This is a genomic window from Rhodoligotrophos defluvii, assembly GCF_005281615.1.
GTDB classification, from domain to species: Bacteria; Pseudomonadota; Alphaproteobacteria; order Rhizobiales; family Im1; genus Rhodoligotrophos; species Rhodoligotrophos defluvii.
In genome coordinates, this window is the sequence record NZ_SZZM01000004.1 from 1 (window position 1) to 53,387 (window position 53,387).

Genomic DNA, 53,387 nt, shown 5'->3' on the forward strand with positions numbered 1-53,387 from the left:
CGACCGCCTGCGCCGCCGCCATTCGCGCCGCCGGCCCCGCCAAGGCCGCCGCCGCTGCCTGCGCCGCCGGCGCCGCCGGTCAACAAATTGGTCCCAGTCGCGTCGCTGCCATTCGCGAATGTCCCGGCACCGCCCGTACCGCGGGTCGAGCCCGGGCTTTCACCCCCAACGCCGCCTTCAGCAATGCCGCTACTGGCCCCAGTTCCGCCATTGCCCGGACCAGAGCTCGCCGCGTGCCCACCGGTGCCGCCAGCGCTCTGGGACGTGCCCGTGCTGGCTCCGCCGCCCCCGCCGCCGGCGCCAGCGATCGCCAAAGCGGTCGATCCGCGGAAAACGGCCGAATACCCGCCCCCGCCCCCGCCACCTCCGTTCGCCGCGCCAGCTCCGCCGCCGCCACCGACGAGCACCGCAAGGTCTTCCCCGGCCGTCACCGCGATGTCGCACACCAGGAACGCCCCGTTGCCACCCCGACCGCTGTCGGCCGACCCGGAAGTGGTCCCCCCGGAGCCGCCACCGGCCCCTTGCACCTTGACCCGGATCGATGTCACCCCGGCCGGCACCGTGAACGTGCCGCTTGATGTGAACGGCACGAGCACATCCTCGACAACGATTGCTTCGGCGTTCCCGGTGCCCACGAATTCGACCGCCCCAGCCCCTTCGCCCACCGCAATCAGCTTCCCGGCCGCCTGGGACTGGAACTCGACCGCCCCGGCGCCGCTCGCCCCGGCGATTTTGAGCGCATTGGCGACCGCGCTGAACTCGACCACACCGTGGCCGTCGCCGTATTCGATCCCTGCCGGCGAAATCTTGTCCGCAACGCCAACTCCGACGAATTCGACCGCCCCGGAAGCGCTCGCGGGGAACAGACAATTCGAATTCGCTGCCGCGGAGAACTCCACTGCCGCCGCGGAAGACCCAAACCGGATCAAACGGCCGATGCTCTGGCTGTCGAACTCGATAAACGCCTGGGCAGACGCGGTTTTGACCTGCGGGGGCCCGGCCGTGTCGAGATAGAGCTCGATTCCGCTCGCGAGGCCCGACCTCATATCGCCCCCTTGAGGTTGACCCAGCTCGAGCCGTTGTAGCCTTCGAACTCATTGCTCGACGTGTTGAAGCGGATCATGCCCCGCTGAGCAGGGCTCGGCCGCTGGCCGGTCGTCCCGACGGGGATTTTCCATGCACTTGTGGCCGCGGCGGTTAGCGCCGGCAGCGAGCTAGCATTCTGCTGAGCCATGTCGCCCAGGCCGATCACATCGCCAGGCACGTGGGTGTGGCCGATAGGCGATTTTCCGATCTCGAGCGCCGTGATGTCGCCCTCCGCGGTGGTGACCCGGGTGCTCAGAGCGTTGATCTGCTCCTGAAGCGGGTTTTCCTCGTCCCCCTGGAGCACCTGATATATCTCGTCGATCGCCGCTTGGACGGTGGTCGAGGACAATCCGCTGACGGAATTGCTGTAGGAGACCAGATTGGCGCTCGTGGCGTTCAGCTCCGACACCAAAGCGATCGTCCGCACCTCGACATTGTCGGTCCCGGCGCTCGGAGCGACGTCGAAAATGATCTGGGTGCCGTTTATCGAGTAAGCACCGACCGGCTGGATTTGCCCGTTGACGATCGCGATCACGTTTTCGGCCGCCGCGGGCGCGAAAGTCAGGTCGAAAGTGGTTTGGACGCCATCGCCGTCGAAGGTCAGCGAGGTGAGGGTGGCGGGAACATCGTTTAGCACGAACTGCGAGAAGTTCGCGATGAGCTCCCATCTGCCGTCGGTCAGATCGGCAACGAAATCGGCGCCGGAGACGTGCGCGACGATGCACCGGTAGAAGCTGCCGGCGTAATAGACCGTGCTCGAGGTGGTGTAAGATACCCCGGTGGCCCAGGCGGTGGGCGCATCGAACCCGATCGAGATGTCCGCCTTGAGCTGGTCGCGGCCGACGCTGGCGTTCACGAGCGCCCCATCGTCCCGCTGAATGAGCTTCAGGTTGGCCAGCGTCTCGTCGATCGTGCGCTTGACCGCGTTGAACTCGCCGTCGACTTTGTCGGCCGGCAGCGGAGTGTTCGGGTTTAGCCGCTGGAAGCTCTGGAATTGGTATTGGCGGTTGTAGGGTGTGGGTTGCGCCACGGTTCGAGGCCCATTCGTGAGCAGCTCAATACCGCTGGCGAGGCGGCCCTACGTCCGGCGTCGAAAATAGCGTGTTTTGTCTAGATGCTCAAGCGACAAAACGAAAAGGCCCGGCAGCGGGGGTTCTGCCGGGCCCTACACGTCAAGGGGAGGGAACAATGTCAAACGACACTGTCGAATTTGTCAAAATTGTCGGGCGATGTCAAGCGAGAAAAAGCCCCGCGGTCGGATGGGGGCTGTGGCCGCGGGGCCAGTGTGAACGCAGGTCTGCCCGATCTGTACCGTTATGCCCACGAGACGCAGGGAATGCAGATCGTGGGTCGGTTCGGCACCTCCCCAATTCGGACATTAAGGCGACAATAGGGCAATCGGGGAGGGTGTCAACATCACACGGACATTTTGATTTCACCAAAAATTTCTCGGACCGGCACCCGGGCCTTGCGCGCCGCGCCCCCACCCCCCGGGCGGGGGGGGTGGGGGACCGACCCTCCCTCATGCTCGAGCGCGGCAAGCCGCACCAATCGGCGCCAAGCGTCTTGCATAGACAGTTAAGTGTCAAGCAAATCAATGACTTTGGTATCATCGCCTGGCGTGTTTGGCGCGAGGGTGATGGTTTTGGCCCTGTTGCCGAGCTCTTGCTCGAGCCGTCCGATCGCCTCTCGCAACTCGTCACTACTCAGTTCATCCAGCCGCTTTTCGCCGAGCGGCTGGCCGCTCTCACGGCCGCGCGGCGCTATGAACCCGGCTCGATCGGCGAGCGCCTTAGCGGCTTCCAAGCGCAACCTCGACCCAGCACCTTTGAACGGTCCTTTCGGGTCGGCTCGCGCCAAGTCGTACATAAGCTGAATCGAGTAAGGCCCGATCTCGGCCGCGAGGCGAGCGCGGACGGCCTCATAGATGGCGCTTTGCACGGCCGGATGGCGCGTCAAAATCCATGCCGAACGAGCTGGATCTGCATAACCCGCCTTGGCTGCAGCAGCTGCCGGCGGAACGCCATGCGCGACTTCACGCGCGTAGGTCAGTTGCTTTTCCGTGAGACCGTCTACAGACGGCAAAGTCATTGATTTTCCTCAACTTCTGCACGCCAGTCTTGGCCGAAACTGTCATTATCTGTCCAAAATGTCCAATTGTGATGTTGACAAACGTCAAAAGTGTCGTACAGTGTCAACATCACAACTCGACAAAGAACCTCAGCGATCCGGGGTTCCCTGCAGAAGGAGATGGGGATGAGCACAGCGCAGATCATAGAAGACCGTTTGCCGCTAGTCCGGCACCTGAAGGCCGGCGCCCACAGTCCGAACGACGAAGGTTCGTGGTGCGCCATGGAAGCGGTCGCTTACGTTGCCGGCGAGCCATGGTCTGACAGCCCGCAGTGTGCCTGCCCTGTCATATCGGCCTTCATGCGTTCATGGAACGACAGTCTTCCTGATGATGAGCGCGATATGCTCCTGCTTCCGCTCATTCCAAAGCTCGTTGGCACGCGGAAAGACAAAGCTACCGAAGAACGTCGGGCGCTTATGGCTGCGGACTGGCTCGTCCGTGTTCATACACCGGAATGGTTGCGCCTCGCTGGTCTCACTGCACAAGCCGAGACATTGGAGTCGTTGCCTGAAATCACTTCGATGGCGCAGGTTCCGAGTATCCGAGGGCCGATCGAAGCGGTTCGAAAAGATGCGGCCGTCGCTAGGGCCGCCGCTATGGCCGCCGCTTGGGCCGTCGCTGGGGCCGCCGCTGAGGACGCCGCTAGGGCCGCCGCTATGGCCGCCGCTAGGGCCGCCGCTATGGCCGCCGCTTGGGCCGCCGCTTGGGCCGCCGCTTGGGCCGTCGCTATGGCCGTCGCTGGGGCCGCCGCTAGGGCCGCCGCTATGGCCGCCGCTTGGGCCGTCGCTGGGGCCGCCGCTGAGGACGCCTCTAGGGCCGCCGCTATGGCCGCCGCTAGGGACAAGCTCGAACCTACGAAGAAGAAGCTGCAAGCGTCAGCGGTTCTGCTGATCGAACGCATGATCGCAGCCTGATAGGAGCATGGGGGATGAGCGGACATACGCTGGATAGCGGTTGCTAGGTATTGTGTAAACCCAACCCGCAGACAAGCCCCAGCGATCCGGGGTCCTGCAGAAGGAGATGGGGATGAGCAAGGTAGCAACGATCGTCGGCACGGCCGGCATGTGCAGCGATGACGGTCGGTTCGCGGACTATTCCGAGGTGATGCAAGAGACGGCATAGCCACGCCCACAGTGTCCAATATGTCATGATCGAGGGAACACCAATGGACAAGCGAACGCCCGGTCAGGTCGCGTATGAGGCCGATCTAGCAGCGGAACCGCTCTACAACGACAGAACGCGCCGTAAGACCTGGAATGAGCTCGGCGAACTTGAGCGCTGGTCATGGGAGCGGAACCCCACAGCTCGCGCCCAAACTGCCCGAAATGACCTAAGGGGGGAACGACAAATGCAAGTGATCAAACAATTCGCTGACTGCGCCGTGCTCCAGTTGGAGCCAGGAAACTACATGGTGCTATCGAGCAACAATATCGTGCTGAAGCACACAACCTCGATAGCGCGCGCCTATAGATACGCGGAATGGTTCCAAGGTGTTCGGCGCGCCCGCAGTGTCCAAAGTGACGCAAAGGAAGCTCGACAATGCCGACAATCCGTACACGAAATACAACCAAAGCCTGGAGGCCGGCACCATGACTAAAATTGTACGATCGATAAGGTTCCGGACAGCTGAGGAGCTCTGTGAGGCTCTAGGTGAACTAATCAACTCAGTGCCAGCTGTCCGATACATCTACGGCCATGGCTTTCGCTACCACGGCTTAGTCCAACTAGCTCAGCGACGCCCGTACGACGGCCAGTTGATCTACGACATACACATCCTTGAGGACCCGGACGACAAGGAAGACTGTGTCCCGGAGCCCAAACCCAAGTCGAAGCGTCCGAGGCGAGATCGGCGCAGATAGGCGCCGCTAAGCACGCCTGGAGTGTCCAAAATGTCACAACATGTCAGAGAGCACCATCATGCCGCGTTTCATCTCCCTGTGGCTCGGCCTCGCGTTCATCGCCGCCGGCACCGCGCTAATCGCCGCCCTGTTCCTTCTGTAAAGGCGGCAATCATTCAGCAACTCATCGTGGCAAGCGGCCTCATCGCAGCAACGCTGCTCGTGCTGCTCGCCACTTTCATCGGGGGAATGTGATGAACCGGTACCTCAACGCGTGGGTATGGCGCACGGACAAGGGCTTCTTTTGGATGGATGACGAGCCCTATTCGATACCAAACGGCCCGTTTGCAACCGAGATGGAAGCCATCGACGATTGCCGCATGTGGTGCAACCCTGGCAGCTGGGTTTTCATGCCGCCGCCATCTGTGGTTTACCCGGCAATGAAAGACCAGCCGGAGAACTGGGGAAACTCAAATGCTAAACATTGACCAGGATCGCTTCGAGCTAGGCGCGCGGAAAACAGCAAAAGGCGAGTATTTCCCTCTTTGCTTCGATCGGAAAACAAGGACTAATGTGCCTTGGAACCTCCCCCAACGCACCAAACGTGGTGCACTAGAACTAGCCGCCGCTCTCGCCTCTCAGGTTCTCCGCAATGAGGCGCGCCAATGATCACGCTGATTGTGATCGCCTTTCGATCGGCCTGCGCTGTGCTTGTGCTCGGGCTGATCGTTCGGGCTGTGGTGGGCTAGTCGCAGGGCCAGCTCAAAGCAAACGCAGCAATTACTATCCCTGTAAAGTCTTCGTTGAGGATTGAAGGCTCGGAATCCATGAAACGAACAACCACTTTCGCTAGTTGCCCTGCTGTCACCGAGGACGGTATGCATGAGCGGACTCGCCCAGACAATCTACGACCTTCTCTGGCCCATGTCATCAAAACGCCATAGCACTCACCTGCGCGAAATGAATTCGCAGCCTGCGGCCAAAACGCTGTGACAGCCAATAATCGACAGCCCTCTAGCACCTCGTTACCGGTCGATGCCTTTGCAGAGGTAAACGCAAGCCCCATAACAATAAGCGCGAAGATTAAACGCCGCATCGTCAACACCCCCTATGTGTGATGTTGACAGGCTCCTATATCTGTGTAAAGTGGCTTTCAAGGTCTCGAAAACCTTCAAAGCCGATGGCGGTCAGCAGCAACCCGAAGATCTGCTATCCAGCCAAAACAGTTAGTCCAGGGTCCGCATGTGCATGTCCAGGGCGCAAGCCTAAAGACATGTGGGACACGACCATCGGCGTGTTTTCGAGCCCTGGGCGCCTGTTGCTCGAAACAGCATGCGCTCCCTCTCAAACCGATGGAGCCATTTCCCATGTCCAAAACCATCTACAAGACCGTCCGCACGACCACGACGACCGCCCGCAAGATCGCGCCAAAGAAACCAGCTCCCAAACCCGCAAACGACAACCCGCCAGTAACGCCGACGCCTCAGCCCCTCGTTCGAATCACCGGACCGCTCTACGAGATCACGGTATTCGAAAACTGCTCGATCATCGCCGGCACATTCCCACCGGAGATCGGCAAGACCTTCATCTCGGCGTGGCTCGCGTATCAAACCGATGTAGTTTCGCAGAGTGAAACGGCCTAAAAACGGCCTCAGAGGGGCCGTAGAGCGCAATCATGCGTTCTCCGGCCCATCACACATGCCCAACGCACGAAGCCACTCCTGGCGCTCCGCAAGTGCCCTGGCGGCGATCCTATAGACATACCTCGGCTCGTATTGCTGATTGGAGTGCCTACGGGGGTCGAAGTCCGCATTGAACGCCCGTTCCAGGTAACCGCGATCGAAAAGCTTCTGCTTGACCCAGATGCGCACCGACTTCTTCGCGTAGCCTTGCATCATGGGGTAGAGATCGGTCACGCCATACCACTGGCCCGGCTCCATCCGCGTGACCAACAGCTGCCAGCCCGGCAAAGGTCCCGCCGGCTCGGTGATCGTTCGCCCACGTTCGAGGTAGCGCAGCGCCGATCGCCTTCGACGCGCTTCCGCCTGCCGCTGACGCCGCCGCTGCTCGATGGGGTCGTCTGGCCCACGACGCTTGCGCGGCTTCTGTCGCCGCGGCTGCATCTTGATCAGCCGTTCGAGGATGGAAGACCCAGCGCACCCTGTCACTGCAGCGCTCCGTCGATATCAAACGAGATGCGCTTGCGGTATTCCTCGATGTTCAAGAACGCTCGATGCGCGTCTTGCGGGTCTATTCCGTCCCGTACAACACAAGTGTGGAACGCGATGAACATGAGCGCGATCTGCATCTCCTTCGAGTGCCCGTGGAACTCTCGGTAGCAGCACCCACCCGTCATCAAAAACTTCTCGGACCATCCATTTTCATCAGGCCAAGGCCCGACCTCGATAGAACCCGCCGGCGCTTCTCCATCCTCTGGATCACTCTCGGCCCAGCGAGGCTGCCAGGCGACCAACCATCCCGTAAGCGGCAACTTCAACATCGCGGTTCACTCCTTCCTCATCGCGGCCCGGCCGCGGCTACAACCTTTTGTCAACATCACAAGCGAGACCCGGGGTTGGCGCCGTAAGGGGGAGCTTGCGCGCTTTGCGACAAGCGCAAGCGCACCCCTTATAGGGTGGTCTCATAGTCTCAAAAGCAAACCCTTGATAAGCCAACGTTTTCTCCGTTCGAGACAACAGCCCTAGAAAACACCCATGGTCTCAAATGGCGCGTTCCGGGTAAAGCGCTGAAATTACATGTCAACTTTCGTTCGAGACCGCGGTCTCATTCCTCGTTGTCTCATTGTTTTCCAACTTTACGAGACACACGTGACGCCCTCTTTTGCCTTGTACGAATTGATCGTCAGTCAGCTTGTAAACATCACAAATCTCTTTCGCACCGGGGTGTGTGAACGCCCGTACGATCTGCCTCCGGAGGTTCACGGGCTTCCTGTCGGCATACATCGGATCGATCTCAATCATCTCTTTCGCGAGGTCCGCGACGGTGATCAGGTCCCTTCCATCGGCGATATCGACAGCGTCTTTTATGACGCGCGCCACAGCTTGCTCCGCCTTATCCGGGCCTCTAGCCATCTCGACCGGGACAACCATGCCGATTTCCTCCTGGCTGGAGGCCAGCATCACGCCCGTACGCTTGTAGAAGAGCGTGCCTTTGCCTGGGACCGTCAGGTTGTTCTTGCCGCCGTCGAAGCGGAGGTACCGCCAACGCTCGTCCTCCGGCACCCCGTAGTCCTGGGCCATCTTCTCGCTCATGGAAACGAGGGTCGCGTGCATGCGCACGAAGCCCGTCACGGCGCTCGCTCCACGGCCGGAATCGATATTGCCGGCGTGGCCGTCAGACTCGCCTGCAGGCGGCTTTCGGGTGTGGTGTGCGAAGCAGATCGCGCATCTCTCCTGGGCCGCGATCGATGTGAGAATATCCCCGACCTGGTCCATTTGGTTGTTGTCGTTCTCGTTGCACTGATGCGTCTTGATCAGCGGGTCGATGAACACGACGCCGATCTTATGCTTGTGAATGTATGCTTGCAGCGCCGCTGCATGCTCGGTGGGCCTTACGGTGCGCCCGTCCGGGCCAAGTTTGGCCAGCACCATTCGGTTGCCGACGCCGGAACGCAGCCTGAGCCCGGGCCTCCCGTCTATCCGCAGATCATCCCACGTGAGTTCGTAATACTGCATGATGGCGGCGAACCGCCGGCGCAGTTCCTTCAGGTCGTCCTCTTGGTTCCAGAACAGCACTGGGGTTCGCTCGACAACCTTCATGCCGGCGATGTCGGATCGGCCGGCTGCCAGGCCAACGGCCATGGCCATCTCGAGCGTGGTCTTGCCCACCCCGGGCGCGGCAACGATCTCGGCGACGAATTCCTTGGCCAGGAAGCCATCGAGTATCCATTCACGCCGCGGGATCTCGGCGGGGTCGAACTCTTCGTTCTCATCCTGGATCTCCAGCCCAAGCCGGCGCATTGTGTCTTCGATCGATTCGGGGGTGGGCTCGGTTAAATCGATGGCATCGGTATTACCGACATCCAACTCGACCGGGCCGAATTCCTCGCTGGCCGGGACCGTATCAACCCGCACCCACGCCCGACGCAGTTGACGCTCCGCGTCGTGCTCGGCGCGCTCCTGCAGGTCGATATGCTCCCAGGTCCAAGCCAGCTGGGCGTATTCGAGCACATCGAACCCCGCCTTGCGCATGAGCATGGCGAATTGCCAGAGGTAGCCGCTGTTCGATTGGTCGTGGCCGAGTGGCTCGCCGCCCCATAAGCGGCGCAGTGGGTCGTTGCGCTTCAGTTCGCGTTCGAACTTGTTGCGGAGCACGTCCGGCAGCTCGTCATATTCCAGCTGCGCCACGACCTGGGCCATGTCGATATCCGGCAAGCCCGCTTCGGCCTTGTGCTCGGGTCGCACCGGCGGCAGCCAGATCGAAAGCGTCTGGTCGTCATAGACATCGTCGCTGCTGGCCAGAACCGATGCGACCGTCGTGGTTCTGCCGCGGGCGATCTTTTTGGCCGTCGGGAGGTTGATCGTGAACGGCAGCCGGAGCACCCGGTTGATGTCCCAGGCTGGGTCACCAGTGAGCTTGAGCCGGATGGCGTTGCCCTGGGCCTCCGCCCATTGGGCCCAGTCCTTGGCTGGCAGCTTGGTTGCTAGCCGCCAGATCGGCTGATAGCCGGCGCCGCTATCGACAATGATCGATGGCGGGGCGATCAGGTCATTCTGCAGCTCTCTCATGAGATCGAGCAGCCGTTGTCGCTCTTGCTCGAGCTGGGCTGCGTCGCCACTCGGGTCCACGTCAGCGTATAAACAGCGGATGTTCGCTATCTCGGATTTCAGCAGCTTGGTGTGGCGGGCGTGTGGTTTGGGCTCGTTGGCGCTGTAATAGATGTTGCGCTTGCCGAGCCATTTCTTGATCCATGCCGCGATTTGATCCCACGAGTTCGGCGGGAAGGTGCGGCCGATCACGCGGTCGATTCGGTTGCCCTCGTCCGGGTCGATCGCAACGAGGTTGTGCCACCCGGTCGGGTCGAGCAGCTTGAGGTGGGCGACCGCTTTGGTGACGCTGGGCGGCTCCTCGAACGGCGGGAGGTCTGTCATTTGATGTGTCCGTTTGGCATTGACGCCACTGAGCGGGGCGCTGTTCCGTGCGCCGCCGGGCCTTTGGGATATGCAGCCATACCGGCCCTCGTTTGTCGAGAAGATCTTGCGACGTATATAGACAAATTGGACACGGTAGGCGTGCGTGAACGCCTCCCGGGTTGGGCCCGCTATTGACACGTTGCTCTTAGTGTTCTCATTCTGTTCCCATGAAGAAGATCAAGGGACAGATCCGCTTTTCCGACATGCGCCGGGGGGAAGTCCTCGGCAAGTGCCTGCTGTGTGGGCACGTCGCGGAGATCGACATCAGCCAGTTCCCGCCTGGCGATAGATTGGTCCGTCACGAGTATCTGGCGTGCTCTGCCTGCGGGGTGAAGGACGCGGTCTATTTTCAGGTCACCCGGCTGCCGGATCTGGGGGAGTAGCGCAAACCTCATCCCTTCGGGCCTCTATGAGGCGGGCGATGCCTTCGGCATTCAGCTCTCCATGTCCATTGCGGGCGATCCTGGCGCACTCGCTGTAGATCGCCCTGCGTATTCCCTTCATGACCTCTAGAATGTCACTGCGATCCTGCCGCAGCTCCCCCACCGTCTTATCCCTCTCCACCAGCACGGCCTCTCGTATGGTGCGCTCTGCCTCAAGCTCGGCAATGCGCTTGCGCAGGCTGGCGAGGGCCTCGGCTGCGTCATAGCAATGATTGGCGCCGTAGGTGCGATGCTTTGCTAACTCACGCAACCGCTGCTCCAGCCGTTCGATCTCTGCTAGGTCAGTCATGGACGGGCTCGATCTCGATATTGATGCGCTGGGTTTTGTTCTTGGGATCCAGGCTCGGGGCAGCGAACACTACCCGCTTCACCACATACGGCTCGGGTGGCTCCCTGAGCATCACCTCATCACCGACGCGCGGGATTATAAGCCAGAAACGGACGGCGATTTCCTGGCCGTCTAAGAAAAAATAGACGCGCACTCTGTCTGCCATCACCCCTCCTCCTTACCGGCGAGGGCGGCGCGGCCGGCGTCGATCTCGGCGCAGCGCCCGGCAAACACCCCGTCGTTGTAGGCATGCCACATGTCGTTGGCCGCGCGCAGGGCGGATATTCTGCGCCAGAACCGTTGCCTAGCTGCCTGCCATGCCGTGGCGCCGTTGGCTGGATCGGCCCGGCCGTCCTGATAGGACCACCAAATTTCGACGCGCCATCCGGCCCGTTTGACATAATAAATCCGGCCGGTCATGGCTTGCCTCCATTGGCGAGGGTGCGGATAGCGCGGGAGATCCCGTTCGCCACGGCCACAGCTGTCCTGAGTTCTTGCGCTGTCATTTCCCCGCAGCGCAGTAGCAGTTCCTGATGCCTGCCCCACTGGTCTGCTGCCTCCGCCGCCTCCTCCAGCGCCTCGCGCCGGATCTGCTCCCGCGCCCGGTCATCGGCTGGGGCGGGGTGGGCGTAGAGCTGCCACCCGCTCGGCACAGCCTGGTCCGGCTTGGATGCCGTGAGGGCTTCGATTGCGTCGGCCGCGCGGTCCATGAGCTCATCGGCAAATTCATAGAGTCCGAATGACGGTATCGCCGCCAAGCCTTCACGCAACTCCCGAATAAGCTCTTTATAGGCGCCTTCTGCTACCGGCCCGCTCGGCTGCGGGGCCGGGTGAAGGTATAGCTTGGTCCCCACGGGCACCTTCGCTGCTTCAAAACAGGCCATAGTGAAGCCTGAAGTGCCAGCCATCCCTCCGACTACGCCGACCGGCTCCTGCGCCGCTGGTGGTTGTGGGGCGGCGGCGAGGGCAGCAGTTAAAATCTCGTGCATCGCCCCATTGCTTGGGCTCACCTCCGGCCGCCCTTCAATGAATTTCTCGCGGGCAGCTTTGATCATCTCCTGCGTGGGAGAGACCGGCACAAGACGCCACTCCGTCATGGCTTCACCTCGATTGCTGAGAGGATGCGCTGGGCATAGTCGGCCTGGGCTGCTGCTTTGGCCTCGTCGTCACTTTCGCATAAGTGAGAACCGGTCCCTCGATTAACACCGTCGCCTTCCAGCCACCATTGCCGTTCGATCACAACGTACTCGCCTGCTACAGACTTCGCAGTCCAGCAATCCTTACTAGCTCTGATACCGTCCCCGCGATGCCACTCCAGCGGCTTGACCTTCACCGCCCCGCCGCCCCGGTGAGCCTCATAGGTAGAGATGGCGGCACGAACGGCTGTGATAGGGTCTATGCCGTCAGCATCAAAGTATGCATCCAACGCCGCCTCAATCACCGCCTCCCGTCCCGCGTCGGGCCAAGGTGACGGCTCACTCATCAGCCGCCTTAGCGCCTCATTCGGAGGAGGCGGATTGTCCAAGATCTCCACGAGATCGTCGTAAGCGGCGTCATCCTTCCGGCGCTCTGCGGCCTCGCACTTCGAGCAGTAGTAAGGCGAAGGCGGTAACCCACGATCGAAACCGTTATCAGCTTCACCACCGCAATTTGGGCACTTGGTAAGATCAGGCTCTCGACGGGATCGGCGGCGCTCTGCGGCCTCGCGGAGGGCGGTGGCAGCATCGTAAGCCGCATTCTGGATCCAATCGACCGGGCACGCCCCTCGAAAGAATGGCTCATATGGTGCGGTCTCGTCGGTCCAGTCTCCAGTGTGGTGGTACGCTTTCCCGGCGCAGGCGACCGCCGATAAGATGCGATCAATTGCTTGAACGCCGGTCGAGGTGAAGCCGTAGTAGTAGGCGTCCATCCTCATCGGCCGCTCGAACTCCTCAGCGCTCGGCCCATTGGCGTTGCCGTCGGTCTGCTCGTCTACCATCCCGCCCTCCGTCAAAAATGTCGTATATTGTGTCGTGTGAATTTGACAAATAAGACTTGCATCATCGTTAGCGATCTGTCAACTTGTCGTTAATCGGCGGGTCGAGGAAGGTTGATCTGTCGAACGCAACGGGACAGATTCGACGACGATGGCAACGGAGATCAATCATGGATCGCACGGAAACGCTGGAGCGGGCCAAAGCGGCTGTCTGCGACCGGCCAGGGGTTTATGGGGCACCAGAGAATAATTTCAACCGCATTGCACGGCTTTGGACCGCTCACCTTCTGAACGCATACGCGCCGGACAGCAGCTCCCAGCTGCTGATCCCACACCTTAGGGCGGCCGACGTTGCCGTCATGATGGGCCTGGTCAAGGTGGCCCGGCTCGAGGATAAGCCCGACCACGCCGACAGCTGGGTCGACCTTGCTGGATACGCCGCTTGCGGCGCAGAGGTGACATACGCGACAGGTGCGCCCGACGTGTCCGAAATGTCGCAAACGTCGGGTGAAACGTCGCAACGGCGCGGGTTGAAGGTGGGCGATGTGGTCCGCCTCCATTCCGCGCCGCGGCATTTCTGGAAGCTCCAGGACCGGCTCGACGAGCTGGCGAAGATCGTCGCTGTCGACGAGCGTGGCAGCACCGTGCGCCTATCGTTCGAGGGCGACATAGACGACAGGGAGAATGATCTCTGGGCGCCGATGCATTGCGTGGATCTGGTGACCCGTGACCAGGCCGAGGACTGTTTCAATACAGAGATCGATCTGCAGGCGTTCTTGCGCAGTGTTAAGGATTTTGGGCCCCTCTGCAGGGCCGTCGAAGCTCTAAATCGCGGCGCATCCTACCTCAAATGACCGTCGTCCTCGCGCTCGACCTCGGCACGCTTTGCGGCTGGGCGTTGGGGGTCGTTGAAGGTGGCGATCGCGCCTTGTCATACGGCCAATGGAACTTGAAGGATGACCGGTTCAGCGGCGGCGGCATGCGCTTCGTGCGCTTCCGGGCCTATCTCGACAAGATGCTCGAGGGCTGCCCGATCGACCGGGTCTATTTCGAGGAGGTGCGGCGGCACCGGGGCGTCGATGCCGCCCACGCATACGGTGGTTACTTGGCAGTCCTCACCGAGTGGTGCGAATCAAACGCCGTTCCCTACGACAGCGTTCCCGTCGGGACCTGGAAAAGGTGGCTGACCGGCAAAGGCAACGCCAGCAAGCAGGACGTCATCGACATTCTCAAGATCATGGGCCACGACCCGAAGACCGAGGACGAGGCCGACGCGCTTGGGGTGTTGCTGTTCAAGATCAGCGGGAGGGCGTGATGTGCGTGTGGCTGCCCCAGACCGAAACTGAAGTGCAGCACGCTCGGGCCGTGGAGGAAGCTGCGCGGGAGAAGATCCGCGCGATGCAGTCCAAGGAGAGCCTGCACTCCCCGACTCACCTGACCGCCGCGGCCACTCGGGAGCAGTTGTTCGATGAGATTGAGCGGCTGCGGCAGAGAGATCACGCTCGGGACTACATCGTCGCTGCCGAGACCCTCGATAGGTTCGTAAAAGATATCGACGTTTGGTTTCGGGAACGCTTCCGGGCCATGGGTTTCTGGGGCCGGCTGCTTTTCATTCTTGGACTTAGGTGAACAACCCCAGCCTGGGGCCTCCACCCGCGGCCCAGAGAGGACAGGGCGGGCACAAACAAGGGCACGGAACGGTAGCCCAGGCCGGGGTCCACCGACAGGTGGATATGCATTGAGAGCCGCATTCCGTGCAAGTCCTCACTTAATTCGGGAGGTGTCTCATGAAACGCTCCATCTCCATACCCGACACCAAGGTCGTCTGCATCCTACGGGACGCCGATCGGTGGAAGATCTATGACGGCGTGCTCGTGATCATCAACCCGGACCATCCCCCGCGGGTGGTCGACCTGAACACGGGCGAAGAGCGGGAGTTGCGGGTATGACCAGCCTGTTCCCATACCAGATCGATGGCGCCAACTGGCTCGCCGGCAAGCGCGCCGCGCTGCTGGCGGACGACATGGGGCTTGGCAAGAGCGCCCAGGCGATCGCGGCGTGTGATGCGGTTGGCGATGACGGGCGGGTCATGGTCGTCTGCCCGGCTTCCTTGGTCGAGAACTGGAAGCGCGAGTTCGACAAGTTCGGGACCGGGCGCCCGATGCTGACGGTCATGTCTTACGACAGGGCCGCGCGCGGCGAGGCTCTGGCGCTTGCTGAGATGGCAGGCAAAATCGACGTCCTCATTATCGATGAAGCGCATTATGCCAAAAACCGCTCAGCCAAGCGCACCAAAGCGATCTACGGTCCCAAATGCGACGGCGTGGGCGGCCTCGTGGAGCGGGCGCGCCACGTCTTCCTGCTCACCGGCACGCCGGCGCCGAACAATGCGAGCGAGCTGTGGACGCACCTCCGAGCGCTGGCGCCGGAGCTGATCGAGAACCCGAAGCGACCCGGCAAACCCATGGCGTACTGGGACTTCGTGCAGCGCTACTGCAAGACCCGGGACAATGGCTTCGGGGTGCAGATCATCGGGTCGAAGAACCTCGCCGACCTGGGCGAGCGCATGAAACCGTTCTACCTGCGCCGGCGCAAGGACGAGGTTCTGAAAGATCTGCCGCCGATCCGGTTCGACCAGATCTATCTGGAGGGCAAGGCGCCAGCCGAAGGCAGTGAAGCCAAGCGGATCGCCGAGGTGCTCGATAAGGAAGGCATCGAAGGGCTGCAGAAGATCGCACCCCATGTCGCGTCTCTGCGGCGGGTGACGGGGCTCGCCAAGATCGAGCCGGTGGTCGCCTGGGTGAAGGAATGGTTCGAGGGCGGCGGTTCGAAATTGGTGCTGTTTGCTCACCATAGGGAAGTCATTGAGCGGCTGCATGACGGGCTCGTGCAATTCCTCGACCCCGGGCCGGTGTTCGTGACCGGGAGCCAGGAGCAGGGGCTCCGGCAGTATGCGGTGGACGAGTTCCAGAACGACCCGAAGGTGAAGGTCTTCATCGGCCAGATTCAGGCGGCCGGCACCGGGTTGACGCTTACCGCGTCCAGCGATGTGCTGTTCGTCGAGAGCTCATGGGTTCCTTCGGACAATCAACAAGCGGCCATGCGCGTGCACCGCATCGGCCAGCGCAACGCCTGCACCGTGCGGTTCGCCACGCTGGCCGGGTCTATCGACGAGCAGATTCAAGCCGCGGTGGCACGCAAGACGGCCGACATCGCTCAACTTTTTGGCTAGAGTGTCCAAAATGTCCAAAATGACGCGCGAGAAAATAGACAAAGGGCTGGCGCTGTACGCCATGGGCGTGCCGGTGCGCCAGATCGCGAAGGAGCTCGACGTGAGCCACACCCTCGTGTGGCGCTACATCACCCCGGCCGGGCAGCGCTACATCCACCGGTACCGGAACGAGGACGAGAAGGCGAAGCACCGGATTGTCATGCGCACCCGGCGCGCGGTTCAGAAGCTGATGGAGGGTTGAGATGAAGAAGGTCGTAGTCGAGGAGTTGGAAGGCGGCTGGGTGCTGGATTGGCACGATCCGCGCAAGATCGAAGATTACTCGCGATGGCTCTACCTGGATAATCGGCCATCGACCAGCGGTCGCGAGATCTACACCGACAAGAAGAAGCTGTTGAAGCGCCTGACAGATTTTCTCTGAGGTAAACGCTTGCCTATGTTGTCAAAAATGTCATGAAGTGTCGAAAGGAAATCAGGACATGATCAGATTGGAAATCACCGGCGATTCGGTCGAGGAGTTCGGCAAGAAGGCGGCCGGCATGATCAGCATGCTGCAGGCCGGCCTCAATGCCCCGCTGCCGAAGGGCCGGGCTAAGAAGGCAGAGCCCCGACCCGAGGTGATTGATGCCGAGCCGATGGACCAGCCGAGGCTGCCGTTGAACGAACCGAAGCCCGAGCCCGAGGTCATCGAGGCCAAGGTCGAACCGGAGCCCGAGCCGACGCCGGAGCCGAAGGTCACGCAGATGGAGATCGCCCAGGCGGTCAAGGATGCGGTCGAGGCGGCCGGCGGCGGCAATGTCGGCGCGCAGAAGGTCAAGGCGGAAGTGTTCGAGCCCCTCGGGATCGTCGGCGTGAAGAGCTGCCCGCCTGAGCGCTACCCCGTGTTCCACCAGCGGCTTCTGGAGTTCATCGCCGCTCACAAGAAGGGGTGAGCTATGGCCAAGGGCACGGACGTCTACATCGCCGTCGGGTCCTACAACGAGGGCGGGCGCTACTTCGTGACGATTTCTCACTCGTCCGGGGATCCCCTCATCATGTCGCCTGAAGGAGCGCGATTGGTCGCAAAATCACTCCTTCAATGGGCTCGGCATGCCGACGAGAAGAATGTCACCTGCGCATGGCGCCAGGTGAAGCAATACATCGTGGAGTGGAAAGACCACGCTCAGGCCGTCGAAGAGGCGTCCTCGAAAGAGGAACCGCACTGGGAGGAGGTCAAGTCATGACCCTTGATGCAGCGAGGGAGGCGGGATGGCTCATCCAGGATATCGCTTGCTACAAGGAGTTTTTGGATGAGGGCGCCGAAAAGCTGTGCGCGAGATTGGAAGTCGAGCGCGAAGCCGGTCGGAGCTGGATTATTCTTTCTCCGAGCGTGGCTCGATCAGCCATTGAAGCCTTAATCAGCGAGGCGCGGGCGCGGCTCAAAGAGCTCGGTGTCGAGGTGCCGTCATGACACCAGAGCAGATTCGAAAGGCCAGCCCTAAGTTGGACCGGCTGCGCCGGGTTGAAGACATCAAACAGGCCGTTGCGTCGCGAGATGACGCCGAACTCAGAGTGCACGACAGGCTAGGTGCGACCCTCTTCTACCACACAGTGGAATTACCCGCACCGGTCGTTGTCACAATGCTAGATCGGTACCGTGAGCAACTCTTGGAGGAGCTGCGCGAGCTCGGTGTCGAGGTGCCGTCATGAACGCGCCTCACACCACCCGGGCCCACGCCAGGCTCAGCCCCAGCGCCGCCTACCGGTGGCTGGTGTGCCCCGGGTCGATCCGGCTCTCGGACGGCATCCCGGACAAGTCGAGCGTTTACGCCAACGAAGGCACCGCGGCGCACATGCTGGCCGAGCATTGCCTGCGGCACGGCTGGGACGCCGATCGATACCTCGACTGTGTGATCGACATCACGGCCGAGGGCAACGCGATGTTCGGCGATGCCGGCACCGAGAACGGCGACAACCGCTGGCTTGTCGACGAGGAAATGGTGCACAGCGTCCAGATCTACCTGGATCATTGCCGCAGCATCATCGCGCCGGCCGACGAGCTGGAGATCGAGTGCAAGCTCGACCTCACCCACGTGATCCCGGACGGCTTCGGCACCGGGGACACCTTGGTCTATCAGGTCGAGCAGAAGCACCTGCACGTCGTCGACCTGAAATATGGCGTCGGGGTCCCGGTCGACCCGCAGAACAACCCTCAGCTGCTCACCTACGCCGTGGGCGCGCTCAAGCGCTACCACAACCGCGAGGTCGAGAAGGTCACCTTGACCGTCGTTCAACCCCGCGCGCCGCACCGGGACGGGGAGGTGCGCAGCTGGGAAACCGATCCGGCGACGGTGGTCGAGTTCGAGGACGTGCTCCGCCGCGGAGCCCAGGACACAGCCCGGGACGACGCGCCGCTGGTGCCGGGCGATCACTGCAAGTTCTGCAAGGCGGCGGCCGTTTGCCCGGCGCTGCGTGACAAGGCGCTGGAGATCGCCAGGGCCGAGTTTATCCCGGATGAACAGGGCTACCCTGTGGTCCCGTCGCCGGTTCAGCTCGACCGGGACGAGCTCGCACATATCCTGAGCGAGGCCGAGATCCTCGAGGGCTGGGTCAAGCGGGTGAAGGAGTTCGCCCACCAGCAGGCACTCGCCGGCAACCTGCCGACCGGTTTCAAGCTGGTTCAGAAGCGCGCCACGCGGAAGTGGCAGGACGAAGCGGCGGTCGTGTCCTTGTTGGAGCTCACGTTCGAGCTGGCGCCCGAAGACATCTACGAGGAGCCGAAGGTCAAGAGCCCGGCCAGGATCGAGAAGCTCGTCGGCAAGAAGTCGATGGCGCTGTTGCGGGGCGCGATCTCGCAGGAGAGCAGCGGGCTCTCGCTCGTGCCGGACAGCGATCCTCGGCCGGCGGCCAAGCCGGATGCTGCCACGGAGTTTGCTGCATGAAACCGATCGAACAAGACGTCCCGGTCTTGCCGAGATCCGCGACCTTGCGGGCCTACCCCTTCGAGGAGATGGAGCTCGGCCAGCACTTTTCGGTGCCGATGGACAAATACAACTCGGTGAAGGTCCTGGCATCGCGGCTCGGGCGCCGGTTGGGGCGTGTGTTCGTGGTCAGGAAGATGGAGAAGGACGGCCGGGAAGTGGCCGGTGTCTGGAGGGTGGAATGACTATCAAATACCCCGTGGAAAGCGGCGTCCCCATACCTCCGGTGAGGAAGAAGGAGTCGCAGTATCCCTGGGCGGAGTTGAAGGTCGGGGACAGTTTTTTCATCCCCGGCATCAATGCCAACCAGGCGTCCAGCGCGGCCACCCGGCGGCGCCACCGTTTCGGGGGGCGTTATAGGTGCCGGACCATGGTCGTCGGCGGCCAGAAGGGCGTCCGCGTCTGGCGCATCGAATAGGGCTCGGCACCCCGGGGCGGAGCTATGCCCGAAGTGTCGAAAATGTCGCGATATGTCAGAAGGATAGATGCAAAATGGTAGACTTCAATGTTGCAGTGATGACCCCGGCGGGCAACGTGCGCACGCCGAAGAGCCGCCTCGGCTTCACAAAGACCCTGTTCGAGCCGCGCGCCCGGGCTGAGGGAAAGGACCCGGAATACGGGTGCTCGATCGTGATCCCGCCGACGGCGGATATCTCGCTCTTGAAGAAGGTGGCCCAGGACGTGGCCATCGCCGAGTTCGGCAAGGAGCAGCTCGAGAAGCTGCTCAAGCAAGGCAAGTTCCGCTGGCCGTTCATGAAAGGCGAGCAGTGCGAAGGTGCCAACGGCAAGCACTTCCCCGACGAGTGCGATGACTGGACGGTGATCCGCGCCAACTCGAAGCAGCGGCCGGGGATCGTGGATGCCCGCGGGCTGACGGTGGACGAGGAAAGCTTGGCGTATTCCGGCCGCTGGGGCGTCGCGTCGTTGCGGGCGTTCGCCTACGGCAAGGGAGCCAAGCACGGCAACTATGGCGTCAGCTTCGGCCTGCAGAACGTGCAGATCCTGGACGACGCGGAGCCGTGGGGCGGCACCCGGGTCCGGGCTGAGGACGAGTTCGCTCCCGTCGAGACTGGCGGCGGCTCGGCCGACGGTGCGTTCGATCTGATTGGAGGGTGATATGGCCAGAAAGGCAGCGCCCGTAAAGAGCATGGAAACCATCGTTGTCTTCCAGGACGCCAGCGGTTCCAGGCGGCTAGTGCTACCTGGCGACGTCGAGATACACCGCTCGCTGGGTTATCTCAGCTTCAAGAGGGGAGCGACGAGCTTGTTGCTCATCCCGGACCATCGCTTCATTTCGGCTGAGTGCGTCGAGGTGACCGAATGATGCGCTCGGAATTCGACGACCTCAAAAGGACCCTCTTGGACCTCGAAGACCGCGATCTCTCGAACTGGGATCGCAACTTCGTCGAGGACATGTTCAAGCGGGTCGAGAAGTGGGGTGTCGACACGATCGTGACCGGCCGCCAATGGGAACAGCTTCAAAGAATGAGGGAGCAGTACGTATGACCAACATCGGCCACAACTCAGGCGCCACCGAGCTCATGGGCGACGGGGCCGAGACCACCACCTCGATATCCCAGGGCATGATCCGCAGCCTCGTCGAGCGCATCGAGCGCCTCGAGGAGGAAAAGGCCGCCACGGCCACGGACATCAAGGAGGTCTACGCCGAGGCGAAGGGCCATGGTTTCGACACGAAGATCCTCCGGAAGGTGATCGCCCTCCGGCGGAAGGACAAGGCCGAGCGGGACGAGGAGGCAGCTATCCTCGACCTCTATCTCAGCGCGCTCGGGATGCTCTAACTGCGTCGTCGGTGTCCAAAATGTCATGATTTGTCTGGGCACCGACGCGTCCTTTTGGGGGCGTAAAATGACTGATCTCCAAACCCTCACGATCGAGCAGCTGATCGACGAGGCCCACGCCCGCGGGCTGCGCGTGAACAACATCTTCGAATTCAAGGACGGGTGGCGCTCCAACGTGCGCCGCGGCGAGGCCGGCATGGAGTTCGGCGACGGCGCGACGGCTGCCGAGTCGCTCGCCAACGCGATCCTGAAGGCGGCGCCGGAGCCGGTGGCCTCGCTCGAGGACCTGCTGGGATGAACCAATCAAAACGCGTTCTCCGCCGAGATTACGAGACAAGGAACGTCCTCGATCTGCGCCAGGTTGGTGTCTACAAATATATGGAACATCCGTCTGCGGATGTGTGGTGCTGCGCGTACCACTTCGACGACGAGCCCACGAAGCTGTGGCTGCCGGGGGACCCGGTCCCGGAAGAGTTCATAGAGGCCGCCAACAACCCGGAGATCCTGGCTTCTGCGCACAACAACCAGTTTGAGCGGGCAGCCGAGAAATTCATCATGGGCCCGCGCTACGGGTGGCCTCAAATCCCGTTGGAGCGACAACGGTGCTCGATGGCCCAGGCATTGGCTATGGGTCTTCCCGGCTCTCTAGAGGGGGCAGGCGCCGCTGTAGGGCTGGAAATCCAAAAGGATATGGCCGGGCGACGGTTGATGCTTCAGATGGCCAAGCCCCGGCGCATCCACCTGCCCGGTAGCGCGGGCTACGATGAAGCGTGCACGGGCTCACTCCTGGACGACAGGAAATTCACGTTGCTACCGGACGGGTCGGTCGTGGAGTGGTGGGCGGACCCAGACAAGAGGGAGCGCCTGCACGCTTACTGCATAACTGACGCTGACGTAGAGCGCGCGCTAGAGAAGCGCTTGTTGCCTCTCTCGCCCATCGAGCAGCGTATCTGGGTTATGGACCAGCAAATGAACGAGCGGGGCGTGTTCATCGATCTGCGCTTGGTCCAACAGGCTTCGAAGGTGTTGCAGGAGTCGGAGGCAAAGCTCAACGAAGAGATGGCCGCCGTCACCGATGGAGAGGTATCCGCGATCACGAACACCGGACAGTTGTTGAAGTGGGCTCGCAAGATGGGCCTAGACGCCGACTCGGTGGCGAAAGGTAAGCTCGAGGAAATCCTCAAGACCCCCGATCTGGACCCTCAGGTCCGCCGCGCAATGGAGCTCCGCCAGAACGGTGCGCGCAGCAGTACGGCCAAGGTGCCGAAGATGCTGACGATGCGTCAGGAGGACGGTCGGATCCGAGGGACTGTCCAGTATTACGGGGCGGCGACCGGTCGCTGGGCTGCCCGCGGCGTTCAGTTACAGAACCTCCCGCGCCCGTCGGTTAAGGACGTCGGGCCGCTTATCGACATGCTGGCCGAGGGGAATACGGAACTCATAGATATGGTGTACGGGTCCCCGCACGCCGTGATCTCCGACTGCATTCGAGGGATGATTTGCGCACCACCCGGCCGGGTGATCATGGCCGTCGATCTATCGAATATCGAAGGGCGCGTCTTGGCGTGGTTGGCTGGAGAAACATGGAAGCTGGATGCGTTCCGCGCCTTCGATGAAGGGAGAGGTCCGGACATCTATCTCCTGACAGCAGCTGAGATCCTCGGCGTGCGAGTGACGCGCCTGACAAAGGATAGTCCGGAACGTCAGTCGCACGGCAAGGTGCCCGAGCTCGCACTAGGGTTTCAGGGCGGCGTCGGCGCGTTTCAATCCATGGCGGTCAACTACCAGGTACAGTTGCCAGACGAGCAGGTTCGCCAAATCGTCGATAATTGGCGAGCGAAACACCCAAAAATAAAACAGCTGTGGTACGACTTAGAACGTTGCGCGATCGAGGCTGTCGACAGCCCTGGGAAGTTGGTTCCTTGTGGCAGAATCGCCTTTCGCAAAGTGGGCTCGTTCCTGCTGATGCGCCTGCCGAGCGGACGACCGATTTTCTATCCATATCCACGGATTCAGAAGATCGAAACACCTTGGGGCGCGATGAAAGACGCGCTCACGTATAAGACTCGGCCAGGACCAAATACCAAGATCATAAAGGATGAAAGCAACAACCGCGAATTCGTCCGAGCAGCGGCGTACGGGGGTTTGATCGCTGAGAACGCCACCCAAGGCGTCGCCCGGGACAAAATGGCCTACGGTATGCTCAGACAGCATGAGTATGGCTACCCGATGATCTTGACGGTCCATGACGAAAGCGCAGCGGAGGTAGAGCACAGCTTTGGCTCCTTCGAACACTTCAAGAGTCTCATGGTTCAGCGAGACAACTGGGATGAAGGACTGCCGGTGGCGGCCGAGGGCTTTAGCGCGGAGAGGTACAGGAAATGAATTGGAAGACCTTTTTCTCGTCTAGCAACTTCCTAGCTCTGTGCTTCGCGGCGATGGCCAGCGCTCTTATCGCCGGCGGCTACGAACACGGATGGGGTTGGTTGCTGCTTATCGCCGCTCTCTGTGTTTTGTGACTTTTGTTGTAAAACCACAGCGGGTAATTCCCGCGCCAACTGGCGCGCCAGAATCGGCCTAAATGCCGTGTGATTTGCCAAGCACGAATGGGATTTTACAAATCAATTCAGCTACTTAGATCTTTGGCCTTGACGCGCGAGCCTGTCCTCTGACGACAATGCATGCGGCCATGCGCTCCTCGCATCACCCTCCGTCGAGCAGGGCTGCCCCATGGCCCCGGGACCGCAAGGAGACAGAAGGATGATGCTCCGGACGCTCTTTAGCCTGCTGGCCTTCGTGATGATGTTGCCATCCGCCACCAGGGCGGCCGACGCGGACGTGGATCTGGAGCTGGTTTTGGCGGTGGACGTCTCCTGGTCGATGGACCTGGACGAGCAGGCGCTGCAAAGAGAGGGCTATGTGGAAGCCCTGAAGCATCCGGAGGTCATCAGCGCCATCGGCTCAGGCTTGACCGGCCGGATCGCGCTCACCTACGTGGAATGGGCCGGCCCCGGCTACGAGACGGTGCTGGTGCCTTGGACCGTCATCGACGGCGCAGCCGCCGCGCGGGCCTTTGCCGACGCGCTGGCATCGGCGCCCATTTCCCGTTACCGCGCCACCTCCATTTCCTCGGCGCTGCAGTTCGCCGCTCCGCTCTTCGAGAGCAACGGCTTCAACGGCCTGCGGCAGGTGATCGATATTTCCGGCGATGGTCCCAACAACATGGGCGCGCCGGTGCTGACCGCCCGTGACGCCGTTCTCGCCCGCGGCATCGTGATCAATGGCCTGCCGATCATGATCAAGTCCGCCGGGGGCTTCTACTCCATTGACAATCTCGATGCCTATTACGAACAGTGCGTGATCGGGGGGCCCGGATCGTTCATCGTCCCGGTCCAGGAGCTGAGCACCATCGCCGAAGCGATTCGGCGCAAGCTGGTGCTCGAGATCGTCGGGCGAGAGCCCGACACGGCCAGGGTGATCCATGCCAGCGAAACGACGTCGACATCCGAGCCGTTCGACTGCCTCATCGGCGAGAAGCTGTATCAGCGCTGGATGCAGTGACCCCACGCGATTGCCGCGTGCCGGAGCCGCTGGTCATGCATGAAGCGCACATTCCGCAGCATCTCGCAGCCTATCTCCATGACTATGGCGAGTGGGCCGTCTTCGCGATCATATTGCTGGAAAGCTTGGGCGCGCCGCTCCCGGGCGAGAGCTTGCTGATCGCGGCGTTCAGCCTCGCCGCGCGCGGCCTGCTCGATCCGCCTCTGCTGTTTCTCGGCACCTTCGCCGCCGCGGTGCTCGGCGACAATATCGGCTATCTCATCGGCCGCCTGCTCGGCCGCCAGGCCGTCATTCGTTTTGGCACCCGGGTCGGCGTTACGGCTGAGCGCTATGAATGGGCCGAAGCCCAGTTCAGCCGCTACGGCCCGGCCATCGTTGCGGGCGCGCGCTTCGTCGTCATCCTGCGCCAGCTCAACGGCATCGTCGCCGGCAGCCTCGGCATGCATTGGCTGCGCTTTCTCATCTTCAACGCGATCGGCGCCGCCCTGTGGGTCGGCTTCTGGGGCGCGCTCGCCATGTTCGTCGGCACGCATGTCCACGCCTTCGCCGAACTTGCCCAGCACCTGGGCGTGGCCGGCGTGCTCATCGCCCTTGTCGCTGCCATCGCCGCGCTGGCCTGGTGGCGCTGGCGGCAGCCGCGCAAGACGGGAGGAACGCAGTAGCAGAACAGGACGTAGGCGACTGCCGCTGGACGGCGGCATCGGCCGTGCTAATCTGAAGGAAATGTCGCCGGCGGCGGCTCCGGCCGCGAGGAGAACCCCCATGTCGACTGTGGCAAGCTTCAAGGCAAATCGGAAGACGGATTCGGAGGAATGGCAGCTGCGGGTTGATCTCGCCGCCGCCTTCCGCTTGGCAGCCGAGCTCAACTGGCACGAGGCGGTGGCCAACCATTTCAGCCTCGCCGTCTCGGCAGATGGCAAGAAGTTCCTCATGAACCCGCGCTGGCGGCACTTTTCCCGCATCAAGGCCAGCGATCTTCTGCTGCTGGACAGCGACGATCCCTCCACCATGGACCGGCCCGATGCGCCCGATCCGTCCGCCTGGTGCATCCACGGCAATATGCACAAGTCGCTGGCGCATGCCCGTTGCATCTTGCATGTGCACCCGCCCTATGCCACGGCGATCGCCTCTCTCGCCGATCCGGACATCAAGCCCATCGACCAGAACACGGCGCGCTATTTCAGGCGTGTCGCCATCGACCTGGGTTTCGGCGGCATCGCTGACGAGCAGGAGGAGGGCGAGCGGCTGGTGCGCGCGCTCGGCAATGCCAACCGCCTGATGATGGGCAATCACGGCGTGCTGGTGGTGGCCGAAACGGTCGCGGAGGCGTTCGACGACCTCTATTATCTCGAGCGGGCCTGCCAGACGCTGGTGCTGGCCTATTCGACCGGGCGCCCGCTCAGCGTTCTTTCCGACGAGGTCGCCGAGAAGACGGCCAAGGGCTGGGAGGCTTACAAGCCCAGCGCCTTTGCGCATTTCGCGCAGATGAAGGAGATCCTGGACGCCAAGGATCCCTCCTACGCCGACTGACGGGACCAATTGCAACCGGCCCGCGTCACCGTCGTTAACAGCAGCGGAGGGCCCTGGTATTGCCGCTGGACCAACGCCAAATTGTAGGTGAGGTGGGAATGCGCAACCCGCAGCGCCACCTCGGACGGCGCGCGCCGCATTTGGGCGCGCGAATGCTGGAGTGCTGACGAACATGGAAACGCCGATCCAGATCGCCTTCAAGAATCTCGACACCTCGGAATTTCTGGAAAGACATATCCGCGAACGTGCGAGCAAGCTCGAGCGGTTTCACCACAACATCACCGCCTGCCGTGTCGTGGTGGATGCGCCGCACCGCAGCTCCGGTTCCGGCAAGCCCCCATTGGGCATCACCGTGGAAGTGGAGGTGCCGGGCCGCACGCTGGTGGCCAAGAACGGCAAGGACACCTACGACGGAAAGGACGGCGGCACTGCCCTGGTGAACCGGGTATTCGAGGCCATGGAGCGGCAGCTCGGCGAGCATGCCGACATTCGCAGCCAGCAGGTGAAGACGCACGAGGCCGCCGCGGACACGGGCACGGTCGTTCGGTTGTTTCCTGAGCAGAACTACGGGTTTATCGAGGTGGTTGGCAGCCCCGACCTTTATTTCACCCGCAATGCGGTGGTCGGCGGCAGTTTCGACGACCTGAAAGTGGGCACCATGGTCCAGGTGACCCGCGCCACCACCGAAGGCCCTTGGGGCCCCCAGGCGAGCTCCGTCCGCCGCCTGTCCGGCGAAACTTCCGCCTGAGCACACGCTTTGAGACCGGCATGCCGGCCTTGAGCCGGCATCCAGGGCCACACGGCACGAGCTCCTCTGCGGCCCCTGGATTGCCGCGTCAAGCGCGGCAATGACGATTTGCTTTTCCAGTCAATACCTTACGTCATGCCCCGGCTCGACCGGGGCATCCAGGGCCACACGGCACCAACGCCCCCTTCGGCCCCTAGATTGCCGCGTCAAGCGCGGCAATGACGATTTGCTTTGCTAGTCATTAGCTTACGTCATGCCCCGGCTCGACCGGGGCATCCAGGGCCACACGGCACCAACGCTCCCTTCGGCCCTAGATTGCCGCGTCAAGCCCTTGAATTCCCCGCAAAGCCGTCATGCCCCGGCTCGACCGGGGCATCCAGGGCCGCAGGGCTCAACGCTGCCTTTCTGGCCTGCGGCTCGCTCACCCCTTGTAACTCATCGCCAGCAGCGTGAGATCGTCGGACTGCTGGTGGCCGCTTTCGAACGTTCTCACCGCTTGGGCGACCGCCCGGGCCAGGTTCTGCGGATCGCGCCGCGGCGCCGCTTCGAGCGTTGCCTTCAGCCGCGCGTCCCCGAACGGCTGGTCCTCGTTGTTGAAGGCCTCCGTCACGCCGTCCGTGTAGAGCACCAGCGTGTCGCCCGGCGCAAGCCGGATCCGGCGGCTGCTGAAATCGACCCCGCTCATGACCGCCACCGCCAGATCGTCGCTGGTCGCCAGCATGGTGACCTCGCCCGACCGGCCGACAAGATAGGGCGGATTGTGCCCCGCATTCACATATTCGACCTCGCCCGTGGCCGGATCGAGCACGCAGAAGAATAACGTCACGAACATCATTTGGTCGTTGCCGGCTGCGAGCAGCTCGTTCAGCTGGCGCACGCAGCTGGCCGGGTCGCTCTCGAACAGGGCGATCGCCTTGAGCAGCGTGCGGGCGATCGCCATGAAGAAGGCGGCCGGAACCCCCTTGCCGGACACATCCGCGATCAGAAAGGCGAAGCGGCCGTCCCGCTGCTCGAAGAAGTCATAGAAGTCGCCCCCCACTTCGCGCGCGGATTCCATGAGGCCGAAGGCTGAAAATCTCGGCCTGTCCGGAAAGTCCACCGGCAGCACCGATCGTTGCAGGTCCCGGGCGATCGCGAGCTCCTGCTGAAGGCTGGCAAGCTGCGTTTCGCGCACCAGGGCTTCGCGCAGGCGGGTGACCAGCTCCGACAGCCGCCGATGCTGGTCTACGACCCGGCCGGACATTTGCTGAAGAACCGCTGCCAGCGGCCCGAGCTGGTCGTCCTCGCGGATGAGGCGCGCCAGCGATTGCGGTGCCGGCTCCGCGCCTTCGGCCTCGGGCGCTGCCCCGCTGGTCGCCGCCACGATGCGGCGCAGATCGGTCAGCACCTCTTCCCGCGCCCCGGGCTCGAGAGTGCTGGCGAGGTTCTCCATCTGGCGCCGCACGAAACGCTCCTGCCGGCGCCGCTGCAATTCGCGCTGGCGTCGGCTGTCGTTGAATGCGACGAGATTTGCTCTCAAGCCCTGCACCGCCGTGGCGATCTCGCCGATCTCGTCATTGCTTTCCTTGGGCAGGTCCACGCTGGTGTCGCCCCGCGACAACGCGCCCAGCACGCCGACCGCCCGGTCCAGCGGGCGGAAGCTTTCCCGCAGATAGAGGTAAAGGCCGCCCAGCAGCAGCGCCAGCAAGCCGAGCACTCCCGCGCCGGTGATCATGGTCAGCCGGTGGAGGGCCGACAGGCTCTCCGTCGCATCTTTCACGGTGACCAGCAGCCCTGCCGAGCCCGAGGACAGATCCTGCAGCGGTATGGCCGTCACCGAGTAGAGCCGGCCATCGAGCGCTGCCTGCCGCACCGTTGCGACCCGCTGCGGCAGGTCCAGCGACAGGGCGCGCCAAAGCTCAGGCTTTGTGCCCTCCACCAGCCGCCCGCGGGTGCTGAGCAGGAATGCGTCCGCTTCCATGGACCTGGCGAACCGCCTCAGCGCCGGTTGGGCAGAGGCGGCCAGCGCCAGCACGAAATCACCCCCTGGCGTGGGATATTGGCGGGCCATGATCACCAGGAACCGGTCCGCGGTAATCTGCCGGATGCCGCGCGGCGCCGCCCCGGCGTGGACATTGCGGATGGTGCTGAAATCGAGCAGCCGTGGCGGCTCGGCCGCTGTCGAGCTGGCAAACAGCACCTGCCCGCTGTCATCCAGGATCTGCAGGTCCGTCAGCGTGCCGCTGGCGAAGCGCGGAATGGTCCAGCTGGTGGCCAGGCTGCGCATCTGCGGCAGGCTGCGCGCCGCGACGGCTTCCCGCAAGCCGTCGTCCGCCAGGATCTCATCTGACAGGGTGACCAGTCTCTGGGTGTCGTCTTCCAGAATCTCGCGCCATAGCGCCGTCTGACCGAGCGTGCCGATATCCGTATAGGGAACGGCCGCCAGCCGCTCGCGCTGCATGCCTGCCGCCACCAGCCCGGCAAAGGCGAGCGCAAAGGCGAGGCTCACCAGCAGGATGATTCGGGTTCGCAGCGGCACGCGCCTACCCCGCCTGGTCTGCTTGAGGCGCGTGGGGCCTGCCGCTGCGTAGCGTCAGCACGAGCCCGACCAGCAGCAAGCCGGCGGCGACCGCCAGCACGATGCCCAGGGGGCGCATTCCGTGAAGCCCGGCGGTGCTGAGCAGGCTCGAGCCAGCAACGAGGCCGAGCGGCAGGGCCCAGGCCGCAGCCGGCGAAACGGCCGGGAGCGCCAAATAGGCCAGCACGGTCGAGGCGAGGCCCACGCCGGCGATGAGCCCGCCGCCCACCAGGTAGCTGTCATAGCCGGGCTCGACCGGGATCCAGACGAGAGACGCCGCCCCAAGCACCATGCCCAAGGCCACCAGGATGGTCGCCACCGACCCGCGGTCGCCGCGCGGCGACGCTGCGGCCGCCACCCCCGCCTTCACCAGTCGCGGGATGAGCAGCAGGCTTATCCCCAGGCCTGCGCCGATGAGCAGGAAGGCCATGCGCCGCCCGACCGCCTCGGCCAGTAGTCCGCCGAGCAGCGGCCCGAGGCAGGTGCCGGCCAGCAGAATGAGCAGCCAGCTTGAGCCGGGACGCTCGCGCCGATTTCGTCCCGCGAAAATCGAGCCGAGCAGCAGCCCTAGGCCCAGCCCCGCGCCCAGGCGCAGCCCGGCAAATGCCGGATAGGAACGGCTGAAGGCGATCGTCCCCGTGGCTAGCGCCGCAATGAGCAGCCCCAGGAGGCCTGCAGGCATGCGCAGCGCACCTGGCAGACGCGCGGCGGCAACGGCGGCGGCCATCACGCCGAGTACCTCCACGATGATCGGAACGGTGGGCCACCACGCCCGCGAGACAAGCGACCACTCCCGGTCGATCGCGTAATTCGCCAGCAATGGCGCAGCGGCGCAATAAACACCGACCACGGCCGCGGCCGGCCAAAGCCGCGCGCTGCTCGCGCGGCCGCCTGCCGCTGGTTCATCCTTTGAGCTGACGAGGCGCTGATGGCCGGCACCGGCGAGCAGCCGATCGACCTTGTCGCCCAAGCTGCCGTCGAAATCGATGCCCCGCACGGTCGCGGCGGCATCATCCAGGCGCCGGCTGGCGGCGCGGATCGGCTCCAGTGCCCGGTCGAGCGCCCGGAACGCCTCCACCGCCACCCCTCGGCCCGCTGTGTCGAGCCCGCCGGTCGGGAAGCGGCCGTTCTGGATGGCGAGCAGCGACTGGCCAAATCGCTGCTCGGCCGCGCGCAGATAGTAGGCGCTGAAGAGATAGAGGGCGAGGCCCGCCAGGAGGCCGCAAAGCAGGGCTGCCGCCGCCAGCGCCGCCTCCAGCCGGGAAACGAGCCAGCCGTTCAGCGGCGGCGCCGGTTCCAGCGCCACCGAACCGACCGGCTGCGCCCCCACTTGAAGGGGAAACGTCAATCCCTCCACATGGTTGGCGGTCGAATACAGCACCTTGCCCGTCGCATCGCGAATGGCGATGGCCTCGACTTGCGGCGAGCCCTCGACGATCCGCCGCAGATAGGGCTGGACCCTGTTCAGCCGATTGAGCGGTATGCCATAGCCCAAGGCCCTGTTCAGCTCGCCCGCCACGGCGCGGCCCACCGCCTCCGCCCCGGCCTGCGTGGTCTGCGCAACCATGGCCGCGCTTTCTGTCTCGGCGCCACGCAGCAGGAACAGGCCGCCGAGCCCGACGCTCATCGCGACCAGAGCGCCAAGCACCCCGGCCAGCACCACCGGCGATGCACGCTCAAGCAGCCGCATCGGCCTCGTCGTCCTCGTCCAGTGCGAGAATGGCCTTTGCGGTCGTGTCCATCGCCGCCACGTGCTGTGCTATGGATGCCTTGACGCCATCCACGAGCCGCGGGAGCTCGCCGCTTGCCGGTTCCGCATCGGCGGCCACGGGCGCAGTCGAGCGAAGCCGCTCCGTCGCCCGCCGCAAGCCCTGCTCCGCCTGCCGGATGGCGAGAGCCGACAGCGCCCCCACCAGCAGCAAGGCCAGCGGGGCGGCAATGGCCAGCCTGTTCGCCAGGGCGGAGGCGATCGCGTTGCCGTGGATATCGCGGCCGGCCCCCGCTGCCGTGATCGCGACATAGCCGACCGGCTCGCCGAAGTCGTTGCGGATCGGCTCGCCGAGCACGATGTCGCCGAATTCCTCGAGTGCCCAGCGTCCGCCATTGGCGCGGCGGATCGCCTCACGCCAGGTTTCGCGGATCGGCTCGCCGATGCTGCCGCGATCGGTGTTGAACAGCGAGATGCCACTGCTGGAGAAGATCTCCACCGCCAGAATCTCCGCATTCCCCGCCCGCGCCTGCTCGACCAGGTCCTGAGCGACTCGGATGTTTTCCAGCGGCAGGCCCAAGCTGACATTGGCCTCCACCGAGCTGCGCAGCTGGTTGAGCGCGAAATTGAGGTTCGATTCCGCCGCCATCACCCGCGAACGATCCAGGCTGCCATAGATCAGCAGCGCGCACAGCATGAGCCCCGCCACCGTCAGCAGCGACACGACGCAGACGATTTTTGCCGAAGGCGACATGAAGGAGGCAACCAGGATGGAAAACTCCATTTGACGGTAGCGGATGACAGCCTCAATGTCACCGCAGGACCGAATTTCGCCACAATCGTGGTAAGCGCCCGGCGCCGGCGTGAAAGCACACCAGTGGGAATATGCTTCGCTTAGCTCTCCGCACACTGCCGCTTTTCGCGATCATCGTGAGCTTCGCGGTGGCGCTTGGCGCATATATGAATTTCAGCGGTGTCCGCGGCGCCTATACGGAGCTGATCCGCTCGCGTCTGCAAATGGTCGCCGAGGAGGTGGAGCACGACATCCTCTCCGCCACCGCCCTCGCCATTCCCTTGAGCGAGCAGACGACCTTGCCCGCCCTGCTGGCGCGCCAGGCCGCCGCCGATCCCGCCATCCTGTCGATCGATGTGGAGAGCCCCGAGGGCTCAACCCTGTTCAGCAGCGTGCCGGCCCGGGTCGGCGCACCGCATCGGCCGGACGGCCAGTCCTTTGACGTGACCAAGCCCGTCCTCAACGACTTCGGCGCGGTCATCGGCCGGGTGGTGGTCCGCTATGACCGCACCGGCATGCGCGAAGGCATCGGCAGTCTGGCGGCCGGCATTGCCGGAGATGCGGTGCCGGCGGGGCTCATGGCCATGCTCGCCGGTAGCCTCGCCGCCTTCCTGATCATGACGCGTCTGCACGGCCGGGCGCGTCGGTTGTCCGAACCGGGTGCGCCCGACGCGGTTACCCGCGCTGGCGACGCGCTGGCTGCGATCGAGCAGAGGAGCTAGCAGCCCATGCACTCGATCCAGCTCAGGCTGTCGGCGGCCTTGGTGGCGGTCCTGGTGGCGGCGCTGGCGCTCATCTCCTATCAGACGACCCATCGGGCCGAGGCGCTGCTGCTGCCCGAGCTGGAGCGCAAGGCGGCAACGGTGGCGCGCTCGGTCGGCGGCCTCATGGGCCGGGCGCTGGAGGTCGGCATCCCCGTGAGCCAGCTGCGCGGCATGGATGAGTATCTCGCGCGGATTCTCGCGACCAATGCCGACTTCTCCGCCGTGACGATCGCGGCGCCGGACGGCCGCAAGCTTTATGGGGCAGGGGAGGCTGTGGCAGCCGACCACCGCGCGGTCAGCGTTCCCGTCGGTCCGCCACAGGCACCGGCGGCCCTGGTGTCCGTGGCGCTCGACCCGGCCTTCGCGCAAAGCATCATCTACAAGATGTGGATCGACCTCGCGATCGTCACCGTCGTCACGGCGCTGGTGGCGTTGGAACTGGTCTATATCAGCTTCGGTGCCGGCCTCTATGGCGCCATCGAGGGGGTGGAAAGCCGGGTACACGCAATCGGCCGCGGGGACCTCCGCCTGCATCCGCCCATCGAGGAGCCGAGCGAGTTCGGCCGGCTCGCCAAGCGCATCGATGCACGGCTCACTGGGCTGAACCGCCGCTTCGCCGAACTGCGGGCCAAGCTGCTTGAGCAGGGCAGCGCTGCCGCGCAGCACGCATTGGGCAGCCTTCAGCAGCGCTTCCGGTTGGGGGAAACCGGTGCGCCGCAAGCGCTCTCGGTGATCGCAATCAGGGCGCCCCTGTTCGTCTTCATGTTCGCGGAAGAGCTGACCCGGCCCTTCCTGCCGATCTATATCGAGCAGCTGGCCTCCCCTATACCGGGCCTTTCCCCCACGCTGGTCATCAGCCTGCCCATGGTGGTGTTCCTCGCCATCGTCGCGCTCACCCAGCCTGTCTTGGGCGGTCTGACCGAGCGCTATGGCCGCCGCCGCTCGCTCCTGTGCGGTGCGGCCTTCGGCGTGGCCGGCTACTGCGCCTCCGCCTTCGCCACCGATCTTCTCGGCCTCACCCTCGCCCGGGCGCTGTCCGCCATCGGCTTTGCCCTGGTCTTCGTCGGCGCCCAGGGTTTCGTCATCGACAATACCAGCGCGAGCCAGCGCGCGCGGGGCATGGCGGTGTTCATCGGCGCCATTTTGGTCGCCGGCCTGTGCGGGCCGCCCATCGGCGGCATCATCGCCGACCGCATCGGCATCAAGGCGGCTTTCCTCATCGCGGGCGCCTTCGCCGGCGCAAGCCTGCTGATGGCCCTGATCTGCCTGCCGCCGGCGCCGGGCCGGGCCGCGGCCGGCCCGCCCATCAGGGCGCGCGACTTCGCCGCCACCCTGCGCTCGCCGCGGTTGACGGTGCTGTTCTTCTGCTGCGCCATGCCGGCCAAGATCCTGCTGGTTGCTCTGTGCTTCTTCCTGGTGCCGCTGCACATGAAGGACCTGGGCCAGGACCAGGCCTCCATCGGCCGCATGCTGATGATCTATCCCCTGCTCATGGTCCTGCTGGTGCCGACATTCGCGTCCCTGGCCGATCGTTGGGACCGGCGCACCGCCTTCGTCGTCGGGGGCGCCCTCATCGCTGGGCTGGGCTGCCTGCTGGTTCTGCTCGACGAGAAGAGCCTGCTGGTGATCGGTGCGACCTTGGCCTGCCTCGGCATCGGCCAGGCGGTTAGCATCGCCTCCCAATCGGCCCTGGTCGGCGAATATGGCAAGCAGCTGGCCCAGCCGGTGGGCGACGGCGCGCTCTACGGCATTTTCCGCCTGGTCGAGCGCACCGGCAACGCGCTCGGGCCGGTCATCGCCGGGTTCCTGCTTGGGCTCTATGGCTTTGCCACGACCGTGGTGCTCATCGGCCTGATGGTGGCGGCCGGAGCGCTGATCTTCACCGTGACCGCCACCGGATTGCGCGATAGGGCGGCCAAGCCCACGCCCGATATGATTGGAGGCCACCCCGCATGAAGCGCCGCGACTTTCTCGGCCTTGCCCTCGCGGCCGGTGCGGCCGTGCCGGGCATCTCGCTGCCGGCCCGGGGGCAGGCGCCGGCCCCGAAGCGCATCTATCGCATCACCTATCGCGGCCGTACCGCGGTCGAGGAAGGCTTTGACGATTATCTCGCGGCCAATGGCGCCGATGTGGAGTTCATCGAGCGCGACGCCGATCGCGATCCGGCGCGCATACCCGGCTTCGTCGCCGAGCTCCGCGAACTGAAGCCCGACCTGGTCTATACCTGGGGCACGCCGGTCACCCTCGGCGTGGCCGGGCGCTACGATACGCCGGATAAGGCCAAGTACATCACTCGCATACCCATCGTCTTCGCCCTGGTCTCGGCCCCGGTGCAGGCCGGCATCGTGAAAAGCACGGAACACCCCGGCCGCAACGTCACCGGCGCGGTGCACGTGGTGCCCACCGAAACCCAGCTCCGGGCCATGCAGTCCTATCTGCCGTTCAGGAAGATCGGCGTGCTCTACACCTTGACCGAGCAAAACTCGGTGTCCATCGTCGAGGAGCTGCGCCAGCTTCAGCGCAAGCTCGGTTTCGCGCTCGTCGAACGCACCTTCAAGATGGTCGACGGCAAGCCGAGCGCCGAGGGCATCCCTGAGCTCGTGGCCGAGATCAAGGCGGAAGGCGCCGACTGGCTCTATCTCCTGCCCGATACCTTCCTCGGCACTCAATACAAGACCATCGCCCCGGTGGCGCTCGCGCAGAAGCTGCCCACCTTCGGGGCCGCGGAGCTTGCCATCCGCGAAGGCGGCGCGCTGGTGGCCCTGGTGGCTCGCTACTATTCCGTGGGCCAGCTGGCCGCCTCCAAGGCTCTGAAAATCCTTGAGCAGGGTATCCCGCCGGAGGACATTCCCATAGAAACGCTGAAGCGGTTTTCGCTGATCATTAATATGAAAGTTGCAAAGGAGTTGGATCTATATCCCCCGATTGAGATGCTGAACTATGCGGAAGTCCTGACCGGATGACGCTATTCATGGGGGAAGGGGAGGTGACTGCGCTTGGATATTTGCAACGGCCGGTATTGGCGTGGCGAGAAATAACCGCCGCGGATATTGCCGCCGTGCACGCGCTGCACTTGGCCGCCACCGAGGTGGTTGGCCGCCCCGATCTGATCCGGCCCGAGAGTCGGTCGTTCTTCGAGAAGATCGTTGCCGCCGCCGGCAAGATCATCGGCGTCTTCGACGAGACCGGGCTGCGCGCTTATGGGGTTCTGCAATGGGACCTCTCTTTCGAGGAAGACCCCTATGGCCCGCTTGGCCTCGGCCCTGGGGACGGCTTGGCCAAGCTGGCGGGCACGGCGGTGCGGCCGAGCGCCTGGGGCCAGGGCCTGCACCGGCAGCTGATCGCCTGGCGCATTATCGAGGCAAGGAGGCTCGGCTTCCGCCACCTCTATGCGACCTCCGCCCCGGGCAACGCCCGCAGCTGGACCAATCTGATGGATGAAGGCTTTCGCGTCCGGGCGGTCAAGGAGCAGTATGGCGGTCATCTGCGCTACCTGCTGGCCCGGCCGGTGGATAAGCAGGCCGATGCAGATACGAACGGCGATTGGTGCGAAGTGGCGGATATCGGGCGCCAGCGCGACCTGATCGCCTCAGGCCGCGAAGGGGCCGCCTGGCGCGCTGGCAAGGACGGTCACGCCATCTTGTATGTGCCGCGGCCATGACCGTCATGGCCGCCACACGTCCGCCCCACACCCCGCTCGACACGCTGCTGCGCGCGGGCCCGGTCCTCGAAATCGACCTGGACCGCATCGCCGCCAATTATCGCGCCTTGCGCCGGCGCTATGCCGGGCGAATCCTCTCCGCTGTGGTGAAGAACAACGGCTACGGCCTCGGCATCGCGGCCCTGGTCGAGACGTTGACCGCCGAGGGCTGCACGCACTTCTGGGTGCTGGATCTCGCCGAAGCGGCCATGGTCAAGCAGGCCGCACCCCAGGCGGAGGTATTCACCCTGCACGGCCTGCAGGGCGAATCGGCCGCAACCTTCGCGGCCACCGATATCACGCCGGTGCTGCTGAGCCTGGACGAGGTGGAGCGCTGCGTGGCCGAAGCGCGCCGCACCGGCCGAAAGCTTGGCGTTGCCGTTCAGCTCGACACCGGTCTCGGCCGGCTGGGCCTGGACGAGGCGGATATTCGCCGCCTCGCCGCGCGGCGCAACCAGCTGGAGGCGCTCGACGTAAAGGCCTGGGTCACTCACCTCGCCGCCTTCGATCTGCCCGATGCGGAAAGCAACCGCGCCCAGCGCGAGTGCCTGCGGCGCTGGCTGCGCGGCCTGCCCGCCGCGCCTGTCAGCCTCGCATCATCTGCCGGGCTGTACATGGGCCCGGACTGGCATTTCGATATCGCCCGGGTGGGCAGCGCCCTCTATGGCGTGCAGACCTCGACCGCCTGGCAGGACGGGCTTGCGGTGTGCTATCGCCTCTCAGCACCCATCCTGCGCATCAACAACGCCGCGCGAGGCGCGCGGATCGGTTACCGCGGCACCACCTGTCTCCGCCGGCCGTCCCTGATCGCCACCGCCATGATCGGCTATGGTAACGGCCTGCCTCAGGCCTTCGCGGCCCATGGCGCCGCCCGTATAGGCGAATGCCAGCTCCCCGTCGTCGGCGGCATCGCCATGAACCTGACCATGCTGGACGCAACCGACGCGCCGACCGCGTGCGTTCAAGTAGGGGAAAGGGCAGTCTTCCTCGACGAGCGCCACACGGTGGATCAACTCGCCGCCAGACTTGGCTGCGCGCCCAACGCGGTGCTGACCCAGATCGGCGCCGGCACCCGCCGGATCTATGTGAGGAACGGCTTACCCGCGGAGGTCTGAGGCCGCCGCCTCCGCGTCCGGATAGATCTTGAACAGCTTGGCGAAGCCGCTGATGGTGAACACTTCCTTAACCGCCGGGCTCATGCCGGCCAGGGCGAGAGCCGCCCCCTTGGCTTTGCTTTGCTTTGCCGCCATCAGCAGCACCCGCAGGCCCGCGCTCGAAATATAGGTCAGCCGCGAGAAATCGACGATGACCTTGCCGCCACCGTCAAAGGCCGGCAACAGAACCGCCTCCAGATCGCGCGCCGTGTTGCTGTCCACACGCCCGACCGGCGCGATGATGCCGATCCCGTCGCGCTCTTCGCGGTTGATCTCCATCACGCTCTCCTCATCCTCCTGTCCTCAGGTGCGCTCGCCGACGACCTTGGTGAGTCGCACCTCGTTGCGGCCGTTGCGCCGCTCATAGTCGATGCGGTCCATCATCTCCCGCACCAGGTGAACCCCGAGCCCGCCGATCGCGCGCTCGTCCAGCTCGGCTTCCAGATCCGGCGCGGGTGTCTCCCGCGGGTCGTAGGGCGCCGCATCGTCGCTCACATGCACCGTCAACACGCCGCCGCCGAGCCTCAAGCCCACCTCGATCCAGTGGGCTTCACCGTCGTCATAGCCGTAGCTGATGGTGTTGGTGATGAGTTCGTCCAGCGAGAGGTTCACGGCGTGGGCAATGTCCGGCCCCAGCCCATGCCCCTGACAGAACGCATCCACCTTGCGCGCCAGCACCTCGATTTCGGCGACGTCGTTGCGGATCGTGGCGTGCAGGCTCGGCGGAACGGACTGATCGGACACGGAAGGCCTTTCCACATCTCCCGGCAAGGCCGCACGACTGAGGTCGATCACGCGATAGATCGCCTCACGCCCGAACCGCTTCGGAAGCTCGACCGAGCCATGATACTCCACCGCATAGCGCGGGGAATAGGGGGTGCCCGTCATCGCCGCCTCGTAGAGCCGCTCGTCGATTTCCGCCCGCAGCAGCGCCACGAAATGCTGGGAAGCGAAGATCTGCCCTGGCAGCGCCACCGGCTCGATCCGTGCCGCCCGGTTCACGTGGTGGCCGAAGATCATGCTGCGCCCGGTCATCGGGTGCAGCCCGATGAACACCGGGCCCGCATGCAGGGCGATGCGGAACCGAGGCGCCCGCGCCAGTCCATAGCGGGCCGGGTCAATTTCGGCCACGGCGTGCGACAGCGCCGCGGCATAATCCGCAAGGTCATGCGCCGTCTCGGCAGCGGCATGGATCGCATCGCCCCAGGTGTTGATCAGCAGCGGCGGCCGGCAGGCGTCCTCCACCATCTGCTGTGCCTCCCCCAAAAGGTCGAACAGCAGCGGGATCTCGTCGTCGCGGAAATTGGTATAGGTGGCGATATCGGCGAACAGGATCGCTCGGATGGCGCGCGGGCTGATGCCGAGGTCGGAGGCCAGCGGATCCAGCTCGGCAGGGCTGGCGGCCGCTTCCGAACCGCCGAGCTCGTCCAGGTCGATGATCGACAGCCGGTCGAGCTCCGGCCAATGATCCATGAAATCCGCCGGGCTGCCCAGCTCCGCCACGGCGCTGGGGCTCCACAGCAGCAGCAGGTGGGCGGTGGTGCCCACAGCCTCCGCCTCCAGCCGCGCGAGGCCCTGCAGCACCTGATTGTTGAAGCGGATCAGGGTTGGGTCGCCCAGCAGCCGTTCCTCGCAGTTGACGTTGAAGGTCGCCGCCCGCGCGCACAGCCGCTCGAACCGCTCGACCCAGGCGTGCCCGGCCGGTGCCACATACTGGTCGATGAAGTCCTGGCGCTCGCAGGGAATATGAATGTTGAGCTTGCCGCCAAGCGCAACCACCGCCTCGCCGAACAGGATGTCGCCGCCTGCCGTCGCCGAGGCATAGCCGATGAGCGGTCCGGCCCCCTCGAGATGCGACCGGATCGCCGCCTGCGCCGCCGCCTCCAGCGACGCTGGAAACGGCCCGGGCTGGTCCTCGGCATTCACGCGCTGCCCGGCGAACAGTATGATCTTGGGTGCAGTCATCTTGCGACATTGCCCTTCTGCCCATCATCCCGTAGAGCACCGGGTAAAAGGTTGCAAACTGTTCGGACGATTCCGCTGCGAGGAGGCGCAGGGTCCGGCAGTGTTCAGCGGGGCCAGCACGTGACATCGCGAATTGAAGCCATCTATCGCATCCGCGCGAGCGGGGCGACCATCGCCACCCGGGCAAGGCAGATTGCCGTCGAGCAGAGTGTGGAGATGCCGGTCGAGGCGATCACGGCGGCCCGTGTGCTGGACGAGATCGTCGGCCAGGTGCGGGACATCAGAGACCTTGGCGGCGGGCTGTTCGAGGTGCGCATCGGCCTGAGCGTCGAAACCGTCGGCGACGATCCCGGCCAGCTCGTCAACATGCTATTCGGCAACAGCTCTCTCCATGACGACGTGATCCTCAAGGACGCCATCTTGCCCGAGCCGCTTCTGCAAGCTTTTGCCGGCCCCGGCCACGGGCTTGCCGGCCTGCGCGCCCGGCTCAAAGCCGATGGCCGGGCGCTCACCTGCTCGGCGCTCAAGCCGCAGGGGCTTCCGGCCAAGGAGCTGGCCGCGCTGGCTCATGACATGGCACTGGGCCGGCTCGACTGCATTAAGGACGACCACGGCCTGAGCAATCAGCGTTTCAGTCCGTTCGCCGACCGGGTGCAGGCCTGCGCCGAGGCTGTTGCCCGCGCCGCCGAGAAGACCGGCCATCCCACCCGTTACGTGCCGAGCCTGACCGGTAGCCTCGATGCCCTACGGCAGCAGATGGAGGTCGCGCGCAATGCAGGTATCGATACCGTCATGATCGCGCCGATGATCGCGGGCCTCTCCAATGGCCTGCAGCTCAAGCGCGAATATCCTGAAATGGCCGTGCTCGCTCATCCGACCCTTGCCGGGGCGGCCCGCATCGCGCCCCCTTTCCTGCTGGGCAAGTTGTTCCGCCTGGTCGGGGCCGACGGGGTCATCTTCCCCAACCACGGCGGACGGTTCAGCTATTCCGACCAGACCTGCCGGGCCATAGCCCGCGCGGCCCTCTCGCCCTGGCGCTACGGCAAGCAGCAGATCGCACCCGCGATCCCGGTACCCGCGGGTGGCATGAGCCTGGAGCGTGTCCCGGAAATGCTGCGCTTCTATGGCATGGACGTCATGCTGTTGATCGGCGGTGCGCTGCTCTCCGCCGGGGCGCGCCTGACGCAGGCGACCGAAGCCTTCACACGGGCGGTAGCGGAATACACATATGGATGACGGTTGGATGAGAGGATCGCCCGTGCATCGCCAGGCTCAGAAGGATTACCGCTGGGAGGGCGTGGACCGCCTCGCCTACAAGGAAGAGGGCTCGGCCCCGTTCAAGGACATCTCCCGCCAGGTGCTGATCGCCGACGAGAACCTCGCCTGCGAGCTGCGCTATTTCGAGATGGCGGCCGGCGGCTACTCGACCCTGGAGCGGCACGAGCATGTGCACGGGGTCATGATCCTCAGGGGCCGCGGCCATTGCCTGGTCGGCAACGAGGTGCGCGCGGTCGCCGAACGCGACCTCGTGACCATTCCGCCATGGACCTGGCATCAGTTTCGGGCGGCCGCCGGCGAGCCGCTGGGCTTTCTCTGCATGGTGAATGCCAAGCGCGACAAGCCGCAGCTGCCGAGCGAGGACGAGCTGGCGGCCATATACCAAAACCCGCGTGTGGCCGCCTTTCTCGATGGCCGCATGGCGGAGCTCGACGGCGCCTAGCCGGGGACCACCCTGGCAGGCATTCCGCTTGGCCCCGGATTGCCGCGTCAAGCGCGGCAATGACTGGAGGGACTGGTGTTCCTTCCCCCGCCCGTCATGCCGGCCTCGAGCCGGCATCCGGGGGCCCGGCACACCGAAGGCTTTCCGCTTGTCGCCTTGGATCACCGGGTCAAGCCCGGTGATGACGATTTGCCTTTCAATCGACAGCTTACGTCATGCTCGGCCTTGAGCCGAGCATCCAGGGCTACACGGCGCGAGCTTTCCTCCTGGGGCCTCAACCGCCGGGTCGAAGCCCGGCTGTGACGCAAGCTGCTGAAATTGCGCTACTATCCTAGAACACGCCGGTACAGCTCAGATCGACTTCTGGATCCATTCGAGAATCTTGCCCTTGGGCAGGGCGCCCACCTGGGTTGCCGCCACCTGGCCATCCTTGAACAGCATCAAGGTGGGAATGCCGCGCACCCCGTATTTTGCCGGCGTGTTCTGGTTCTCGTCGATATTGATCTTTGCGACCTTGACCTTGTCGCCTAGCTCCACGGCGATCTCCTCCAGCGCCGGCGCGATCATCTTGCACGGGCCGCACCATTCGGCCCAGAAATCGACGATGACCGGGGAAGAGGACTTGAGCACGTCCTGCTCGAAGCTGGTGTCGGAAACTTTCACGGTGGCGGAATTGGTGGTAGCCATTGATGTACCTCGCAAAATCGGCGCGGCCCACCCCGCACCGGAAGCTCACGCCAAAGTAGGAAGCACGGCTTCACCGGTCAAGGAGACCTTGGTGCAATGCGTCATTGAAGCAGACGCATTGCTCGGGGCGCACGATCTCCGCCATTACCGAACAATGACGGTCGTCCCGATCGGAACGCGCTCATAGAGGTCGATGATGTCTTCGTTCAGCAGCCGGATGCAGCCGCTGGAGACGTTCTGGCCGATGCTCCATGGTTGCGCCGTGCCATGGATCCGGAACAGCGTGTCCTTGCCGTCCTTGTAGAGATACAAAGCCCGCGCGCCGAGGGGATTTTCCGGCCCGCCATCCATGCCGTTGCGATAGGGCTCGAGCTTCGGATCGCGCGCGATCATTTCCGCCGGCGGGAACCAGCGCGGCCATTCCTGCTTGCGCTCCACCACCGCCTCGCCGCTCCAGGAAAAGCCCTCGCGGCCGACGCCGACCCCGTAACGGACGGCCTGGCCACCCGGAAGAACGAAAAACAGGAACCGCTGCCGGGTATCGATGATGATCGTCCCGGGCGACTCGGGGCCCGTATAGGAAACCACTTGACGCTTGTACTTGCTGGCGAGCCCGCCGCTTTCAGTGGTGAAATTGAAGCGCGTCGTCTGCGCGGAGGCCTCCCCTGCAAACAGTGCCCCCATAATGAACAGTACGCAAACGACACCTGCACAAACTATCCGCACCATGTCACACCCCTCAGCACCCTAAGCCAGTACAGCTTTCCTTAACGTCAGACGACGCATCACAGGCAGTCAAATCTTCGTTCCTGAAAATTCTGCATCCAGCTGTTGCTCGAGTTCTACAATGTCGTCCGGTATCGGCATACCGAACGCGCGCATCTGCCCGAGCTTCTCCCTGAGCAGCAGATAGAGCTCATGGCGATCGCCCGGCTGGTTCTCCATTTGCGTCAGCAGAAGGGAAAGCTCGGCTTCAAGTCGGTCAAACATATGTCTTGCTCCGCGGCAGACCATATCATTGGCGGAGTTTACAAGGTCTAAGCGCGCTTTCCCAATCACACGCAACAAACGCACGAATTGGGGAAAGGTTCAGCCGAGGAAGGCGAACACGGCGAAGCCCAGCACCACCGCGGCTATCCCCGCGATCATCACCGTATTGAAATTGTTGTCGATCAGCTGGCGGGCGGCAGGGCCGAACCGCTGGAACAGGAAGGCGACCACATAGAACCGGGCCGCCCGCGTGATGGCACAGGTCACGACGAAGACGACGAGGTCGAGCTGGGCCACCCCGCTGGCAATGGTCACCAGCTTGAAGGGAATGGGGGTCAGGCCCTTGGCGAGAATGATCCAGCCGCCCCATTCCTGCACATTGGCCTGGAAGGCATTGAACGCCGCCTGGATGCCGTAGAACTCGATGATCGGCCGGCCGATCAGGTCATAAAGCAAATAGCCGATGAAATAGCCGAGCAGCGCGCCAGCCACCGAGGCGACTGTGCAGACGAAGGCCGCAAGCCACGCCCGCTGCGGCCGCGACAGCACGATAGCGGCCAGAACCGGGTCTGGCGGAATGGGGAAGAACGAGGCTTCCGTGAACGAGACCACCGCGAGCGCCCAGAGTGCGCGCGGCCCCTCGGCCACCACCAGCATACGGTCGTATAGCCGGCGCATGAAGCCACCGGCCGCCGCCACTGGCACGTTCTGATGGACGGGATCCATATCCATGCAGCGTTGGATCTTTGAGCCTGAACGGAATGGAAACGGCAAAGTGACCGTACATTTCCTGCGCATCGCGCAAGCCGGCTGGAGCGCTCGCGCAGGGTCACGTCAATCTGGCGGTGGCGGCATGAGCACGCCCGGCGCCGGACGTTGAGCCTGGGGCGAGGCTCAGTCGCGCGAGGCCGTCTTCACGCCATCAGCCGGCACGGTCGTCCGGTCGGCGGCCGCGTTATGCTCGAGCCGGCCCGTATCGGCGGGCTTCTCGTCCGGGTCCTCGGCCATGCCCTTCTTGAAGCTCTTGATGCCCTTGGCGACGTCGCCCATCAGCTCGGACACCTTGCCGCGTCCGAACAGCAGGACAATGACCAGTCCCAAGATGATCCAGTGCCATGCGCTCATCGCACCCATAACTATCGTCTCCTTGATCTCGCTCGGGCCAGTGGCTCGTCGCCGACTGCGCCTGATCCTCACCTCGACCACGTTCGTCGCCCACGTGAAATGGTGACGATTGGCGCCAGCGCCAGGTCCGCGCTGCGCAAAACTTATGCCGCTTTTCACCTTGCACCAGGTTGGCGGCGGTTTCCACCCGTAACATTCGGGTGAGGCGCGATGCCCTGGCCAGGGGCATTTCTCGCCCTGACCTCAATGACCGTTCTGGCTCAAGCTCCACAAGTCGCGCAGCGGGCTCGCCTTGTAGGTACCCAGAATGCGCAGATAGCTCGTGAAGAAGGCGAGCTCCTCCAGGGCAAGCTTCACGTTGCGGTCCTCCGGATGGCCCACGATGTCCGCATAGAACTGCGCCACGTTGAAGCCTTCGTCCACATAGGATTCGAGCTTCACCATGTTGATGCCGTTGGTGGCGAAGCCGCCGAGCGCCTTGTACAGGGCCGCGGGCACGTTGCGCACCTTGAAGATGAAGCTGGTCAGCACCGGCGCATCTTCCGGCCGCGCATCACGGCGGGTTGCCGAAAGCACCACGAACCGGGTCGTGTTGTGCGCCGCGTCCTCGAATTCGCTGCGCAACACGTTGAGCCCGTAGATCCTTGCCGCGAGGCTGGTGGCTATGGCCGCCCGGGTCGGGTCCCCCGCCTCGGCAATCTCCCGTGCAGCGCCCGCCGTATCCGCCGTGGTGATCGGCGTCAGGCCCAGGGCGCGGATCGATTTGCGGCACTGGCCCAGCGCATGGGGATGGCTCGCCACCGTCTTCAAGGTCGCGAGCGTCGCGCCAGGAATGGCCAGCAGCTGGTGGTTCACCCGCAGGAAGTGCTCCCCGACGATATAGACGTCGGACTCCGGCATCAGATGGTGAATATCGGCCACCCGCCCCGCCAGCGTGTTGTCTATGGGGATCATCGCCAGGTCGGCACGGCCCTCGGTGAGCGCGGCGAAGGCCTCGTGAAACGTCTCGCTCGCCACCGGCTCGTCGTCCGGGAACATCTGGGTGACGGCAATGTGGGAATTGGCGCCGGGCTCGCCCTGGTAGATGATTTTACGCTTCGACACGACAGGTTAACAGCCTCTGGACGGCCGGCGGCCATCGCTGGGCCGGTCGTGAGCGATCAGGCTCTGAGCGCCGCGATGACGCTCCGGGCCCGTTCAAGGTCGGCGGGAGTATCGACACCGAAGGGGGCCGAGTCAACGAGTGCGACATCGATTCGCATGCCCGCGCCGAGCGCCCGCAGCTGCTCGAGCCGCCGCTCCGTCTCCAGCGCCGCCACCGGCAGTCGCACGAACCGATCCAGCGCCGGCCGCCGAAACGCATAGATGCCGATGTGGTGGTAGTGGGGCCCCGCGACGCCCTCGGGCAGAACGCGCACGAAGTCGTGCGCGCGGGCGGTGCGCGCCCCCGGCTCGAACCTGGCGATGGCCTTGACCACCGACTCGCTTGCCTCCTCGTCCTCGCCCCAGATCGGCGCCACGGGGGTGCCGATATCGACGTCCGGGTTGTCGAGCGGCCGCAGGGCCGCCCGTACCGCCTCCGGGTCGACGGTTGGCAGATCGCCTTGCAGGTTTACCACAACGTGATGGCGCCCCTCGGGATCGATAGCGGCCGCGGCAGCATGAACACGGTCGGAGCCGCTGGCGAGGCTCGGATCGGTCGCGACCGCCTCGCCGCCTGCTGCCGTGACGACTTCGCTGATCTCCGGATCGGCGCTGGCCACCACCACCCGGCCGACATTCGCCGCCTCGGCGCGGCGCATGACGTGGACGATCATCGGCAGCCCGCAGATGTCGGCCAGCGGCTTGCCGGGCAGCCGCGTTGCTCCCATGCGCGTGGGAATGACGACCAACGTATTCTCTGGGTGCACCGCTGTCATGGTCCCCCTCGCGATTCGCGCCCGACGAGCGCGGCATATGTGCGCATGGTGTCATGCATGTTGCAAGGAAAAGGCGAACGAATTAGGGTCCCCGCGCGTGAGATGGGCACCCGCCAGATGGGAGCATCTCGGCCCACGCATTCTTATGGTTCCATGGCATTGGCAAACGGAGAGGGGACGCACTGCAGATGATGGATTCGTTTGAATTCAACAAAATCGCGGGAGCGATTCTCTTCTCTCTTCTCGTCGCCATGGGCCTGGGCCAGCTCAGCAGCATCATCTATCACTCCGGCGCCCCCGAGAAGCCCGGCTTCTCCGTTCCCGTCGAAGAGGAGACCGCGGGCGGTCAGCCCGGCGGTGGCGCGCCTGCCGTGCCTTTGGCGCAGCTTCTCCAGAATGCCAGCGCCGAGAAGGGCGAGGCGCAAAGCCGCAAGTGCGCAGCATGCCACACTTTCGAGAAGGGGGGCGGTAACAAGATCGGACCGAACCTCTACAACATCATCGGCGAGGAGGTTGCCTCTCCCGAGCTCGGCTTTGCGTTTTCGCCCGCCATGCAGGAGAAGGCGAAGGAAATCGGCCACTGGACCTATGAGACGCTGAGCGATTTCCTTGCCAACCCGCAGAGATACGTGCCCGGCACCAAGATGAGCTTCGCCGGCATCAGGAATGACCAGGATCGTGCCGACCTGCTGGCCTATCTGCGGACCATGAACGACAATCCGCCGCCGCTGCCGGAAGCGCCTGCCCAGGAAGCAGCGCCAGAGCAAGGTGGCGCGCCGGCCCAGGGTGGCGCGCCCGCACAAGCCGAAGGAGCCGCACCGCAGCAAGGTGGCGCGCCGGCCCAAGGCGCGGCTCCCGCGGAGGGCACTGCCCCGGCCGCCCCAGCCCAAGGTGCGGCTCCCGCGGAGGGCACTGCCCCGGCTGCCCCGGCCCAAGGCGCTGCCCCGGCGCAACAGCCCGCCTCGCCCCAGCAGGACGAGGGCACGGCGGAGGGTGTTCCGGCCCAGGGCGGCGCGCCGGCGCAGGGCGCGGCTCCGGCCCAGCCGACACCTTCCCAGCCGGCAAGCCCGGGATCCGGCGCCCCCATCAGCCAACCGCCGCCGGACCAGCCTAACCAGCCCGGCCAGCAGACGCCGCCGCTGCAGCCCGAGGTGACGCCGGAACAGGCGCCGCAGCCCGGCAGCAGCCAAGGTTCGCTGCCGCCGGATGAGCCGGACGGAGGCGGCGAGCGATCAGCCCAGGCGCCACAAACGAATGAGCAAACAGAAGAGCCGGCCGGGGATAACACCCCGGCCGCTGCCGTTTCAGGGGGGCAGTCCGCAAGTGGCGCGCCGTCCAAGCTCGGGCAGCTGCTTGCTGCAGCCGATGTCGCCAAAGGCCGGGCCCAGGCACGCAAATGCATCGCCTGCCACACCTTTGGCAAGGGCGAGGGCAACAAGGTCGGTCCCAATCTCTACGGCATTCTCGGCGAGGAGATCGCCTCGCCCTCGCGCAATTACGCCTTCTCGCCGGCCATGAAGGCCAAGGCCAAGGAATGGGGGAGTTGGAATTATGAGCACATGTTCCAATATCTGGAGCGGCCCACGGCGCTCGTCCCCGGAACGAAGATGATCTTCGCCGGCATAAGGAGCGAGACGGATCGTGCCGCGCTCATCGCCTATTTGCGCACGCTTGCGGATAACCCGGTGCCGCTTCCGCAGTGATCGAACGGATTTGATTGCAGAAAATTAATACCGGCACGTCTTTCGCCGGTTTTTTCATTTGTGGCATAGAGGCTCGTAAGACAAAACGGATCAACCGATCGGAGGGAGAAACGAAAAGATGGAAGTGACCAGGAGGGAGGCTCTTGGCCTGTTCGGCGTAACGGCCGCATGGGGTCTGCTACAACCTGGCCTCGGAAGCGCATGGGCTTCCATGCAGGCGCCGGATACCTGGCACCATGGCAGCTCCCTTTTCGGGGATCTCAAATACGGACCCGATTTTCAGCACTTCGATTACGTGAACCCGCAGGCGCCGAAGGGTGGCCGTGTGAGGTTCCAGGCGTTGGGCGCCTTCGACAGTCTTAATCCATTCACCTACAAGGGCCGCCCCGCGACCGCGATTGTCTACGCATTCGATGCCCTCACCATGCCGTCGATGGATGAGCCGAGCACGTCCTACGGGCTCATCGCGGAGGCGATCAAGTTCCCCGCTGACTTTTCGCAAGTCACCTATCGCCTGCGCAAGGAGGCACGTTTCCATGATGGGCAGCCGGTCACGCCGGCGGACGTCATCTTCAGCATGGAAGCCATCAAGAAGGGCTTGCCTCAGTACGCAGCCTATTACCGGAATGTGGTGCGCGGCGAGCAGACGGACGATAACGAGGTCACCTTCTTCTTCGACCAGAAGGGCAACCGCGAGCTACCCAACATCACCGGACAGCTGATCGTGCTCTCGAAGCATTGGTGGGAAGGCAAGGATGCATCCGGGAACCAGCGGGATATTACCACAACCTCGCTCGAACCGCCGCTCGGCAATGGTGCCTACCGGTTCGAACGCATGAATGTCGGTCGCTCCATCGTTATGAAGCGCGTCGAGGACTACTGGGCCAAGGACCTGCCGGTCAATCGCGGCACCAACAACTTCGACGAGATCGTGCAGGAATATTTTCTGGATCCCGCCGTGGCCTTCGAGGCTTTCAAGGCGGACCAATACGACTGGCGGACCGAGAACTCCGCCCGCAACTGGGCCACGGGCTACAACTTCCCGGCCGCTCAGCGGGGCGATGTCGTTCGCGAGGAATTCAAGTTCGACAATCCTGCCCCCATGCAGGCTTTCGCCTTCAATACGCGGCGGCCGAAATTCGCCGACGCGCGCGTGCGCCTCGCCTTCAACTACGCCTTCGATTTCGAATGGGCCAATCGCACGCTGTTCTATGGCCAATACAAGCGGCCGGATAGCTATTTTGCCGGGTCCGAGCTGGCATCATCCGGGTTGCCCCAGGGCAAGGAGCTCGCGCTGCTCGAGCCGCTGCGCGAGCAGGTGCCGCCCCAAGTGTTCACCGAGCCCTACAGCAACCCCGTCAATGCGACGCCGGCCCAGCAGCGCGAAAACCTGCGCAAGGCGATGATGCTGCTGAACGAGGCTGGCTGGACTTTCGACAAGGGGGCGCTGAAGAATGCCGCCGGCGAGGTGCTGTCGGTTGAGTTCCTGCTCGATGACCCGGCCCTGGAGCGGGTCGTCTTGGCTTACGTTCAAAGCCTTAAGCGCTTGGGGATCAACGCGACCATTCGTACGGTGGACACCGCTCAGTACCAGGCGCGTGTCAACACGTTCGATTTCGACGTGATCACCCACATCTGGGCGCAATCGCTCTCTCCCGGCAACGAACAGCGGACCTACTGGGGCAGCGCCGCGGCTGATGAGCCTGGCAGCGATAACGTGGTCGGCATCAAAAACCCCGCCATCGACACGTTGATCGACAAAGTCATCTATGCCGAAAGCCGCGAAGACCTGGTGGCGGCTTGCCGGGCGCTCGACCGGGTGCTGCTCTGGAACCACTACGTGGTGCCCCAGTGGTACTCGCCCCTGACCCGCACCGCGCGCTGGGACAGATTCGGACATCCGGAAATCATACCCAAATATCAGACCGGCTTTCCCACCGTCTGGTGGTACGACGCCGAGAAGGCCGCAAAGATCGGAGGGCAGGGCTGAGCATGGCGCCGATCACACGCCGGGAGGCGATCACCCTTGGTGCATTGATAGCGGCTGGTGCTTTGGCACCGCCGTCCATCCTTCGCGTTGCCGCGCAGACGGGTGGGGGCGAGCGCCGCCACGGCCTTTCCACCTTCGGCGATCTCAAATACCCGCCGGACTTCCGGAATTTCGACTATGTGAAGCCGGAGGCCCCGAAAGGCGGCCAGCTCTCGCGCACCGGCACCTCATCGGTCAACACCTTCAACAGCCTCAATCCCTATATCGTCCGCGGCGATGCCGCCCAGGGCATGGGGCTGACCTTCGACAGCCTGATGGTGCGCGCGCAGGACGAGCCGGACGCCATGTACGGTCTGGTGGCGGAATCGGTCGCGATCGCGCCGGACCGGCTGAGCGCGACCTTCTATCTGCGCCCCGAGGCCCGCTTTTCCGACGGCTCCCCGCTCACCGCGGAGGACGTGGCCTTCACTTTCGAGACCCTGAAGAGCAAGGGCAGCCCCGCCTACCGGATCGCTTTGCGCGACGTGGCGGGCGTTCAGGTGAAATCGCCCCACGAGGTGACGTTCACCTTCCAGGGCGAGAATGTGCGCGACCTGCCGGCCCGGGTTGCCGGCCTGCCGATCCTGTCCAAGGCCTATTACGCGACCCGCCCCTTCGAGCAGACCACCTTGGAGCCGCCCCTGGGGTCGGGGCCCTACAAGGTCGGCCCGCTGAAGCAGGGAGCCTTCATCACCTACCAGCGCCGGCCGGACTATTGGGCCAAGGACCTGCCGGTCAATCGCGGGCGCTTCAACTTCGACGAGATCCGCTTCGAGTATTTCCGCGACCGCACCGCCGAGCTGGAGGCGCTGAAGGCGCGCGCCTTTCTGCTGCGGCAGGAGTTCACCGCCCGCGACTGGGCAACCCAGTACGACATCCCTGCGGTGCGCAACGGCCAGCTGCGGCGCGAGGAGCTGCCCGATCGCAATCCGTCCGGCGCTCAGGGCTTCTTCATCAACATGCGCAAGGAGAAGTTCAGGGATCCGCGCGTGCGCGAGGCGCTGAACTACGCCTTCGATTTCGAGTGGCTGAACAAGAACCTGTTCTACGACTCCTATACCCGGACGAACTCCGTATTCGAGAACTCCACCCTCAAGGCGGAAGGGCCACCCTCGGCTGAGGAGCTGGCGTTGCTCGAGCCTCTGAAGGCGCAGCTTTCCGAGGAGGTCTTCGGGCCGGCTTATGTCTCGCCGGTGAGCAACGGCTCCGGCCAGGATCGCACATTGCTGCGCGAGGCGGGGCGCCTGTTGGAGGAAGCCGGCTGGACCATCAAGAACGGCCGCCGCACCAATGCCGCCGGCGAGCCGCTGACGGTCGAGTTCCTCATGTTCGAGCCCACCTTCGAACGGGTGGTTGCGCCCTATATCAAGAACCTGCGCCTGCTCGGCATCGAAGGCCGGATGCGGATGGTGGACTCCGCGCAATACCAGGAGCGGCTCAAGAACTTCGATTTCGAGCTGACCAGCCAGCGTTTCGTCCTCGGCGTCACGCCGGGGCCGGAGCTGCTGGCCTTGTTCGGCTCGGCCGCGGCCGACCAGGTGGGCAGCTACAACCTGGCCGGCATCAGCAATCCGGCCGTGGACGCCCTCATTGATCGGATCATCCAGGCGAAGAGCCGCGACGAGCTTACCACCGCCGCCCGCGCCTTGGACCGTGTGCTGAGGGCGGAGCACTTCTGGGTGCCACATTGGTACAGCGCCAAGCACCGGCTGGCTTACTGGGATGTGTTCGGACGGCCGGCGGTGATCGCCGATTACGATCTCGGAATCGAGGATACGTGGTGGTACGAAGCGGAAAAGGCAGCAAAGCTGGGCTTCAAGTGACTGGGCAGCGCACCCCTTCCCGCATCCGCCACGCTGCGAGGTGACCGCCTGCCATGGCCAGTTATATCCTGAGAAGGCTTCTCCTGATGGTGCCGACCTTGTTCGGCATCATGCTGGTGAGCTTCGTCATCGTGCAATTCGCGCCCGGCGGGCCGGTGGAGCGCATCTTGGCCCAGATATCCGGCACCGATGTCGGCGCCACCGCCCGCATCGGCGGCGGCGGTGGCGATACCCTGGGCGGCGGCACGGTGGCGCCGGGCGGGCCGGGCAGCGACGTCACCTCCAAGTATCGCGGCGCGCGCGGCCTTGATCCGCAGTTCATCAAGGAGCTCGAGCGGCAGTTCGGTTTCGACAAGCCCGCCCACGAGCGCTTCCTGCTGATGCTGAAGAACTACGCCACCTTCAATTTCGGCCACAGCTATTTCCGCGATGTGTCGGTGGTGGACCTCATCATCGAGAAGCTGCCGGTCTCCATCTCCCTCGGCCTGTGGATGACCCTCATCGCTTACGGCATCTCCGTGCCGCTGGGCATCGCCAAGGCCATGCGCGACGGCTCGAAATTCGACGTCTGGACCAGCGCCGTCATCATTGTAGGCTACGCGATCCCGAGCTTTCTGTTCGCCGTGCTGCTGATCGTGTTGTTTGCGGGCGGATCGTTCCTCGACTGGTTCCCTCTGCGCGGATTGACCTCCGACAACTGGGCGCAGCTGCCCTGGTACCAGAAGATCACCGACTATTTCTGGCATCTGGCGCTGCCGATCACCTCCCTCGTGGTCGGCGCCTTCGCCACCACCACCCTCTTGACCAAGAACTCCTTCCTCGATGAGGTGCGCAAGCAATATGTGATGACCGCGCGGGCGAAGGGGCTGAGCGAGCGCCAGGTGCTCTACGGCCACGTCTTCCGCAACGCCATGCTTATCCTGATTGCCGGTTTTCCCGGTGCGTTCATCGCTTCGTTCTTCACCGGCTCCCTGCTCATCGAAACCATCTTCTCTCTCGACGGCCTTGGCCTTTTATCCTACGAGTCCGTGATCAACCGCGATTATCCGGTCGTGTTTGCCACGCTTTACATTTTCGGTCTGCTCGGTCTGCTCATCAACCTGCTCAGCGACCTCACCTATACGTGGGTTGATCCCCGCATCGACTTCGAAGCACGGGAGAGCTGAGTGGACGTGCTCGACCCAAAAACCCGGCCGGCAGAGGGGCCGCTCAGCGCCGCGCAGAGCAGCGCTGCCCAGCCCGGCGCCGGCCGCTCGGGCTTCCTTTCCCCCATCAACCGGCGTCGCTGGGAGAATTTCAAGGCGAACCGGCGCGGCTTCTGGGCCCTGTGGATCTTCCTGGTGCTGTTCGTCCTCAGCCTGTTTGCCGAATTGATCGCCAACGACCGGCCGCTCCTCGTCAAATATGACGGGCAGTACTACTTCCCGATCTATCAGAATATTCCCGAAAGCACCTTTGGCGGCTTTCTTCCCCGGACCGATTTCCGCGATCCCTTCATCCAGGAACAGATCAATCAGAACGGCTGGATCGTATGGCCGCCGATCCGCTACTCCTACCGCTCCATCAATCTCCAGCTGCCGACGCCGGCACCGTCGCCCCCCTTCTGGATGATGGGCGAGGAGCAGCGCTGCGCCGCCTATCCGGAAGGCGTCAACGATCCGAACTGCGTGCTCGGCAACCTTAACTGGCTTGGCACCGACGACCAGGGACGCGACGTGGTCGCCCGCCTTATCTACGGCTTCCGCATTTCCGTGCTGTTCGGCCTGGCGCTCACCTTCTTCTCCTCGATCATCGGGGTCGCGGCGGGCGCCATCCAGGGCTATTTCGGCGGCTGGACCGACCTTCTGTTCCAGCGCTTCATCGAGATCTGGAACTCGATCCCGACGCTCTACCTGCTGATCATCCTGGCGGCGGTCATCGAGCCGAGCTTCTGGGTGCTGCTCGGCATCATGGTGCTGTTTGCCTGGG

The 53,387-nt window shown here is 64.0% G+C and carries 63 protein-coding genes and 1 pseudogene (1 of these 64 running past the window's edge); 40 read left to right on the forward strand and 24 right to left on the reverse strand.

All coding sequences use genetic code 11. The features are described from left to right. The 3 genes and pseudogenes from E4P09_RS17065 to E4P09_RS17075 form a co-directional block, all read right to left on the reverse strand. Nucleotides 1-1,046 (reverse strand): annotated as a pseudogene (locus tag E4P09_RS17065) (hypothetical protein); the annotation flags it as partial. Beyond that, a complete protein-coding gene (locus tag E4P09_RS17070; protein WP_137390841.1) occupies nt 1,043-2,116 on the reverse strand; it encodes a carbohydrate-binding protein in 1,074 nt (357 codons plus the stop codon). The gene E4P09_RS17070 and the pseudogene E4P09_RS17065, both read right to left, overlap by 4 nt. Before the next feature lie 548 nt (nt 2,117-2,664). Continuing rightward, nucleotides 2,665-3,177: a hypothetical protein gene (locus tag E4P09_RS17075; protein ID WP_137390842.1), complete on the reverse strand. Its 513-nt coding sequence runs from the start codon at nt 3,175-3,177 to the stop codon at nt 2,665-2,667. Between the two features lie 165 nt (nt 3,178-3,342). Between E4P09_RS17075 and E4P09_RS17080 the strand changes: the two genes are divergently transcribed. Then, nucleotides 3,343-4,131: a hypothetical protein gene (locus E4P09_RS17080; RefSeq protein ID WP_239025251.1), complete on the forward strand. Its 789-nt coding sequence runs from the start codon at nt 3,343-3,345 to the stop codon at nt 4,129-4,131. A 1,178-nt stretch (nt 4,132-5,309) separates the two neighbouring features. Beyond that, nucleotides 5,310-5,543, forward strand: a complete 234-nt coding sequence (locus E4P09_RS17085) for a hypothetical protein (RefSeq protein ID WP_137390844.1) — start codon at nt 5,310-5,312, stop codon at nt 5,541-5,543. A 257-nt stretch (nt 5,544-5,800) separates the two neighbouring features. Here the strand turns inward: E4P09_RS17085 and E4P09_RS26900 are convergent, their stop codons facing one another. After that, nucleotides 5,801-6,151 carry a Rap1a/Tai family immunity protein gene (locus tag E4P09_RS26900; protein WP_428977728.1) on the reverse strand — a complete coding sequence of 117 codons (351 nt, stop codon included), beginning with the start codon at nt 6,149-6,151 and terminating at the stop codon, nt 5,801-5,803. 271 nt (nt 6,152-6,422) lie between these two features. Here E4P09_RS26900 and E4P09_RS17090 point away from each other — a divergent pair, with 271 nt between their 5' ends. Then, nucleotides 6,423-6,698: a hypothetical protein gene (locus E4P09_RS17090; protein ID WP_137390845.1), complete on the forward strand. Its 276-nt coding sequence runs from the start codon at nt 6,423-6,425 to the stop codon at nt 6,696-6,698. Nucleotides 6,699-6,728: 30 nt separating this feature from the next. On the opposite strand, the gene E4P09_RS17095 is transcribed toward E4P09_RS17090, so the two are convergent. The 3 genes from E4P09_RS17095 to E4P09_RS17105 form a co-directional block, all read right to left on the reverse strand. Beyond that, complete coding sequence (locus E4P09_RS17095) at nt 6,729-7,223, reverse strand: hypothetical protein (RefSeq protein ID WP_137390846.1); 495 nt, start codon at nt 7,221-7,223, stop codon at nt 6,729-6,731. After that, the gene (locus tag E4P09_RS17100) at nt 7,220-7,555 is read right to left on the reverse strand and encodes a hypothetical protein (protein ID WP_137390847.1); all 336 of its coding nucleotides are present in this window, start codon (nt 7,553-7,555) and stop codon (nt 7,220-7,222) included. Before E4P09_RS17100 ends, E4P09_RS17095 begins: the two co-directional genes overlap by 4 nt. Before the next feature lie 259 nt (nt 7,556-7,814). Continuing rightward, on the reverse strand, nt 7,815-10,166 hold the full coding sequence (locus E4P09_RS17105) for an AAA family ATPase (protein WP_137390848.1): 2,352 nt from the start codon (nt 10,164-10,166) through the stop codon (nt 7,815-7,817). Between the two features lie 209 nt (nt 10,167-10,375). Between E4P09_RS17105 and E4P09_RS17110 the strand changes: the two genes are divergently transcribed. Continuing rightward, nucleotides 10,376-10,591 carry a hypothetical protein gene (locus tag E4P09_RS17110; RefSeq protein ID WP_137390849.1) on the forward strand — a complete coding sequence of 72 codons (216 nt, stop codon included), beginning with the start codon at nt 10,376-10,378 and terminating at the stop codon, nt 10,589-10,591. Here the strand turns inward: E4P09_RS17110 and E4P09_RS17115 are convergent. Genes E4P09_RS17115 through E4P09_RS26270 form a run of 5 tightly spaced genes read right to left on the reverse strand, consistent with a single transcriptional unit; the run spans nt 10,563 to nt 12,957 of the window. Beyond that, nucleotides 10,563-10,940 carry a hypothetical protein gene (locus tag E4P09_RS17115; protein ID WP_137390850.1) on the reverse strand — a complete coding sequence of 126 codons (378 nt, stop codon included), beginning with the start codon at nt 10,938-10,940 and terminating at the stop codon, nt 10,563-10,565. The genes E4P09_RS17110 and E4P09_RS17115 overlap by 29 nt on opposite strands. Further along, nucleotides 10,933-11,145, reverse strand: a complete 213-nt coding sequence (locus E4P09_RS17120) for a hypothetical protein (protein ID WP_137390851.1) — start codon at nt 11,143-11,145, stop codon at nt 10,933-10,935. Before E4P09_RS17120 ends, E4P09_RS17115 begins: the two co-directional genes overlap by 8 nt. Beyond that, on the reverse strand, nt 11,145-11,399 hold the full coding sequence (locus E4P09_RS17125) for a hypothetical protein (RefSeq protein WP_137390852.1): 255 nt from the start codon (nt 11,397-11,399) through the stop codon (nt 11,145-11,147). Before E4P09_RS17125 ends, E4P09_RS17120 begins: the two co-directional genes overlap by 1 nt. Beyond that, complete coding sequence (locus E4P09_RS17130; protein ID WP_137390853.1) at nt 11,396-12,034, reverse strand: hypothetical protein; 639 nt, start codon at nt 12,032-12,034, stop codon at nt 11,396-11,398. The genes E4P09_RS17125 and E4P09_RS17130 overlap by 4 nt, the downstream gene beginning before the upstream one ends. Nucleotides 12,035-12,072: 38 nt before the next feature. Beyond that, complete coding sequence (locus E4P09_RS26270) at nt 12,073-12,957, reverse strand: type II toxin-antitoxin system TacA family antitoxin (RefSeq protein WP_205042161.1); 885 nt, start codon at nt 12,955-12,957, stop codon at nt 12,073-12,075. 167 nt (nt 12,958-13,124) lie between these two features. Here E4P09_RS26270 and E4P09_RS26275 point away from each other — a divergent pair, with 167 nt between their 5' ends. The 24 genes from E4P09_RS26275 (at nt 13,125) to E4P09_RS17245 (ending at nt 26,782) form a co-directional block, all read left to right on the forward strand. Further along, nucleotides 13,125-13,808, forward strand: a complete 684-nt coding sequence (locus E4P09_RS26275) for a DUF6378 domain-containing protein (RefSeq protein ID WP_205042163.1) — start codon at nt 13,125-13,127, stop codon at nt 13,806-13,808. Beyond that, the gene (locus E4P09_RS17145; RefSeq protein WP_137390854.1) at nt 13,805-14,269 is read left to right on the forward strand and encodes a crossover junction endodeoxyribonuclease RuvC; all 465 of its coding nucleotides are present in this window, start codon (nt 13,805-13,807) and stop codon (nt 14,267-14,269) included. The genes E4P09_RS26275 and E4P09_RS17145 overlap by 4 nt, the downstream gene beginning before the upstream one ends. Beyond that, the gene (locus E4P09_RS17150) at nt 14,269-14,583 is read left to right on the forward strand and encodes a hypothetical protein (protein WP_137390855.1); all 315 of its coding nucleotides are present in this window, start codon (nt 14,269-14,271) and stop codon (nt 14,581-14,583) included. Before E4P09_RS17145 ends, E4P09_RS17150 begins: the two co-directional genes overlap by 1 nt. A 158-nt stretch (nt 14,584-14,741) precedes the next feature. Continuing rightward, entirely contained in the window at nt 14,742-14,903 is a 162-nt protein-coding gene (locus tag E4P09_RS26055) for a hypothetical protein (protein ID WP_170984480.1), read from the forward strand. Beyond that, the gene (locus tag E4P09_RS17155; RefSeq protein WP_137390856.1) at nt 14,900-16,186 is read left to right on the forward strand and encodes a DEAD/DEAH box helicase; all 1,287 of its coding nucleotides are present in this window, start codon (nt 14,900-14,902) and stop codon (nt 16,184-16,186) included. The genes E4P09_RS26055 and E4P09_RS17155 overlap by 4 nt, the downstream gene beginning before the upstream one ends. 10 nt (nt 16,187-16,196) lie before the next feature. Beyond that, the gene (locus E4P09_RS17160) at nt 16,197-16,427 is read left to right on the forward strand and encodes a helix-turn-helix domain-containing protein (protein WP_137390857.1); all 231 of its coding nucleotides are present in this window, start codon (nt 16,197-16,199) and stop codon (nt 16,425-16,427) included. Nucleotide 16,428: 1 nt separating this feature from the next. Further along, nucleotides 16,429-16,605, forward strand: coding sequence for a hypothetical protein (locus E4P09_RS26060; RefSeq protein WP_170984481.1), 177 nt, complete (start codon nt 16,429-16,431; stop codon nt 16,603-16,605). A gap of 58 nt (nt 16,606-16,663) precedes the next feature. Continuing rightward, a complete protein-coding gene (locus E4P09_RS17165; RefSeq protein WP_137390858.1) occupies nt 16,664-17,116 on the forward strand; it encodes a hypothetical protein in 453 nt (150 codons plus the stop codon). Nucleotides 17,117-17,119: 3 nt separating this feature from the next. Further along, complete coding sequence (locus E4P09_RS17170) at nt 17,120-17,407, forward strand: hypothetical protein (RefSeq protein WP_137390859.1); 288 nt, start codon at nt 17,120-17,122, stop codon at nt 17,405-17,407. After that, complete coding sequence (locus E4P09_RS17175) at nt 17,404-17,634, forward strand: hypothetical protein (protein ID WP_137390860.1); 231 nt, start codon at nt 17,404-17,406, stop codon at nt 17,632-17,634. Before E4P09_RS17170 ends, E4P09_RS17175 begins: the two co-directional genes overlap by 4 nt. Further along, complete coding sequence (locus tag E4P09_RS17180; RefSeq protein ID WP_137390861.1) at nt 17,631-17,873, forward strand: hypothetical protein; 243 nt, start codon at nt 17,631-17,633, stop codon at nt 17,871-17,873. Before E4P09_RS17175 ends, E4P09_RS17180 begins: the two co-directional genes overlap by 4 nt. Beyond that, nucleotides 17,870-19,105, forward strand: a complete 1,236-nt coding sequence (locus E4P09_RS17185; RefSeq protein WP_137390862.1) for a DUF2800 domain-containing protein — start codon at nt 17,870-17,872, stop codon at nt 19,103-19,105. The genes E4P09_RS17180 and E4P09_RS17185 overlap by 4 nt, the downstream gene beginning before the upstream one ends. Continuing rightward, the gene (locus E4P09_RS17190) at nt 19,102-19,329 is read left to right on the forward strand and encodes a hypothetical protein (protein WP_137390863.1); all 228 of its coding nucleotides are present in this window, start codon (nt 19,102-19,104) and stop codon (nt 19,327-19,329) included. Before E4P09_RS17185 ends, E4P09_RS17190 begins: the two co-directional genes overlap by 4 nt. Continuing rightward, entirely contained in the window at nt 19,326-19,562 is a 237-nt protein-coding gene (locus E4P09_RS17195) for a hypothetical protein (protein WP_137390864.1), read from the forward strand. Before E4P09_RS17190 ends, E4P09_RS17195 begins: the two co-directional genes overlap by 4 nt. 74 nt (nt 19,563-19,636) lie before the next feature. After that, nucleotides 19,637-20,260 (forward strand): ssDNA-binding protein, encoded by a 624-nt coding sequence (locus tag E4P09_RS17200; protein WP_137390865.1) that lies wholly within the window; start codon nt 19,637-19,639, stop codon nt 20,258-20,260. A gap of 1 nt (nt 20,261) precedes the next feature. Further along, nucleotides 20,262-20,468, forward strand: a complete 207-nt coding sequence (locus E4P09_RS17205; protein WP_137390866.1) for a hypothetical protein — start codon at nt 20,262-20,264, stop codon at nt 20,466-20,468. Then, a complete protein-coding gene (locus E4P09_RS17210; RefSeq protein WP_137390867.1) occupies nt 20,465-20,650 on the forward strand; it encodes a hypothetical protein in 186 nt (61 codons plus the stop codon). Before E4P09_RS17205 ends, E4P09_RS17210 begins: the two co-directional genes overlap by 4 nt. 35 nt (nt 20,651-20,685) lie before the next feature. After that, a complete protein-coding gene (locus tag E4P09_RS17215) occupies nt 20,686-20,943 on the forward strand; it encodes a DUF2312 domain-containing protein (RefSeq protein WP_137391208.1) in 258 nt (85 codons plus the stop codon). 67 nt (nt 20,944-21,010) lie between these two features. Further along, nucleotides 21,011-21,241, forward strand: a complete 231-nt coding sequence (locus E4P09_RS17220) for a hypothetical protein (RefSeq protein ID WP_137390868.1) — start codon at nt 21,011-21,013, stop codon at nt 21,239-21,241. Then, nucleotides 21,238-23,328 (forward strand): DNA polymerase, encoded by a 2,091-nt coding sequence (locus tag E4P09_RS17225; RefSeq protein WP_137390869.1) that lies wholly within the window; start codon nt 21,238-21,240, stop codon nt 23,326-23,328. Before E4P09_RS17220 ends, E4P09_RS17225 begins: the two co-directional genes overlap by 4 nt. A gap of 375 nt (nt 23,329-23,703) precedes the next feature. Beyond that, nucleotides 23,704-24,504 (forward strand): DUF1194 domain-containing protein, encoded by an 801-nt coding sequence (locus tag E4P09_RS17230; protein WP_170984482.1) that lies wholly within the window; start codon nt 23,704-23,706, stop codon nt 24,502-24,504. Between the two features lie 35 nt (nt 24,505-24,539). Continuing rightward, nucleotides 24,540-25,166 (forward strand): DedA family protein, encoded by a 627-nt coding sequence (locus E4P09_RS17235; RefSeq protein WP_137390870.1) that lies wholly within the window; start codon nt 24,540-24,542, stop codon nt 25,164-25,166. A gap of 100 nt (nt 25,167-25,266) precedes the next feature. Then, nucleotides 25,267-26,034 (forward strand): class II aldolase and adducin N-terminal domain-containing protein, encoded by a 768-nt coding sequence (locus E4P09_RS17240; protein ID WP_137390871.1) that lies wholly within the window; start codon nt 25,267-25,269, stop codon nt 26,032-26,034. A 172-nt stretch (nt 26,035-26,206) separates the two neighbouring features. After that, complete coding sequence (locus E4P09_RS17245) at nt 26,207-26,782, forward strand: HPF/RaiA family ribosome-associated protein (RefSeq protein ID WP_137390872.1); 576 nt, start codon at nt 26,207-26,209, stop codon at nt 26,780-26,782. A 421-nt stretch (nt 26,783-27,203) separates the two neighbouring features. Here the strand turns inward: E4P09_RS17245 and E4P09_RS17250 are convergent, their stop codons facing one another. The 3 genes from E4P09_RS17250 to E4P09_RS17260 are packed head-to-tail and all read right to left on the reverse strand — an operon-like array spanning nt 27,204 to nt 31,831. Continuing rightward, nucleotides 27,204-29,300, reverse strand: coding sequence for a SpoIIE family protein phosphatase (locus tag E4P09_RS17250; RefSeq protein WP_137390873.1), 2,097 nt, complete (start codon nt 29,298-29,300; stop codon nt 27,204-27,206). Nucleotides 29,301-29,304: 4 nt separating this feature from the next. Continuing rightward, the gene (locus tag E4P09_RS17255) at nt 29,305-31,029 is read right to left on the reverse strand and encodes a hypothetical protein (protein WP_137390874.1); all 1,725 of its coding nucleotides are present in this window, start codon (nt 31,027-31,029) and stop codon (nt 29,305-29,307) included. Next, entirely contained in the window at nt 31,016-31,831 is an 816-nt protein-coding gene (locus E4P09_RS17260; RefSeq protein WP_137390875.1) for a hypothetical protein, read from the reverse strand. Before E4P09_RS17260 ends, E4P09_RS17255 begins: the two co-directional genes overlap by 14 nt. 101 nt (nt 31,832-31,932) lie before the next feature. Between E4P09_RS17260 and E4P09_RS17265 the strand changes: the two genes are divergently transcribed. Genes E4P09_RS17265 through E4P09_RS17285 form a run of 5 tightly spaced genes read left to right on the forward strand, consistent with a single transcriptional unit; the run spans nt 31,933 to nt 37,419 of the window. Then, entirely contained in the window at nt 31,933-32,562 is a 630-nt protein-coding gene (locus E4P09_RS17265) for a hypothetical protein (RefSeq protein ID WP_137390876.1), read from the forward strand. A gap of 6 nt (nt 32,563-32,568) precedes the next feature. Continuing rightward, complete coding sequence (locus tag E4P09_RS17270) at nt 32,569-34,560, forward strand: MFS transporter (protein WP_137390877.1); 1,992 nt, start codon at nt 32,569-32,571, stop codon at nt 34,558-34,560. Further along, nucleotides 34,557-35,567: an ABC transporter substrate-binding protein gene (locus tag E4P09_RS17275; RefSeq protein ID WP_137390878.1), complete on the forward strand. Its 1,011-nt coding sequence runs from the start codon at nt 34,557-34,559 to the stop codon at nt 35,565-35,567. The genes E4P09_RS17270 and E4P09_RS17275 overlap by 4 nt, the downstream gene beginning before the upstream one ends. Before the next feature lie 23 nt (nt 35,568-35,590). Then, the gene (locus E4P09_RS17280; protein ID WP_137390879.1) at nt 35,591-36,265 is read left to right on the forward strand and encodes a GNAT family N-acetyltransferase; all 675 of its coding nucleotides are present in this window, start codon (nt 35,591-35,593) and stop codon (nt 36,263-36,265) included. Beyond that, complete coding sequence (locus E4P09_RS17285; protein ID WP_137390880.1) at nt 36,262-37,419, forward strand: alanine racemase; 1,158 nt, start codon at nt 36,262-36,264, stop codon at nt 37,417-37,419. The genes E4P09_RS17280 and E4P09_RS17285 overlap by 4 nt, the downstream gene beginning before the upstream one ends. On the opposite strand, the gene E4P09_RS17290 is transcribed toward E4P09_RS17285, so the two are convergent. Both E4P09_RS17290 and E4P09_RS17295 read right to left on the reverse strand, forming a co-directional pair. Next, entirely contained in the window at nt 37,402-37,737 is a 336-nt protein-coding gene (locus E4P09_RS17290) for an STAS domain-containing protein (RefSeq protein ID WP_137390881.1), read from the reverse strand. The two genes, E4P09_RS17285 and E4P09_RS17290, sit on opposite strands and share 18 nt — an antisense overlap. A 24-nt stretch (nt 37,738-37,761) precedes the next feature. Further along, a complete protein-coding gene (locus E4P09_RS17295; RefSeq protein ID WP_137390882.1) occupies nt 37,762-39,423 on the reverse strand; it encodes an ATP-binding protein in 1,662 nt (553 codons plus the stop codon). Nucleotides 39,424-39,543: 120 nt separating this feature from the next. Between E4P09_RS17295 and E4P09_RS17300 the strand changes: the two genes are divergently transcribed. Together E4P09_RS17300 and E4P09_RS17305 are read left to right on the forward strand one after the other, a co-directional pair. Further along, entirely contained in the window at nt 39,544-40,659 is a 1,116-nt protein-coding gene (locus E4P09_RS17300) for a RuBisCO large subunit C-terminal-like domain-containing protein (RefSeq protein WP_137390883.1), read from the forward strand. Nucleotides 40,660-40,666: 7 nt separating this feature from the next. Continuing rightward, nucleotides 40,667-41,143, forward strand: coding sequence for a cupin domain-containing protein (locus E4P09_RS17305; protein WP_137390884.1), 477 nt, complete (start codon nt 40,667-40,669; stop codon nt 41,141-41,143). A gap of 351 nt (nt 41,144-41,494) precedes the next feature. Here E4P09_RS17305 and trxA read toward each other — a convergent pair whose 3' ends face one another. The 7 genes from trxA to E4P09_RS17340 all read right to left on the reverse strand — a co-directional run bounded on the left by trxA (nt 41,495) and on the right by E4P09_RS17340 (nt 45,864). Further along, the gene (gene trxA / locus E4P09_RS17310; protein ID WP_137390885.1) at nt 41,495-41,830 is read right to left on the reverse strand and encodes a thioredoxin TrxA; all 336 of its coding nucleotides are present in this window, start codon (nt 41,828-41,830) and stop codon (nt 41,495-41,497) included. 144 nt (nt 41,831-41,974) lie between these two features. Continuing rightward, the gene (locus E4P09_RS17315; RefSeq protein WP_137390886.1) at nt 41,975-42,559 is read right to left on the reverse strand and encodes a L,D-transpeptidase; all 585 of its coding nucleotides are present in this window, start codon (nt 42,557-42,559) and stop codon (nt 41,975-41,977) included. A 66-nt stretch (nt 42,560-42,625) separates the two neighbouring features. Continuing rightward, nucleotides 42,626-42,820 (reverse strand): hypothetical protein, encoded by a 195-nt coding sequence (locus E4P09_RS17320; protein ID WP_137390887.1) that lies wholly within the window; start codon nt 42,818-42,820, stop codon nt 42,626-42,628. A 99-nt stretch (nt 42,821-42,919) separates the two neighbouring features. Next, the gene (locus tag E4P09_RS17325; RefSeq protein WP_239025252.1) at nt 42,920-43,552 is read right to left on the reverse strand and encodes a YqaA family protein; all 633 of its coding nucleotides are present in this window, start codon (nt 43,550-43,552) and stop codon (nt 42,920-42,922) included. A gap of 162 nt (nt 43,553-43,714) precedes the next feature. Further along, nucleotides 43,715-43,954, reverse strand: coding sequence for a twin-arginine translocase TatA/TatE family subunit (locus E4P09_RS17330; protein WP_137390888.1), 240 nt, complete (start codon nt 43,952-43,954; stop codon nt 43,715-43,717). A gap of 234 nt (nt 43,955-44,188) precedes the next feature. After that, entirely contained in the window at nt 44,189-45,049 is an 861-nt protein-coding gene (locus tag E4P09_RS17335; protein WP_137390889.1) for a prephenate dehydratase, read from the reverse strand. Nucleotides 45,050-45,105: 56 nt separating this feature from the next. Continuing rightward, nucleotides 45,106-45,864 (reverse strand): 3-deoxy-manno-octulosonate cytidylyltransferase, encoded by a 759-nt coding sequence (locus tag E4P09_RS17340; protein WP_137390890.1) that lies wholly within the window; start codon nt 45,862-45,864, stop codon nt 45,106-45,108. A gap of 188 nt (nt 45,865-46,052) precedes the next feature. On the opposite strand from E4P09_RS17340, the gene E4P09_RS17345 reads away from it, so the two are divergent. From E4P09_RS17345 to E4P09_RS17365, 5 genes are all read left to right on the forward strand, one after another. Beyond that, complete coding sequence (locus E4P09_RS17345) at nt 46,053-47,567, forward strand: c-type cytochrome (RefSeq protein WP_137390891.1); 1,515 nt, start codon at nt 46,053-46,055, stop codon at nt 47,565-47,567. 118 nt (nt 47,568-47,685) lie between these two features. Then, nucleotides 47,686-49,557 carry an extracellular solute-binding protein gene (locus E4P09_RS17350; RefSeq protein WP_137390892.1) on the forward strand — a complete coding sequence of 624 codons (1,872 nt, stop codon included), beginning with the start codon at nt 47,686-47,688 and terminating at the stop codon, nt 49,555-49,557. 2 nt (nt 49,558-49,559) lie between these two features. Beyond that, nucleotides 49,560-51,419 carry an extracellular solute-binding protein gene (locus E4P09_RS17355; RefSeq protein WP_137390893.1) on the forward strand — a complete coding sequence of 620 codons (1,860 nt, stop codon included), beginning with the start codon at nt 49,560-49,562 and terminating at the stop codon, nt 51,417-51,419. Between the two features lie 53 nt (nt 51,420-51,472). Beyond that, on the forward strand, nt 51,473-52,585 hold the full coding sequence (locus E4P09_RS17360; RefSeq protein ID WP_137390894.1) for a microcin C ABC transporter permease YejB: 1,113 nt from the start codon (nt 51,473-51,475) through the stop codon (nt 52,583-52,585). A gap of 105 nt (nt 52,586-52,690) precedes the next feature. Then, nucleotides 52,691-53,387 carry the 5' portion of an ABC transporter permease gene (locus tag E4P09_RS17365; protein ID WP_239025272.1) on the forward strand. It continues 383 nt past the right edge of the window, so the window shows 697 of its 1,080 coding nt (coding positions 1-697); it begins with the start codon at nt 52,691-52,693; its stop codon lies beyond the right edge, outside the window.

What these genes read in the sequence shown, in the direction of transcription:
- E4P09_RS17200 (WP_137390865.1), top strand. Translation starts at nt 19,637, where the DNA reads ATGGTAGACTTCAATGTTGCAGTGATGACCCCGGCGGGCAACGTGCGC.
- E4P09_RS17085 (WP_137390844.1), top strand. Translation starts at nt 5,310, where the DNA reads ATGAACCGGTACCTCAACGCGTGGGTATGGCGCACGGACAAGGGCTTC.
- E4P09_RS17155 (WP_137390856.1), top strand. Translation starts at nt 14,900, where the DNA reads ATGACCAGCCTGTTCCCATACCAGATCGATGGCGCCAACTGGCTCGCC.
- E4P09_RS26060 (WP_170984481.1), top strand. Translation starts at nt 16,429, where the DNA reads ATGAAGAAGGTCGTAGTCGAGGAGTTGGAAGGCGGCTGGGTGCTGGAT.
- E4P09_RS17090 (WP_137390845.1), top strand. Translation starts at nt 6,423, where the DNA reads ATGTCCAAAACCATCTACAAGACCGTCCGCACGACCACGACGACCGCC.
- E4P09_RS17145 (WP_137390854.1), top strand. Translation starts at nt 13,805, where the DNA reads ATGACCGTCGTCCTCGCGCTCGACCTCGGCACGCTTTGCGGCTGGGCG.
- E4P09_RS17315 (WP_137390886.1), bottom strand. Translation starts at nt 42,559, where the DNA reads ATGGTGCGGATAGTTTGTGCAGGTGTCGTTTGCGTACTGTTCATTATG.
- E4P09_RS17175 (WP_137390860.1), top strand. Translation starts at nt 17,404, where the DNA reads ATGACCCTTGATGCAGCGAGGGAGGCGGGATGGCTCATCCAGGATATC.
- E4P09_RS17185 (WP_137390862.1), top strand. Translation starts at nt 17,870, where the DNA reads ATGAACGCGCCTCACACCACCCGGGCCCACGCCAGGCTCAGCCCCAGC.
- E4P09_RS17290 (WP_137390881.1), bottom strand. Translation starts at nt 37,737, where the DNA reads ATGGAGATCAACCGCGAAGAGCGCGACGGGATCGGCATCATCGCGCCG.
- E4P09_RS17100 (WP_137390847.1), bottom strand. Translation starts at nt 7,555, where the DNA reads ATGTTGAAGTTGCCGCTTACGGGATGGTTGGTCGCCTGGCAGCCTCGC.
- E4P09_RS26055 (WP_170984480.1), top strand. Translation starts at nt 14,742, where the DNA reads ATGAAACGCTCCATCTCCATACCCGACACCAAGGTCGTCTGCATCCTA.
- E4P09_RS17125 (WP_137390852.1), bottom strand. Translation starts at nt 11,399, where the DNA reads ATGACCGGCCGGATTTATTATGTCAAACGGGCCGGATGGCGCGTCGAA.
- E4P09_RS17220 (WP_137390868.1), top strand. Translation starts at nt 21,011, where the DNA reads ATGACTGATCTCCAAACCCTCACGATCGAGCAGCTGATCGACGAGGCC.
- E4P09_RS17160 (WP_137390857.1), top strand. Translation starts at nt 16,197, where the DNA reads ATGTCCAAAATGACGCGCGAGAAAATAGACAAAGGGCTGGCGCTGTAC.
- E4P09_RS17080 (WP_239025251.1), top strand. Translation starts at nt 3,343, where the DNA reads ATGAGCACAGCGCAGATCATAGAAGACCGTTTGCCGCTAGTCCGGCAC.
- E4P09_RS17225 (WP_137390869.1), top strand. Translation starts at nt 21,238, where the DNA reads ATGAACCAATCAAAACGCGTTCTCCGCCGAGATTACGAGACAAGGAAC.
- E4P09_RS17260 (WP_137390875.1), bottom strand. Translation starts at nt 31,831, where the DNA reads ATGGAGTTTTCCATCCTGGTTGCCTCCTTCATGTCGCCTTCGGCAAAA.
- E4P09_RS17195 (WP_137390864.1), top strand. Translation starts at nt 19,326, where the DNA reads ATGACTATCAAATACCCCGTGGAAAGCGGCGTCCCCATACCTCCGGTG.
- E4P09_RS17345 (WP_137390891.1), top strand. Translation starts at nt 46,053, where the DNA reads ATGATGGATTCGTTTGAATTCAACAAAATCGCGGGAGCGATTCTCTTC.
- E4P09_RS17330 (WP_137390888.1), bottom strand. Translation starts at nt 43,954, where the DNA reads ATGGGTGCGATGAGCGCATGGCACTGGATCATCTTGGGACTGGTCATT.
- E4P09_RS17275 (WP_137390878.1), top strand. Translation starts at nt 34,557, where the DNA reads ATGAAGCGCCGCGACTTTCTCGGCCTTGCCCTCGCGGCCGGTGCGGCC.
- E4P09_RS17305 (WP_137390884.1), top strand. Translation starts at nt 40,667, where the DNA reads ATGAGAGGATCGCCCGTGCATCGCCAGGCTCAGAAGGATTACCGCTGG.
- E4P09_RS17165 (WP_137390858.1), top strand. Translation starts at nt 16,664, where the DNA reads ATGATCAGATTGGAAATCACCGGCGATTCGGTCGAGGAGTTCGGCAAG.
- E4P09_RS17255 (WP_137390874.1), bottom strand. Translation starts at nt 31,029, where the DNA reads ATGCGGCTGCTTGAGCGTGCATCGCCGGTGGTGCTGGCCGGGGTGCTT.
- E4P09_RS17120 (WP_137390851.1), bottom strand. Translation starts at nt 11,145, where the DNA reads ATGGCAGACAGAGTGCGCGTCTATTTTTTCTTAGACGGCCAGGAAATC.
- E4P09_RS26900 (WP_428977728.1), bottom strand. Translation starts at nt 6,151, where the DNA reads ATGCGGCGTTTAATCTTCGCGCTTATTGTTATGGGGCTTGCGTTTACC.
- E4P09_RS17130 (WP_137390853.1), bottom strand. Translation starts at nt 12,034, where the DNA reads ATGATCAAAGCTGCCCGCGAGAAATTCATTGAAGGGCGGCCGGAGGTG.
- E4P09_RS26270 (WP_205042161.1), bottom strand. Translation starts at nt 12,957, where the DNA reads ATGGTAGACGAGCAGACCGACGGCAACGCCAATGGGCCGAGCGCTGAG.
- trxA (WP_137390885.1), bottom strand. Translation starts at nt 41,830, where the DNA reads ATGGCTACCACCAATTCCGCCACCGTGAAAGTTTCCGACACCAGCTTC.
- E4P09_RS17105 (WP_137390848.1), bottom strand. Translation starts at nt 10,166, where the DNA reads ATGACAGACCTCCCGCCGTTCGAGGAGCCGCCCAGCGTCACCAAAGCG.
- E4P09_RS17210 (WP_137390867.1), top strand. Translation starts at nt 20,465, where the DNA reads ATGATGCGCTCGGAATTCGACGACCTCAAAAGGACCCTCTTGGACCTC.
- E4P09_RS17110 (WP_137390849.1), top strand. Translation starts at nt 10,376, where the DNA reads ATGAAGAAGATCAAGGGACAGATCCGCTTTTCCGACATGCGCCGGGGG.
- E4P09_RS17215 (WP_137391208.1), top strand. Translation starts at nt 20,686, where the DNA reads ATGGGCGACGGGGCCGAGACCACCACCTCGATATCCCAGGGCATGATC.
- E4P09_RS17235 (WP_137390870.1), top strand. Translation starts at nt 24,540, where the DNA reads ATGCATGAAGCGCACATTCCGCAGCATCTCGCAGCCTATCTCCATGAC.
- E4P09_RS17245 (WP_137390872.1), top strand. Translation starts at nt 26,207, where the DNA reads ATGGAAACGCCGATCCAGATCGCCTTCAAGAATCTCGACACCTCGGAA.
- E4P09_RS17265 (WP_137390876.1), top strand. Translation starts at nt 31,933, where the DNA reads ATGCTTCGCTTAGCTCTCCGCACACTGCCGCTTTTCGCGATCATCGTG.
- E4P09_RS17115 (WP_137390850.1), bottom strand. Translation starts at nt 10,940, where the DNA reads ATGACTGACCTAGCAGAGATCGAACGGCTGGAGCAGCGGTTGCGTGAG.
- E4P09_RS17180 (WP_137390861.1), top strand. Translation starts at nt 17,631, where the DNA reads ATGACACCAGAGCAGATTCGAAAGGCCAGCCCTAAGTTGGACCGGCTG.
- E4P09_RS17230 (WP_170984482.1), top strand. Translation starts at nt 23,704, where the DNA reads ATGATGCTCCGGACGCTCTTTAGCCTGCTGGCCTTCGTGATGATGTTG.
- E4P09_RS17285 (WP_137390880.1), top strand. Translation starts at nt 36,262, where the DNA reads ATGACCGTCATGGCCGCCACACGTCCGCCCCACACCCCGCTCGACACG.
- E4P09_RS17340 (WP_137390890.1), bottom strand. Translation starts at nt 45,864, where the DNA reads ATGACAGCGGTGCACCCAGAGAATACGTTGGTCGTCATTCCCACGCGC.
- E4P09_RS17170 (WP_137390859.1), top strand. Translation starts at nt 17,120, where the DNA reads ATGGCCAAGGGCACGGACGTCTACATCGCCGTCGGGTCCTACAACGAG.
- E4P09_RS17295 (WP_137390882.1), bottom strand. Translation starts at nt 39,423, where the DNA reads ATGACTGCACCCAAGATCATACTGTTCGCCGGGCAGCGCGTGAATGCC.
- E4P09_RS26275 (WP_205042163.1), top strand. Translation starts at nt 13,125, where the DNA reads ATGGATCGCACGGAAACGCTGGAGCGGGCCAAAGCGGCTGTCTGCGAC.
- E4P09_RS17320 (WP_137390887.1), bottom strand. Translation starts at nt 42,820, where the DNA reads ATGTTTGACCGACTTGAAGCCGAGCTTTCCCTTCTGCTGACGCAAATG.
- E4P09_RS17270 (WP_137390877.1), top strand. Translation starts at nt 32,569, where the DNA reads ATGCACTCGATCCAGCTCAGGCTGTCGGCGGCCTTGGTGGCGGTCCTG.
- E4P09_RS17355 (WP_137390893.1), top strand. Translation starts at nt 49,560, where the DNA reads ATGGCGCCGATCACACGCCGGGAGGCGATCACCCTTGGTGCATTGATA.
- E4P09_RS17075 (WP_137390842.1), bottom strand. Translation starts at nt 3,177, where the DNA reads ATGACTTTGCCGTCTGTAGACGGTCTCACGGAAAAGCAACTGACCTAC.
- E4P09_RS17350 (WP_137390892.1), top strand. Translation starts at nt 47,686, where the DNA reads ATGGAAGTGACCAGGAGGGAGGCTCTTGGCCTGTTCGGCGTAACGGCC.
- E4P09_RS17325 (WP_239025252.1), bottom strand. Translation starts at nt 43,552, where the DNA reads ATGGATATGGATCCCGTCCATCAGAACGTGCCAGTGGCGGCGGCCGGT.
- E4P09_RS17205 (WP_137390866.1), top strand. Translation starts at nt 20,262, where the DNA reads ATGGCCAGAAAGGCAGCGCCCGTAAAGAGCATGGAAACCATCGTTGTC.
- E4P09_RS17190 (WP_137390863.1), top strand. Translation starts at nt 19,102, where the DNA reads ATGAAACCGATCGAACAAGACGTCCCGGTCTTGCCGAGATCCGCGACC.
- E4P09_RS17360 (WP_137390894.1), top strand. Translation starts at nt 51,473, where the DNA reads ATGGCCAGTTATATCCTGAGAAGGCTTCTCCTGATGGTGCCGACCTTG.
- E4P09_RS17150 (WP_137390855.1), top strand. Translation starts at nt 14,269, where the DNA reads ATGTGCGTGTGGCTGCCCCAGACCGAAACTGAAGTGCAGCACGCTCGG.
- E4P09_RS17240 (WP_137390871.1), top strand. Translation starts at nt 25,267, where the DNA reads ATGTCGACTGTGGCAAGCTTCAAGGCAAATCGGAAGACGGATTCGGAG.